A 56197-nucleotide genomic window follows, 5' to 3' on the forward strand; every position below is an offset into this window, starting at 1 on the left:
TTCAATAGGGTGACTGGCTGAACCACCGCTTTCGCGAGCAGGCTCGCTCCCACAGGAGGACGCATTCCAATGTGGGAGCGGGCTTGCTCGCGAAGAGGCCGGAACATTCAATAGGGTCACTGGCTGAACTCCCGCTTTCGCAAGCAAGCCCGCACACAGGGATTTTCAGTGAGCGCAACTCTTGCGAACGAACCGGAACAAATGTGGGAGCGAGCCTGCTCGCGATGGAGTCAGCCCAGTCGCAACTTTTCTCAAGGCAAAAGAAAACCCCCGATAAACCAGCGGTCTATCGGGGGTTCTTTAGCAAGCGCCTTGCAGCGCCCGCCCACTCAGCTTATTGGCAAGCTTCGCAATCCGGCTCGTCAATCGCGCAGGCCTTTGGCACGGGGGCCGGGCCGGCAGGAGCTGCCAGGACCGAATCGTCACCGTGGTTGCCGCCGCTGGAAACTGCGTTCAGCTTGCCGGTGTTGATGGTCGACTTCTCGGTGCTGGTGGCAGCCAGGGCACGGAGGTAGTAGGTGGTTTTCAGGCCACGGTACCAAGCCATGCGGTAGGTCACGTCCAGCTTCTTGCCCGAGGCACCGGCGATGTACAGGTTCAGCGACTGAGCCTGGTCGATCCACTTCTGGCGACGGCTGGCGGCGTCGACGATCCACTTGGTGTCCACTTCGAACGCGGTGGCGTAGAGCTCCTTGAGCTCCTGCGGAATGCGTTCGATCTGCTGCACCGAACCGTCGTAGTACTTCAGGTCGTTGATCATGACCGAGTCCCACAGGCCGCGAGCCTTGAGGTCGCGAACCAGGTACGGGTTGATCACGGTGAATTCGCCCGACAGGTTCGATTTCACATACAGGTTCTGGTAGGTCGGTTCGATCGACTGCGACACGCCAGTGATGTTGGCGATGGTGGCGGTCGGTGCGATGGCCATGATGTTGGAGTTACGGATGCCTTTCTGTACACGGGCGCGAACCGGTGCCCAGTCCAGGGATTCGTTCAGGTCAACGTCGATGTATTTCTGGCCGCGTTGCTCGATCAGAATCTGTTGCGAGTCCAGCGGCAGGATGCCTTTGGACCACAGCGAACCCTGGAACGTCTCGTAGGCGCCGCGCTCGTCGGCCAGGTCGCAGGAAGCCTGGATAGCGTAGTAGCTGACCGCTTCCATGGACTTGTCGGCGAACTCCACCGCAGCGTCCGAACCGTACGGGATGTGCTGCAGGTACAGGGCGTCCTGGAAGCCCATGATGCCCAGGCCGACCGGACGGTGCTTGAAGTTGGAGTTCTTCGCTTGCGGCACCGAGTAGTAGTTGATGTCGATCACGTTGTCGAGCATGCGCACGGCGGTGTTCACGGTGCGTTGCAGTTTGGCGGTGTCCAGCTTGCCATCGACGATGTGGTTCGGCAGGTTGATCGAGCCCAGGTTGCAGACCGCGATCTCGTCCTTGTTGGTGTTCAGGGTGATCTCGGTGCACAGGTTCGAGCTGTGGACCACGCCCACGTGCTGTTGCGGGCTGCGCAGGTTGCACGGGTCCTTGAAGGTCAGCCATGGGTGGCCGGTTTCGAACAGCATCGACAGCATCTTGCGCCACAGGTCTTTGGCCTGGACGACTTTGAACAGCTTGATCTTGTTGTACTCGGTCAGGGCTTCGTAATACTCGTAGCGCTCTTCGAAAGCCTTGCCGGTCAGGTCGTGCAGGTCTGGCACTTCGGACGGCGAGAACAGGGTCCACTTGCCGTCGTCGAAGACGCGCTTCATGAACAGGTCAGGGATCCAGTTGGCGGTGTTCATGTCGTGGGTGCGACGACGGTCATCACCGGTGTTCTTGCGCAGCTCGATGAACTCTTCGATGTCCATGTGCCAGGTTTCCAGGTAGGCACACACCGCGCCCTTGCGCTTGCCGCCCTGGTTGACCGCGACCGCGGTGTCGTTGACTACCTTGAGGAACGGTACGACGCCCTGGGATTTGCCGTTGGTGCCCTTGATGTAGGAGCCCAATGCGCGAACCGGGGTCCAGTCGTTGCCCAGGCCGCCGGCAAATTTGGACAGCATGGCGTTGTCGTGGATGGCGCCGTAGATGCCCGACAGGTCATCCGGCACGGTGGTCAGGTAGCAGCTCGACAGTTGTGGACGCAGGGTGCCGGCGTTGAACAGCGTCGGGGTCGAGGCCATGTAGTCGAAGGACGACAACAGGTTGTAGAACTCGATGGCGCGGTCTTCACGCTGCTTCTCTTCGATCGCCAGGCCCATGGCCACGCGCATGAAGAAAATCTGCGGCAGTTCGAAACGGATACCGTCCTTGTGGATGAAGTAACGGTCGTACAGGGTTTGCAGGCCCAGGTAAGTGAACTGCTGGTCACGCTCGTGGTTGATCGCCTTGCCGAGCTTTTCCAGGTCGAACTCGGCCAGTACCGGGTTCAGCAATTCGAATTCGATACCCTTGGCGACGTAGGCCGGCAGGGCCTTGGCGTACAGGTCGACCATTTCGTGGTGGGTCGCGCTCTCGGCGACTTCCAGGAAGCTCAGGCCTTCGGCACGCAGGGTGTCCATCAGCAGGCGCGCGGTCACGAAGGAGTAGTTCGGCTCGCGTTCTACCAGGGTCCGCGCGGTCATCACCAGGGCAGTGTTGACGTCCTTGAGGGCGACGCCGTCATAGAGGTTCTTCAGGGTTTCGCGCTGGATCAGGTCGCCGTCGACTTCTTCCAGGCCTTCGCAGGCCTCGGTGACGATGGTGTTCAGGCGGCCCATGTCCAGCGGCGCCAGGCTACCGTCGGCGCGTGCGATGCGGATCGAAGGGTGAGCCAGTACCGGGGCGTCGGCCGGGGTGCGGATCGCGCGTTCCTTGGCGCGCGAATCACGATAGATCACATAGTCACGCGCCACTTTCTGCTCGCCGGCACGCATCAGGGCCAGTTCGACCTGGTCCTGGATTTCTTCGATGTGGATGGTGCCGCCCGACGGCATGCGACGCTTGAAGGTCGCGGTGACCTGTTCGGTCAGGCGGGCCACGGTGTCGTGGATGCGCGACGAAGCGGCGGCGGTGCCGCCCTCAACTGCGAGAAATGCTTTGGTGATGGCGACGGTGATCTTGTCATCGGTGTAAGGAACGACAGTGCCGTTACGCTTGATCACACGCAGCTGGCCAGGCGCGGTGGCGGCCAGATCCGGGTTCGAATCGGCGGCCAGCGGCGCGCTGCCCTGCGGGTTCTCGCGAGTTGTGTCGGTGTGCATGGGTGTCTCCACATTCTTTATGTTTGTTTGGGCACCATCACGGTGCCCACCGTTCCGTCCTGAAGCACTACAACCGACTGGCGCCGGGTATAACAACTTCGGGACAGTAGGAAGCAGGCCTGAATGCCGCGTCCTTCCGAAGTTCTGGGCTTCGAGCCTGGGCTCGAAACCGGATTGCAGAGGTGCCTGCAATGGACTGCAACACCCGTACCGTTCTGGTCGTTTTGACCTTGAAACGATGACCATCCGCAGGGGGCGGTCTGGTCGTGGGGGAATGCGGTGTTTCAGTCGGACAAAGGCAAGAAAAGCGCTTGAATTCTCTGTCCGACTTGTGTTTGGTTTTTAGCTGAAAACCCTACATGTAGGGTTTTTTGCGCGACGGGCTACAAGATAATGCGTTTTGGGGGATGAATGCAACGTGCTACCTGTGGATAAGCCTGTGCGTAATTTGTGTGCGAAACGTGGAACCGCTCTGTAGGCCGCGACCTTGCTGGAGTGGACCTTTTTTCATCGTTTTGACGATCCGAAAACAGCCCGGTGTTTTTTGCGGGCGCGGACGTTACCACACAAATCCCGCGCGACCGAACGCATTTGTCCGCTTGTTTTATGCAGGGCCGACGTTTATACAATCGGCCCGTGCATGGGCCCGTTTTATCCTCCTTTCACATGACAAAAAGACGGGAGGGTCTGGACTCTCTATTTGGAGCGGACGTTTTGTGGCGAGGGAGCTTGCTCCCGCTCGGTTGCGCAGCAAGCGCAAAAATCTTGGGGCCGCTGCGCAGCCCAGCGGGAGCAAGCTCCCTCGCCACAAGTCAGGTGCCTATCCTTTCTTCTATATACACAACAAGACGAGGCCCCCCGTGGAACAAGAAGCCTGGCAGGTATTGATCGTCGAGGATGACCAGCGGCTGGCCGAGCTGACGCGCGAGTACCTGGAAAGCAACGGCCTGCGCGTGGCCATTGAAGGCAACGGCGCGGTGGCGGCAGCGCGGATCATTGCCGAGCAACCGGACCTGGTGATCCTCGACCTGATGCTGCCCGGCGAGGACGGCCTGAGCATCTGCCGCAAGGTGCGCGAGCATTACGACGGGCCGATCCTGATGCTCACTGCCCGCACCGACGACACCGATCAGATCCAGGGCCTGGACCTGGGCGCCGACGATTACGTCTGCAAACCGGTACGGCCACGCCTGCTCTTGGCCCGCGTCCAGGCCCTGTTGCGACGCAGCGAACCGGAACCGGCCACGCCGCAAAAACCACGGCGCCTGCAATTCGGGCCGCTGGTGGTGGACAACGCCTTGCGCGAAGCCTGGCTGCAAGACCACGGTATCGAGCTGACCAGTGCCGAGTTCGATCTGCTGTGGCTGCTGGTGTCCAATGCCGGACGCATCCTCTCCCGGGAAGAAATCTTCACTGCCCTGCGTGGCATCGGTTACGACGGCCAGGACCGCTCCATCGACGTGCGCATCTCGCGCATCCGCCCCAAGATCGGCGACGACCCGGACCATCCACGGCTGATCAAGACCATCCGCAGCAAGGGTTACCTGTTCGTTCCCGAAGCTTGCGTAGACCTGACGCCGTGAACTCGATCTTCCTGCGCATTTACGGCGGCATGTGCGCGGCCCTGGTGCTGGTGGCGGTGCTCGGCGTGCTGGCCCTCCATTTGCTCAACCAGACTCGCAGTGAGCAGTACCGCGAGCGTCTGGCCCACGGCACGTTTTCCTTGATGGCCGATAATCTGCGGCCCATGAACGACACCGAGCGACGCCGGGCCCTTGCGGTGTGGGAGCGCCTGCTGGGCATTCCCCTGGCGTTGCAGACTTACGCCCAGACCGATCTGGATCTCGGCCAGCGCACCCGTGTCATGCGCGGCCAGGCTCTGGTGGAGCAGACCGGGCCCCATGCGGCAAAAGTCTATCGGCTGGTCAGCGACGGCGAAAAACTGATGCTGGTCGGGGAAGTCCGCCAGATCAGCGAGCAACTGGCCCGGGCAACTATCTACCTGCTGGCCGATGAGTTGGTGCGCTACCCGGAGGCCGAGCAGCCTGAACGCCTGGCGCAACTCAAGCAGGAAAAAGGCTTCGGGTTTGACCTGCGGCTGATGACCATCGCGCAGGCGGACATGGACGAAGACCAGCGTCGTCGCGTGGCCGAGGGCGATACGGTCATGGCGCTGGGCAAGGGCGGTGACTCGATCCGGGTGTTCGCCGGCATGGTCGGTACGCCGTGGGTGCTGGAAATCGGCCCGTTGTACCAGATGAATCCTTATCCGCCTGAGTGGCTGGTGCTGATCGCGGCGCTGGGGTTGAGCCTGATCGGGCTGATCGTTTACCTGTTGGTGCGCCAGTTGGAGCGGCGCCTGCGTGGTCTGGAATCGGCCGCTACCCAGATCGCCCAGGGCAGCCTGGAAACCCGGGTGCCGGCCCGCGGTGCCGACTCTGTCGGGCGACTGGCCGCCGCGTTCAACGGCATGGCCGAACACTTGCAGCAGTTGTTGGCGATCCAGCGTGAGCTGGTGCGCGCGGTGTCCCATGAGCTGCGCACCCCGGTGGCGCGCCTACGTTTTGGTCTGGAGATGATCGGCAGCGCCACCACACCCCAGGCCCGGGACAAATACCTGGCGGGTATGGATCACGACATCGAAGACCTGGATCGGCTGGTGGACGAGATGCTGACCTATGCGCGACTGGAGCAGGGATCGCCGGCCTTGAACTTCCAGCGCGTGGATCTGGATGCGCTGGTCAATCAGGTGATTGAAGAATTGGGACCGCTTCGGGCCGGGATCACGGTCGAGCGTGGCCTGTGCCTGTCTGCCGCTGATTGCGATGGCGCCTGGGTCGAGGCCGAGCCGCGCTTCCTGCATCGGGCCCTGCAGAACCTGGTGAGCAATGCGATGCGTCACGCCAGCGCCCGGGTGACGGTCAGTTACCAAGTGGGTCAGTTACGTTGTCGGGTCGACGTCGAGGACGACGGGCCCGGCGTGCCGGAGGCGGCGTGGGAGCGGATCTTCAAGCCCTTCCTGCGCCTGGACGACAGCCGGGCCCGTGCTTCAGGTGGCCATGGATTGGGGCTGTCGATCGTGCGGCGGATCATCCACTGGCACGATGGCCGGGCGTTGATCGGCAAGAGCAAGAGTCTGGGCGGGGCGTGTTTCAGTTTGAGCTGGCCGAGGCATCAGGATAGATCCTGAGAGGTGTTGGCGCCTGATCGGACGCCTTCGCGAGCAAGCCCGCTCCCACATTTGGAATGCGTTTCATCTGTGGGAGCGGGCTTGCTCGCGAAGGGGCCCGCACAAACACTACAGATCTCAGGCCTTGATCCCCACCAGACTCAACAACTGCCCATCCTTCACACCAAACTGCGCCGACAGCTCACGGCCATGACCCCACTCGGCCGACAGGTCGGTGAGCAACCGCAGCTGGACCTGTCCGTCGTGCGTCCACTCCAGTATTTCGGCATGCTCGAAATAAAAGCGCTGCCTGACGATCGGGTACAACGCCTTGAACAGGCTTTCCTTTACGGAAAAGGTCAGGGTCACCAGCAATGCCCGGTCATCTTGCGGGGTCGCGGCCATGCGCAGCAGTTCCGGCGGCGTGAGGATTTCACCGGCCAGACGCTCGGCGCGCTCGGGGTCGAGCAGGTTTTCCAGGTCCATGCCCAGCCCTTGCCAATGGTCTTTTCTGGCGACGATGGCCGCTGCCCGGCCGGTGCTGTGGGTGATCGAGCCACTGACATGGGCCGGCCATACCGGGGCGCGGTCGTCAGCGATGGCCGGCACGCAGATCTGCCCGTCCAACTGATGGAGAGCCGCCCGGGCGCAGATCCGCCCGGCCAGGAATTCCGCCTGACGCTTGGCCACCGAACGCTGAATGCTCGCCGGTGGTTCGATAGCGCTGTTGGGGAAGTCATTGCCGGTCAGCAGCAGTGGATCAAAGCAGGTGCTCAGCAGCACTGTATCGGACAAGGCTTCGGGCAACAGCCATTGATCATCCAGAGGCGTGCAGCAGGCGGGCAGGGCGGGGAGTGCGTTCATGGCCGGCATTTTGCCGGGTTGCCTTGGAACTGGATAGTGGCGACGCAATTGGCCCCGTAGGAGCTGCCGAAGGCTCGGGCCGCGTTCGGGCGATCTTTTGATCCTTGATCGCGGCTCAATGGCCTGGGACAAGATCGCAGCCTCGTTGCACTCGTCAGCTCCTACCGGGGGACACAAAGTTCTCTGCTACGGGTGATGCGTCAGCCAAAAATCTTCTTGAAGAACTTCTGCATGTCCGCCCAGGATTTTTCGTCGGCCTCTTTGTTATAGCCAATGTCCGGCCCGCCATGTTCACCGTGACTCAGGCGGTCGGCATCCGGGTTGCTGAAGCCGTGTTTGGCGCCTTCAAGGTTGACGAATTTGTAGTCGGCACCGGCCTTGTCCATTTCGCTCTTGAACGCGGTGACGTTGTCCGGGGTGACCATGCTGTCCAGCGCGCCATGTTCGACCAGGATCCTGGCCTTGACGCTGCCCGGTGTCGCCGGGGTATTGGTGACCAGCGCGCCGTGGAAACTCACCACACCGGCCAGCGCAACACCCTGGCGCGCCGCATCCAGCACCACCTTGCCGCCGAAGCAGTAGCCGATGGCGGCGATTTTGTCCGGGTCGGTGTGGGGTTGTTTCTTCAGCAGGTCGAGCCCGGCCTGGAACCGCGCACTGGCCGCCTTGCCGTCCTTGAGAGCCGCCTGCATGAATGCCATGGCGTCCTTGGGATGTTCGGTGTTCTTGCCGTCGCCGTACATGTCGATGGCCAGCGCGCTGTAGCCCAGGCCCGCGAGGTCACGGGCACGGCGCTTGGAATAATCGTTCAGCCCCCACCATTCATGTACCACCACCACGCCCGGGCGCGGGCCTTTGACCGCGTCGTCGTATGCGTAGTAACCAATCAGTTTGGTGCCGTCGGCACTGGTGTAGGGGATCTCCTGGGTCTGGATGGCGGCGTGGCTCGCAGCGCTAAAGGCCAGAAGTACAACAGCAAGCAACCTGTGCATGACGGATCTCCTTGATAAATGCAGGGGTGAGACAGAACACTCTAGCCGATTCATTCAGCGCAGGTTCAGAGAACGTTCAAGGGCCATTCAGGGACGGTTGGTTAACGTGGCTGCGACTTCACAAACCACCCACGTTGCACAGGAGCTTGAACATGACTCACATGAAAACTCTGCTGTTGGCTTTCACGGTGCTGGGCGCCAGCGCCATGGCCCACGCCGATGACAACTTCGCCAGCCTGACCCTTGGCCAGACCAGCGACAAGGTCAAGAAGTCCGACGCGCTGAACGCTAACCTCAATCACCCGAACGCCGACGGTATCATCGGCAAGGACACCACCTATGGCGTCCGACTGGGCCGGCAAAACGACCAGGGTCGCTACTACGCCACGTACGACAACGTTTCGGGCACTCACAATGGCATCAAATTGCGCCAGGAAAACCTGCTGGGCAGCTACGATGTGTTCTATCCGGTCACCGGCACCACCAAACTGTTCGGGGGTGGTACGGCGGGCCTGACCAAGCTGACCCAGGACTCCCCTGGCTTCAGCCGCGACAGTGACATCGGTTATGCGGTGGGCTTGCAGGCCGGCGTCGTGCAGAAAGTCTCGCAGAACACCTCGCTGGAACTGGGTTACCGTTACCTGCGCAGCAACGCCAGCACCGAAATGAGCCCCCACGGTGGCGCCAAGGTCGGGTCGCTGGACCTGACCAGCAGTGCCCAAACCTATCTCTCCGCCAACTACACGTTCTAAGCTTGGCGGGCGAACATGGTCAGCCGGATCGGCCCAAGACGATCCGGCGCCCTTTACGAGAACCGATGCGCATCACTGGATTGTTCGATTTGCCTGGGAGAGCCCATGAAACTACTGGTCGTCGAAGACGAAGCCTTGCTGCGTCATCACCTGCAAACCCGTCTCACCGACAGCGGCCATGTGGTGCAGGCCGTGGCCAATGCCGAAGAGGCCTTGTATCAGATCGCGCAGTTCAATCACGATCTGGCGGTGATCGACCTTGGCCTGCCGGGCATCAGCGGGCTGGAGCTGATCCGCCGGTTGCGCTCCCAAGACAAGACCTTCCCGATCCTGATCCTGACTGCCCGCGGCAACTGGCAGGACAAGGTCGAAGGCCTGGCGGCCGGTGCCGACGACTACGTGGTCAAGCCGTTCCAGTTCGAGGAACTGGAGGCCCGCCTGAACGCGCTGTTGCGCCGCTCCAGTGGTTTCACCCAATCGACCATCGTCGCCGGTCCGTTGCTGCTGGACCTCAATCGCAAGCAGGCGTCGCTTGGCGATGAACCGTTGGCGTTGACGGCTTATGAATACCGGATCCTGGAATACCTGATGCGCCATCATCAGCAGGTGGTCGCCAAGGACCGCTTGATGGAGCAGCTGTATCCGGATGACGACGAGCGTGATCCTAATGTCATCGAAGTGCTGGTGGGGCGCCTGCGGCGCAAACTGGAAGCCCCGGCCGGCTTCAAGCCCATCGAAACCGTACGGGGCCTGGGTTACCTGTTCAACGAGCGTTGCCAGTGATTCGTTCGCTACGGCTGCGGTTGATGCTGGCCGCCATGACCCTGGCGGTGTTGTTCATGCTCGCACTGCTGCCGGCCATGCAAGGCGCGTTCAGCCTGGCCCTGCAGGAGTCCATCGAGCAACGCCTGGCGTCGGACGTGACCACGCTCATTTCCGCTGCCCGCGTGGAAAACAACCGCTTGAAGATGCCGGCGCAATTGCCCGATGAGCGCTTTAACCTCGCCGACGCCCGTCTGCTGGGCTACATCTATGATCGTGACGGGCGTCTGGTGTGGCGGTCCAAGGCTACTCGGGAAGAGAACATCAACTACGCGCCGCGTTACGACGGCCAGGGCAATCAGTTCGCGCGTATCCGCGAAGACAACGGCCAGGAATTTTTCGTCTACGACGTTGAAGTCAAACTGCTCGGCGGGCAGAGCGCGGCGTTCAGTTTCGTTACCCTGCAACCGGTGCGCGATTACGAAGTGACGCTCGACGGCCTGCGGGAAAATCTCTACCTGGGCTTCGGTGCTGCGCTGGCAGTGTTGTTGGCCCTGTTGTGGATTGGCCTGAGCTGGGGGCTTCGCGCGCTGAGGCGCCTGAGCCAGGAACTGGACGAAATCGAAAGCGGTAGCCGGGAAAGTCTCAGCACCGAGCACCCGCGGGAGCTGTTGCGCTTGACCGGCTCCCTCAACCGCCTGTTGCAGGGCGAGCGGGAGCAGCGCAGCCGCTATCGTGACTCCCTCGATGACTTGGCCCATAGCCTGAAAACCCCGCTGGCGGTGCTGCAAGGCGTCAGTGAAGACATGGCCCGGCGCGCCGAGGACCGTGGGCAGGCCTGGGTGCTGCAAAGCCAGATCGAGCGCATGAGTCAACAGATCGGCTATCAGTTGCAGCGCGCCAGCCTGCGCAAAAGCGGTCTGGTGCGCCATCAGGTGCGCTTGCGCCCGGTGCTGCAAAGCCTGTGCGACACGCTGGATAAGGTCTATCGCGACAAACGTGTCAATGTCAGCTTCGATCTGCCGGAACAGTGCCATGTGCCGATCGAGCAGGGCGCCTTGCTGGAAATGCTCGGCAATCTGTTGGAAAACGCCTATCGGCTGTGCCTGGGCGAGGTGCGCATTAGCGTGCATCAGACCCTCGGCGGCATTGAATTGTGTGTCGAGGATGACGGGCCGGGTGTGCCGCCGGATCAACGCGCGCGGATTCTGCAGCGTGGCGAGCGCCTGGATCGCCAGCATCCGGGGCAGGGCATCGGACTGGCGGTGGTCAAAGACATCATCGAAAGCTACGGCGCCCGGTTGACCCTGGGAGATTCCGAGCTGGGCGGGGCGGCATTTCGGATTCATTTTTTGGTGGTTTGACTGGAATGTTTCGCTGTGTCGGCGGGCCCCTGTGGCGAGGGAGCTTGCTCCCGCTCGGTTGCGCAGCAAGCGCAAAAATCTTGGGGCCGCTGCGCAGCCCAGCGGGAGCAAGCTCCCTCGCCACAGGGGGCGGTAGACCCACCGCAGAAGTTAGATGACACCCCTCAGTGTTCCTGCTCCCGATAAGCCCCCGGCGTCACCCCCGTCCATTTCTTGAAGGCCCGGTGAAACGCCGACGGTTCAGAGAACCCCAGCTGTTCGGCAATCTGTTGCAACGACAGGTCGGCGCGTCCCAGATGGTAGATGGCGATATCCCGCCGCAACTGATCCTTGAGTTCCTGGAAGCTGGTGCCTTCCTCCCGCAGATGCCGACGCAGCGTCTGCGGACTGATGTGCAAATGCGCGGCGACGGTGTCCAGATCCGGCCAGCGTGCGGCGTCGCGGCTGAGCAGGCGGCGTAACTGGCTGGTCAGGCTGTTGCCATCGTCAGGGCGTGACAGCAGGTCGGCGGGGGAGTGTTCGAGGAAGTGTTTGAGGGTTCGTTCGTCCTGCAGCAACGGCATATCCAGGTAGCGACTGTGGAACAACAGGCTGCATCGCTGCGCCTGGAACACCAGCGGGCAGGGGAACAACAGATCGTACTCGGCCCCATGGGCCGGCTTGGCATAGCTGAAGGTCGCCTGTTCCAGGCCGATCCGCTGGCCGATCAGCCAACTGCCGAGGCGATGCCAGATCACCAGCAGGCTTTCGGCCAGGAAATGGTCGGGGTCGCGCAGTGTCGATTCATCCAGGTTCAAGCGCACCCGCTCCCCTTCGGCCTCCAGTGTCAGGCTCGGTGCGTCGGGGAACAGGCTGTAGAACAACAACCCGCGCTGAAGCGCCTTGCCCAGGGTCCGGCAATGGATCAACGCGTGGCACATCATGGCAAACGTCCCGGGTTTACTCGGGGCCAGACCAAACCCCAAATATTCGTCCCCCAGTGCCAGCCGCAAGGCCTGCAACAGGCTGGCGAACTGCGCGGGCGCCAGGCGTGCTCGCGGCTCGTCCAACAGCTCGGGGCTGATGCCCAGCTCTTGCAGCAAGGGAACGTAATCGAAACCTTGCCGGCGCGCGCCACCCAGGGCGGCGCGGGCGAAGTGGCTGGCGATGGTGCGTTGGCGCATGGCAGGAATCCGTTTATTGAGCGGCCGATGGTAGCAGGGGCCTTCAGCTCGACAAGGCGGATATCCGCCAAATTCCGGAGCGATAACTGCCGTGTGGGCGGGAATCCGCCATCTGTGTGTGGGTGACTAGGCGTGTTTAACGATGTGTAGCCCTTGTGGCTCAAGGGTTGTAGGCATTTTCCCGAAAATGGCATGGGCCTTGCGATAGGCATCCGCAGGTCTGCCACCGTGCAGCCGCCAAAACAAATCCCTCCAATGCAGGAGGGTTCGAAATTGAGGTTTCGTGGACGACAGGTGGATGTTGTCACACGGGACGCTTGAGGAAGGTTTGCCATGACGACTCGTCAGCCACTGTACAAATCCCTGTATTTCCAGGTGATCGTAGCCATTGCCATCGGCATTTTGCTTGGCCACTTCTATCCGCAGACCGGCGTTGCCCTCAAACCGCTGGGTGACGGATTCATCAAACTGATCAAAATGGTCATCGCCCCGATCATCTTCTGTACCGTTGTCAGCGGTATTGCCGGCATGCAGAACATGAAGTCGGTGGGCAAGACCGGTGGCTACGCGCTGCTGTACTTCGAAATCGTCTCCACGATCGCCCTGTTGATCGGCCTGGTCGTGGTCAACGTCGTGCAACCGGGCGCCGGCATGCACATCGATGTGACGACCCTGGATACCAGCAAGATCGCCGGTTACATCTCGGCCGGTAAAGACCAGAGCATCGTGGCCTTCATCCTCAACGTGATCCCGAACACCATCGTCGGCGCGTTCGCCAATGGCGATATCCTGCAAGTGCTGATGTTCTCGGTGATCTTCGGTTTCGCCCTGCATCGCCTGGGTGCCTACGGCAAGCCGGTACTGGACTTCATCGATCGCTTCGCCCACGTGATGTTCAACATCATCAACATGATCATGAAGCTGGCACCCGTCGGTGCGTTCGGTGCCATGGCGTTCACCATCGGCGCCTACGGTGTCGGTTCGCTGGTGCAATTGGGCCAGTTGATGATCTGCTTCTACATCACCTGTGTGGTGTTTGTACTGGTGGTACTGGGCGCCATCTGCCGGGCCCACGGCTTCAGCGTCGTCAAGCTGATCCGTTACATCCGTGAAGAGCTGTTGATCGTACTGGGCACGTCCTCGTCGGAATCGGCCCTGCCACGCATGCTGATCAAGATGGAGCGTCTGGGCGCGCAGAAATCCGTGGTGGGTCTGGTGATCCCGACCGGCTACTCGTTCAACCTCGACGGCACTTCGATCTACCTGACCATGGCGGCGGTGTTCATTGCCCAGGCCACCGACACGCCGATGGACCTGACTCACCAGATCACCCTGTTGCTGGTGCTGTTGCTGTCGTCCAAAGGTGCGGCCGGCGTGACCGGTAGCGGCTTCATCGTGCTGGCGGCCACCCTGTCGGCCGTGGGTCACCTGCCGGTGGCCGGCCTGGCGCTGATCCTGGGTATCGACCGCTTCATGTCCGAAGCCCGTGCCCTGACCAACCTGGTGGGCAATGCTGTCGCCACCATCGTGGTTGCCAAGTGGGTCAAGGAACTGGACGTAGACCAGTTGCAGAGCGAACTGGCTTCCGGCGGTCGCGGCATCTCCGACACCCGTGAAGAAGACGACCTGGGCGTGGCCGAAGGCCCAACTCCTGCTGGCGTGAAATAACCTTTCGCTGCAATAAAAAACCCGCTTCGGCGGGTTTTTTAGTGGAAGAACTTTTCTGTCGAGAAGGCTTCTGTGGCGAGGGAGCTTGCTCCCGCTGGGTTGCGAAGCGACCCTAAGATGTTTGCTACCACGGTGCTTCAGACAAATGGCAGGGGGCTGCTACGCAGCCCAGCGGGAGCAAGCTCCCTCGCCACGAGAACTCTCAAGCTGAGCGCAATGGTCAGCCAGACTGACCCCTGCGGTAATTGCCCCACCGCCAACCCCTGCCTAGTCTTGAGTCCATCATCCCTCGGAGATCGCCCATGCAAGGCCCACTGGCATCGCTCAAGGTTCTGGACTTCTCGACCCTGCTGCCCGGCCCGTTCGCCTCGTTGTTGCTGGCGGACATGGGGGCCGAAGTGTTGCGCATCGAGTCGCCGACCCGCCCGGACCTGTTGCGGATCCTGCCGCCCCATGATCAGGGCGTCTCGGCCAGCCATGCCTACCTCAACCGCAACAAGCGCAGCCTGGCCCTGGACCTCAAGCAGCCCGCGGCGCTGGAGGTGATCAAGCAGTTGCTGGGCGAGCACGACATCCTGCTGGAACAGTTCCGCCCCGGCGTGATGGAGCGACTGGGCCTGGGATACGAAGCCTTGAAGGCGATCAATCCCCGGTTGATCTACGTGTCCATCACCGGCTACGGCCAGACCGGGCCCTACAAGGACCGCGCCGGCCACGACATCAACTACCTGGCCCTGGCGGGGCTGGCCAGCCACACTGGGCGTGCCGACGCCGGGCCATTGCCGCTGGGCATCCAGGCGGCGGACATCGCCGGTGGCTCACTGCACGGGGTGATCGGGCTATTGGCGGCGGTGATCGCCCGGCAGCAGACCGGGCACGGCCAGCATCTGGACGTGAGCATGACCGACTGTGTGTTCAGCCTCAACGCTTTGGCCGGTGCCGGCTATCTGGCCTGCGGCGTGGAACCTGAGTGGGAGAACCAGATGCTCAACGGTGGCAGCTTCTATGACTATTACCGCACCCGGGATGGCCGTTGGATGTCGGTGGGCAGCCTGGAGCCGGCCTTCATGCAGGCGTTGTGCGAGACCCTTGGACGACCGGAACTGGCGGCCCAAGGGCTGTCGCCCAGTCCAGATCAGCAACAGCGGCTAAAGCAGCAACTGCAGGCTGAATTCGAGAAGCATGATTTCGCTGAGCTTTGCAGTTTATTTGCGGGGGTTGATGCTTGCGTCGAACCGGTGCTGAGCCTGGAAGAAACACTCAGGCATCCCCAGTTAGCGGCCCGGGACGTCGTGATCGAGGTGCCTCGTGGCGATGGCTCGAATCAGGCGCAGATGGCCTGTCCGTTGAAGTTCTCGGCAGGCTTGCCCGAGCCTCGGCATATCGGCGCGGAACTGGGAGCGCACACGGATCAGGTGTTGGGGGAGTTGGGGTTCAGTGTTGAGCGGATTGCTCACTTACGGAGTGCCAAGGTGATTTTGTAGTGCCCTTTAGGGCCTCTTCGCGAGCAAGCCCGCTCCCACACTGGATCTATGGCGTTCACAAACCCTTGTGGGAGCGAGCCTGCTCGCGATGAGGCCGGCCCAGACACCACAAGAACCAGCTACTCCACCCGCGTCTCCCCACTGAACACCAAGGTATTGCGACAACTGCGGCACAAGTAACGGCGCCCCTGGCGCACCAGGCTGTGGCGCTGGGCCGAGAAGGGGAAGTCGCTGCCGTCGCAGGGGCATGTGTAGATGTAGCGGGTCACGCTGCGGCGTTTGATCTCGTAGGTATGGCAGCGGTTGGGCGGCAGTTCGTAAACGCCGCGCATGATCAGTTGCCATTCTTCGCCGTGGGGCTGAATGCGTTCGCCAAACAGCTGATGGGCAATCAGGTGCGCAACCTCGTGGGCGACGGTCTGCTTGAGAAAGTCTTCGGCGTTTTCCCGGTACAACTGTGGATTGAAGCGCAGCAGATTTTCATGCAAGTGCGCGACGCCGGCCTTCTGGCCACGCAACTTGAAGCTGACCACGGGACGTTTGAAAGGACGTTTGAAAAAGGTTTCGGCTTGTTGGTAACACTCTTCGACGCGGGTATTGAGTTGCTCAAGCATGCTGTACGGGTCTCCAGAGGCTCGAGTATGCCGCAAGCGCCGGCCGTTGCGAATCGCCCAGACGCCCAGTGGTCGTTTCGCCAGCGCCAAACACAGGAAGGCCGCCTTGCGGCGGCCTGTGTTGGCAGATATTGCTTTGTTTTCAGGAGGGAACCCTGAGCGGGTTAGAACACTTCAGCTGGTATACACCGGACCGACGCCCAAACCCCAGACGATCACGGTAAACGCCATGATAGCCACCAGCACCACCAGGCCCACGGCGAGCACCGAACTGGAAAACAGAAAACCCTCGTCCTGAGGAATATTCATGAAGGTGGGCAGGCCCACATACAGCAGGTAGACGGTGTAGCAGATGGCCGCCGTACCGACGATCATCCCCAGCCACATGTGCGGATAGAGCGCCGCCAGGCCGCCGATGAACAAAGGTGTCGCGGTGTAGGTGGCGAACGCGACGCAGCGCGCCAGGCTCGGGTTGGCGTCATAGGTGCGGGCCATCCAGTGCACGAAGGCGCCCATCACGGCCACACCGCCCAACATGGCGAGGTACGACATGATGGTCATCCACAGTGCGCTTTCCATGGTCAGCATCACCGGTGGCCGGTTGCCGATGACCCATCCCACCTGCGTGGTGCCGATAAACGCCGAAACAGCCGGAATGGCCGCCAGGATCAGCGTGTGGGTGAGGTACATGTGGCTGATGCTTTCCTCCTGATCGCCACGGATTTCTTTCCATTCTTGATCAGGGTGGGTAAAGAGCCCCACGACATGATGGATCATAGTCAGTCACTCCTTTGTTATTGCCATCGCCCCCCAACGGAGCGCCTACGGGCCAAACGGCCGAGTAAGTACAGGTCTGTAAGTGTGTGCGACCTTATGTCGCAGTATAGAAAGGAGTTCTCGCCAGGGGGACGGGGGGCTTAGAGCAAATCGCGCTGTAAAGGAGCAGGCTAATCGCGGCGTGATCTGTGCACTCCCCTATGGCCAAGAGATTTCCTGTGGCGAGGGAGCTTGCTCCCGCTGGGTTGCGAAGCAACCCTCTGGGCTCGGCTGTTGGCGTCTGCTTCGCAGCCGAGCGGGAGCAAGCTCCCTCGCCACAGGGGCGGTGCCATATCCGGGATTTTTTGCGTAAAATGCCGGCCTTTCGTCACACCTCACGGATTTCGCGTCATGGGCACTCTTACGGTCAACCAGAACAAACTGCAAAAGCGCCTGCGCCGCCAGGCCGGTGAGGCGGTCGCTGATTTCAATATGATTGAAGACGGCGACAAGGTCATGGTCTGCCTGTCCGGCGGCAAGGACAGCTACACCTTGCTCGATGTGCTGATGCATTTGCAGAAGGTTGCGCCGATCAAGTTCGATATTGTCGCGGTGAACATGGACCAGAAGCAGCCCGGTTTCCCCGAGCATGTGTTGCCGGCCTACCTTCAATCGCTGGGCGTGGAATATCACATCGTCGAGAAGGACACCTATTCGGTGGTCAAGGAACTGATCCCGGAAGGCAAGACCACCTGCTCGCTGTGCTCACGCCTGCGTCGCGGCACGCTCTACACCTTTGCCGACCAGATCGGCGCGACCAAGATGGCCCTGGGGCACCACCGCGACGATATCGTCGAGACCTTTTTCCTGAACATGTTCTACAACGGCTCGCTCAAAGCCATGCCGCCCAAGCTGCGCGCCGATGACGGGCGCAACGTGGTGATCCGCCCGCTGGCCTACTGCAGCGAGAAAGACATCCAGGCCTATTCGGACTTCAAGCAATTCCCGATCATCCCTTGCAACCTGTGCGGCTCCCAGGAAAACCTGCAACGCCAGGTGGTCAAGGAGATGCTGCAGGAGTGGGAGCGCAAGACCCCGGGCCGCACCGAAAGCATTTTCCGCGGCTTGCAGAACGTCGTTCCGTCGCAACTGGCGGACCGCAACCTGTTCGATTTCACCAACCTGCGCATCGACGAAAGTGCCACGCCGCGATTCGTCAACGTAGTGAACCTCTGAGGAGCTCAACGGCTCCTATTCACGGCGCTCGTGGCCAGGCCACTTAGAGCGCCGTTTTCATTTCCGACCCCAGGAGAGGGCATGCGCGATTACAAGTGGCTGCACGAGTATTGTCTGAACCGCTTCGGTTCGGCGGCTGAACTGGAAGCCCACCTGCCTGTTCCCAAGACCCCAGCCCAACTGCGCAAAATCAGCGATGACCGCTACCTCTCGACCATGGCGTTGCGAGTCTTCCGCGCCGGGCTCAAGCACAGCCTGGTGGACGCCAAATGGCCGGCCTTCGAAGAGGTTTTTTTCAAGTTCGACCCGGAAAAAGTCGTGCTGATGAGCGCCGAGCACCTGGAACGGCTGATGCAGGACGCACGGATCATCCGCCATTTGGGCAAGCTCAAAAGCGTGCCGCGCAACGCGCAGTTGATACTGGACGTGGCCCATGAAAAGGGCAGCTTCGGCACGCTGATCGCCGACTGGCCGGTGACCGATATCGTGGGCCTGTGGACCTACCTGAAAAAGCACGGCCATCAACTGGGCGGCCTGTCGGCGCCGCGTTTTTTGCGGATGATGGGCAAGGACACCTTCGTGCCCAGTTATGACGTGGTAGCCGCGCTCAATGCGCAGGACATCATCGACAAAGTCCCCACCAGCTTGCGGGATCTGGCGACGGTGCAACAGGCCTTCAACCAGTGGCATGAAGAGAGTGGTGGAAGGCCGATGAGCCAGCTTTCGATGATGCTGGCGTATACCGTCAATCATTGAGACCGCATCGCGAGCAGGCTCGCTCCCACAGGGATAGTGAACGCCACACATCTCATGTGGGAGCAAAGCTTGCTCGCGATAGCGGTGAGTCAACTTACATCAATGTTGAATCTGCCTCAGTCATCGCGAGCAAGCTTTGCTCCCACAGTGGTCTGGTGGTTTCTTGCGGATTCCCTACACCCAAAATCCCTTGTGGGAGCGAGCCTGCTCGCGATAGCCATCTATCAGGCGACAGAAGGCTCGCCTTCTCCAGCCAACCGCCGATTCAACTGAAACCGCCAGCGCACATACAGCAGGGCTGAGCAGAACACCGCCACGCTCGCGGCCATTTCCAGCACGCCGAACACCTGTCGGTTCGGGTCGTAGGCCGCCAGTGCGCCTTTGATGAAGTACAGGTTCACCACAAAGCACATCCACGAATGCCCGCGGGGGCTGCCGCTGATCATGCCTGGCGCCAGTATCAGCAGCGGCACCAGCTCGATCAGCAGAATCACCCAGGGACGCGCGCCGTGCAGGTCGGCGATCAGCAGGTAATACACACAGAGCAACCCCACCAGCCCGAAAAAGCACAGCAGGCTCAGGACCCGGGCGATGCGTACCCGCGGTTCCAGCCACTGAATGGGTGGCAGGATTTTCGGCTTCTTAGCCACGGCCGTTCTCCAGCAGTAGGGCGGTTTTTGCCAGGCGCAAACCCAGTGCCCGGCACAGCGCGACTTCATGTTCGTTCAAGCCGCTTTTACCGTCGGCCCCGGCGTGATGGCTCGGGCCGTAAGGCGTGCCTCCGCCCTCGGTTTCGATCAAGGCGGACTCGCTGTAGGGCAGGCCGGTGATCAGCATGCCGTGGTGCAACAGCGGCAGCATCATCGACAGCAAGGTGGTTTCCTGGCCGCCATGCAGGCTCGCGGTGGACGTGAATACACCGGCCGGTTTGCCCACCAGTGCGCCGGTCAGCCACAGGTTGCTGGTGCCATCGAGAAAGTATTTCAGCGGCGCGGCCATGTTGCCGAAACGGGTCGGACTGCCCAGGGCCAGGCCTGCGCAGTTTCTCAGGTCATCGAGGCTGGCGTACAGCGGGCCTTGTTCGGGAATATCCGGCGATACCGCTTCGCACTCGGCGGAAATTGCCGGCACTGTACGCAACCGGGCTTCCAGCCCGGCCTGCTCGATGCCGCGGGCGATCTGCCGGGCCATTTCGTTGGTCGAGCCACTGCGGCTGTAATACAACACCAGAATGTACGGTGTGCTCACGGCAGGATCTCCAGGATCTTCTCTGGCGGGCGACCGATCACGGCCTTGTCAGCGGTTTCCAGAATCGGTCGTTCCATGAGTTTGGGGTGGGCGACGATGGCGGCGATCAATTGGGACTGGCTCAGGTTTTCATCAGCCAGGTTCAGGGTCTTGTATTCGTCCTCGCCGGTGCGCAGCAGTTGCCGGGCGCTGATGCCGAGCTTGGACAACAGGCGTTCCAACTGCGCTGCGTCGAGCGGGATTTCCAGGTAGCGGACCACGGTGGGCGTCAGGCCACGGGCTTCCAACAGTTCCAGCGCACCGCGGGATTTGGAGCAGCGCGGGTTGTGATAAAGCGTCAGATCGGTCATGAGCGGGTCGCATCTTGCGTAAGGTGGCGGCTATTCTACTGTGTCGCGAGGTACCCGGCACCTGAGACAGGCTCGTTCGAATACGGTGGGCCGCGCCGACGTTCACATTCAATACAAGGATTGGCACATGGCAAGGCGATTGACGACGGCACTGGCATTCATGGGGATTTTGTTGCTCGCCGGCTGCGGGAATGACTACGGAGTTGACCAGAACGGCCAGGCTATCGCCTCCAAACGGCTGGACAATCAGTGGGTGGTGCTCAACTACTGGGCCGAGTGGTGCGCACCGTGCCGCACCGAAATCCCCGAGTTCAACGCCCTGGCCGAACAGCTCAAGGGCCGTAACGTGGGGGTGTTCGGGGTCAACTTCGATCAGGTGCAAGGTGAGGAGCTCAAGAGCGCCAGCGAGAAGATGGGCATCCGCTTCACCGTGCTGGCCCGGGACCCGGCCGACTTTTTTGATATCCCGCGCAGCGAAGGGTTACCGGTGACTTACATCATCGACAACCAGGGTAAGGTGCGCGAGCAGATGCTGGGGGAACAGACGGCGGCGGGGGTGATGGCCAAGCTTGAGGCGTTGCAGGCGTTCAAATAACACCTGTTTTGACAGGTGAGATCCCTTGTGGCGAGGGGATTTATCCCCGCTGGGGTGCGAAGCAGCCCCAAGATCTATATGCCACCGTGGTGTGTCAGACGGAACGCAGAGGGGCTGCTGCGCAGCCCAGCGGGGATAAATCCCCTCGCCACAAGGTGCTTTATCAAGCTTGGAATAGTATCAACCTTCCTCCAACCACCACCGCAACGGCTTGCCCTGAGCTGGCCAGAAGCGCATCTGTTCGATGGGGGACACGTCCCAGCGTTCGACCTTTTCCAGCGCCCGCAAAAAGCGTGCTTCCTGCTCCATCAGCGCCGGGGCGCAGAGTTTGCGGGTGCTGCCGATCTTGCCGAAGCTCAAACGGTGGCCTTCCAGGGTGTAGGGCGCGAACCAGTGGTTACAGCCGCCGTTGCCGTAGGCCCGACCGTCGTCCCCCAGGGTAATGGTCAGGTTGCTGTAGTCCATCAAGGGCCGTTCGCCAATCCATTCCAGAATGTAGCTGCGGTTTTGCTGCAGTTGCACCGGCTCGGCAGCGCAACCCATCAGGCCGGCGCCGATCAGCGCGGTCAGGGCCAAGCGTTTCATCAGGCGGCTTCCTGGCATGTCGGGCACAGGTGTTTTTCACCGACGGTGGTCCAGCCCAGCTCGGCAATGCGCGCGGTGGCGGCCGGCTTCTGCGCCTTGACGCCGAGCTTGGCGTCGACGGCAAATTCAAAGCTCAGTTGCTTGGCGCAGCGGTCGCAGTTGACCTGCCAGGTGTGGATCGCCAACTCCCCGAACACCGGGCCGGTGGTCATGGCAGTCCATTGGCCCATGGGCTTGAGCAAGTGCCGAACGGTGTCCACGGTCAGGCGCATGGACAAGTCCTTGCTGCCTTTGAGGGTGACGAGCAGCACATCGTTGGCCTGAATCGAACCGCCGTTGCCGGTGACCTGATAACGGCCCGGCGCCAGGGCGCGGACCTCGGTCAGGGTGTGTTGCGGGTTCATCAGGGTGTAGCGGAAATCGTGTTCGGCCATGGGTCCTCCAGATAGGCGCGATATGCTAGCATGGGGCATGGCATGGAATGATCCGGATGCTGGTCAGGTGACGAAATCCACTGTGGGAGCGAGCCTGCTCGCGATAGCGGTGTGTCAGTTGACATAAATGTAAGACGATCCACCGCTATCGCGAGCAGGCTCGCTCCCACAGGGGGGTATGGGCCGAGTTCTCAGCTGTCCACCAGGTTCTGTGGGGTGCCGGCGGCCCAGGCGCCGATGTTGTCCAGGGTCGTCGCGGCGATGGCGGCCAACGCTTCATGGGTCAGGAAGGCCTGATGCGCGGTGACCACCACGTTGGGGAAGGTCAGCAGCCGAGCCAGCACATCATCCTGCAAGGGCAGGTCGGAGCGGTCCTCGAAGAACAGTTGTGCTTCTTCCTCATAGACATCCAGCCCCAAATAGCCCAACTGACCGCTTTTCAATGCCTCGATCAAGGCGGGTGTGTCCACCAGACCGCCGCGTCCGGTGTTGATCAGCATCGCGCCGCGTTGCATGGCAGCCAATGAATCGGCGTTGATCAAGTGTCGGCTCTGCTCGTTGAGCGGGCAATGCAGGCTGATGATCTGCGCTTGTGCCAGCAGGTCGGCCAGGGGCAAATAGCGCGCCCCCAAGGCTTCGACCTGCGGGTTGGGATACGGGTCATAGGCCAGCAACTGGCAGCCGAAGCCGGCCATGATCCGCGCGAACGTCGCACCGATCTGCCCGGTGCCGATCACGCCGACTGTCTTGCCCACCAGATCGAAACCGGTCAGCCCATGGAGGCTGAAATTGCCGTCCCGGGTGCGGTTGTAGGCGCGGTGCAGGCAGCGATTGAGGGCCATGATCAGCGCCACGGCGTGTTCGGCCACGGCATGTGGCGAATACGCCGGCACCCGGACGATGCTCAACCCCAGCCGTTTGGCAGCGGCCAGGTCCACATGGTTATAGCCGGCCGAGCGCAGGGCGATCAGCTGCGTGCCACCCTGTGCCAGCCGTTCCAGCACCGGGGCGCTCAGGTCGTCGTTGATGAAGGCGCACACCACTTCATGTCGTTCGGCCAGGGCCACGGTGTCGAGGTTCAGGCGTGCTGGCTGAAACTGCAGTTCAAGGTCAGCGGGTGCCGGGGCTTTACTGAAACTGTCGCGGTCGTAGGTTTGGCTGCTGAAAAGAATCACGCGCATGGCGGCCTCCTGGCATAAAAATAAACCCGTACGGTCGGGGTAGGAGCCTGGATTTTCCTTGATCCTGGGTTTTAGGCTGTTGCCCTGGATCAGGCGCTGATGCGTGCCTCGTTGGCCAGGCGGTCGATGGCACGCTCCAGTTCCTGTAGAGCGGCCTCGGCCTTGGGGTCCTGTTGTTTGAGCAGGGTCTCGCTGCGCTGGCAGGCGGCGCGCAATTGCGGCACGCCACAGTAACGAGTGGCGCCATGCAGGCGGTGGACCCGTTCGATCAGGGCGTTGTGATCATTGGCCTCGTTGGCCTGGCGAATCGCTTCGCGGTCGGCTTCCAGCGAAGCCAGCAGCATTGCCAGCATGTCCGCCGCCAGATCGGCCTTGCCGGCGGCCAGGCGCAGGCCTTCTTCGTGATCGAGCACCAACAGGTCGCTGCCGCCCTGAGCGTCGGTGCTCCGGTCCGGCGCCTGGTTGCGTAGGGCCAGGCCGGTCCACTTAAGCACCACCTGGGCCAGTTGCCGTTCGCTGATGGGCTTGGTCAGGTAGTCATCCATGCCGCTTTGCAGCAGGGCGCGTTTTTCGTTGGCCATGGCGTGGGCGGTGAGGGCGACGATCGGCAGCGGCGTACAATGACGCTCGCTTTCCCATTGGCGAATCGCCTCGGTGCTCTGGCGGCCGTCCATACCAGGCATCTGAACGTCCATCAGCACCAGGTCGAAGGTTTCCTTTTGCACCGCCTTGACCGCCGCATAACCGCTTTCCACCGCCAGCACCTTGGCGCCCATGTCTTCGAGCAACGTTTGCACCAGCAGCAGGTTGGCCGGGTTGTCGTCCACGCAAAGCACTTTGGGCGCGCGGCTGCCCACCGGCTCGTTGGGCTCGTTGCGAGGTGGGCGCGGGTTGACCAGGTCGGAAAGCGAGCGGCGCAGCTTGCGGGTGCAGGCCGGCTTGGCCTGCAATTGGCTGTGGGGGTTGGGCACGGAGAGGTGGTAAAGCGTCTGTTCAGTGGTGGGACACAGCACGAGTACCTTGCAGCCCAGATGCTCAAGATCCCAGATGTGCTGGCTGAGGCGTTCCGGCGGCATGTCGTTGCTGGTGATGCCCAGCACGGCCAGGTCGATCGCCTGGTCGGTCTGGTGGGCGACGGTCACACCGTTGGTCAGGTTTTCCAGGGTGTTGAACGGTGTCACTACCAGACCGCAGTCCTCGAGCTGGTGTTGCAGGGCCTGACGGGCCAGTTCATGGTTTTCCAGCACTGCTACGCGCCGACCCAGTAGCGGCGGGCCAGGCAAATCCTCGGCGTCGTCACGGGTCTTGGGCAGGCGCAGGCTGATCCAGAACTCCGAGCCTTCGCCCGGCGTGCTGTCCACGCCGATTTCGCCACCCATCTGCTCCACCAGGCGCTTGGAAATCACCAGGCCCAAACCGGTGCCACCCGGTTGCCGGGACAAGGAGTTGTCGGCCTGGCTGAACGCCTGGAACAGGGCCCGCACGTCCTGGTTCGACAGGCCGATACCGGTGTCTTGAATGCTGATGCGCAGTTGCACGCTGTCTTCGTGTTCGTCTTCCATCATGGCACGGGCGATGATGGTGCCTTCGCGGGTGAACTTGATCGCATTGCTCACCAGGTTGGTCAGGATCTGCTTGAGGCGCAGCGGATCGCCCACCAGCGACAGGGGCGTGTCCCTGTAGACCAGGCTCACCAGCTCCAGTTGCTTGGCGTGGGCGGCGGGGGCGAGGATAGTCAAAGTGTCTTGCAACAAGTCCCGCAGGTTGAACGGAATGTTGTCGAGCACCAGTTTGCCGGCCTCGATCTTGGAGAAGTCGAGGATCTCGTTGATGATGCCCAGCAGGCTGTCGGCGGATTTTTCAATGGTGCCCAGGTAATCGAGCTGACGCGGGGTCAATTCGCTTTTCTGCAGCAGATGAGTGAAACCGAGGATGCCGTTGAGCGGCGTACGGATTTCGTGGCTCATGTTCGCCAGGAATTCGGATTTGATCCGGCTCGCTTCCAGGGCTTCCTTGCGGGCCAGGTCCAGTTCGATGTTCTGGATCTCGATGGTTTCCAGATTCTGGCGCACGTCTTCAGTGGCCTGGTCGATGCTGTGCTGCAACTCTTCCTGGGCGTTCTGCAAGGTGCTGGCCATGCGATTGATGCCTGACGCCAGCTCATCCAGTTCCTGGCTGCCCAGTGGTGGCAGACGGGTTTCCAGGTGACCATCCTTGAGTTGCGCCACGGCTTGCTTGATCTGGCTCAGGGGGCGGTTGATCGTGCGACCCATGCGCAACGCCAGCAGTGCGGTCAGGCACAGGCCGGCGCTGATCAACAGCAGGCTGGCGAACAGGCTGCGATAACCGCGCAGTAACATGCCACTGTGGGACAACTCCAGTTCGACCCAACCCAGCAGCCGATCGGCTTCTTCGGGAATCAGCTCGCCGGCCAGGTTGCGGTGCTTGCCGAATACTGGCAGCAGGTAACGCGTGGCATCGTTGCCGGTGCGTTGCAGTAATTGGGCACTGTTGCCCTCCGGGGCGCGGTTGAGCATGGTCGGGCCGGCGTGGGCCAGCGATGTGCGATCGGGGGCCAGGAAGGTCACGGCGCGCACGTCCGCTTGCTCGAGGGATTGGGTGGCGATCCGCTCCAGCAGATCGGTGTCCTGGTGGCTCATGGCTGGGGCGACCAGCGGTGCCAGCTGTTCGGCGATCATTTCGCCTCGTTGCAACAACTGGGCGTGCAGGTCCGATTGCTGCATCCAGGTGAAGTAGCCGCCCAGGACCAGCGCCATCAGGCTGGTCGGCAAAAGGGTCAGCAACAGCACGCGGCCTTTGATTCCCAGTTTCTTGAGCACACTTTTCTCCTGCATCCAGCGGTCTGTTTGAGCTTTGCGCGCATCCGGCACGCAATACCTGCGCAGTGTAGCGACTTGCGGGCGGGCAATCTTCGTAAAATTCATGTCGCCGTGCATCGGTCTCGTGGGTTGTCGTGCCTCGGCGATACCGTCAATTCAATCAATTCTCCCTAAATCTGCATGATTGCTGAGCTGCAGCTTGCAGCCCCATTTCGTTGCTTATTCCCATAAGCCATAACCACCACACTTTGCGTGATATGGCCGCGCCGGGTTTGCCGGTATGATAGGCGCCCCCGCAGTCCGGATTGCGAATACGCCATGACCGTGCAGTACCCCACTATCGCCGATTGCGTCGGCAACACTCCGCTGGTTCGTTTGCAGCGCCTGCCCGGCGTGACCAGCAACACGCTTTTGCTCAAGCTCGAAGGGAATAACCCGGCGGGTTCGGTCAAGGACCGGCCGGCGCTGTCGATGCTCACCCGTGGCGAATTGCGCGGGCAGATTCGGCCCGGCGATACGCTGATCGAGGCGACTTCCGGGAACACCGGTATTGCCCTGGCCATGGCGGCGGCGATCAAGGGCTACAAGATGATCCTGATCATGCCCGACAACTCCAGTGCCGAGCGCAAGGCCGCGATGACCGCCTATGGCGCCGAATTGATCCTGGTGAGCAAAGACGAAGGCATGGAAGGCGCCCGGGACCTGGCCGAGCGCATGCAAGCCGAGGGTCGCGGCAAGGTGCTCGACCAGTTCGCCAATGGCGACAATCCCGAAGCCCACTACACCACCACCGGCCCCGAGATCTGGCGCCAGACCGATGGCACCATCACCCATTTCGTCAGCTCGATGGGCACCACCGGCACCATCATGGGCACCTCGCGCTATTTGAAAGAACAGAACCCGAACGTGCAGATCATCGGCCTGCAACCGATGGAAGGCGCGGCCATCCCCGGTATCCGTCGCTGGCCCGAGGAATATCTGCCGAAGATCTACCAGGCCGACCGCGTGGACCGCATTATCGACATGGCCCAGAGCGAGGCGGAGGACATCACCCGTCGTCTGGCCCGTGAAGAAGGCATCTTTTGCGGCGTGTCTTCAGGCGGTGCCGTGGCGGGCATGCTGCGCTTGTCCCAGGAAGTCGAAAACGCGGTCATTGTCGCGATCATTTGCGACCGAGGCGACCGCTACCTGTCGACCGGCATTTTCGACGCGCCCAACTGATGGCCAAGCAAGAAAGAGGTCTGCGCTTCCAGCCCAGCGGCGGAAGCCGGGCCCCGCAGGTGCCTGCCGGAAAGAAGCAGCGCTTGACCATCGAACGCTTGGCCAACGATGGGCGCGGCATTGCCTTTGTGGACGGGCGCACCTGGTTCGTGATCGGCGCCCTGGCCGGCGAAGAGGTCGAGGCGCGGGTGCTGGGGGCCCATGGCAAAGTGGTCGAGGCCCGCATAGAGCGAGTGTTTCTGTCCAGTGAAATGCGCCGTGCGGCGCCGTGCGTCCATGCCGGTCGCTGCGGCGGTTGCAGCGTCCAGCATTTGCCCCACAACGAACAGCTCGCCCTGAAACAGCGCATGCTCGCCGAGCAGTTGTCGCGGGTCGCCGACGTGCAGCCGGATGAATGGGCTGCGCCATTGAGCGGGCCGGAACTGGGTTACCGGCGTCGCGCCCGCGTGGCGGTGCGCTGGGACCAAAAGGCGAAAAAGCTCGACGTCGGATTCCGTGCCGTGGGCAGCCAGGACATCGTTGCCATCGGCGATTGCCCGGTGCTGGTACAGCCCTTGCAACCGATCATGAGCGGCTTGCCGCAGATGCTCCGTCGTTTGAGTAAACCCCAGGCGCTGGGCCATGTGGAATTGTTCGCCGGCTCGTCCCTGGCGGTGTTGCTGCGGCACATCTCGCCACTGTCGGCACCGGACCTGACGATTCTCAAGGATTTCTGCGCCGCCCACCAAGCCCAGTTGTGGCTGCAGGGTGAGGGCGAGCCGCAACCGGTCGAACCGGGACAGACGCTGGGTTATCGCCTTGACGCCTGGGACCTGGAGCTGGCTTACCGACCGGGTGATTTCATCCAGGTCAACGCCGGGGTCAACGCGGCGATGGTGGCCCAGGCACTGGATTGGCTGGCGCCCAAACCCGAGGAGCGGGTGCTGGACTTGTTCTGTGGTCTGGGCAACTTTGCCTTGCCCCTGGCCAAGGTTGTGCGCCAAGTGGTGGCGGTGGAAGGTGTACAGGCCATGGTTGACCGCGCGGCAGCCAATGCCGTCAGCAACAATTTGAATAACACTGCCTTTTTTCAGGCCGATTTATCCCAGCCGTTGTCGGGTGCCGAGTGGGTCGGCGAAGGCTTTTCTGCGGTACTCTTGGACCCACCCCGCGACGGTGCTTTCGAGGTGGTGCGCAAACTGGCATCCCTGGGCGCCAGGCGGTTGGTATATGTATCGTGCAACCCGGCAACTTTGGCCCGGGACACGGTCGAATTGATCAAGCAGGGCTACCGGTTAAAACGTGCCGGGATTCTCGATATGTTTCCTCAGACGGCACATGTCGAGGCCATGGCGTTATTTGAAGCGAGCCAGGATGGCTTGTCCGACTGACCCGTTCGTGCCAACCACCACAGCCCTGGGCGGGGGCACGGGCAACGAAGGTCAGCGTTATTGACGCATTGAATCTGCGTCATAGGGAAGGTATGTAAAGATGGTACAGGTGAGAGCACACCAGCCGATCAACACCGACGGCAGTATCAATCTCGAGGCTTGGCTCGATCACGCGGTCAGTATCGACACGGCACTGGATCGCGAAGCCTTGAAAGAAGCCTGTGAGTTCGCGCGTGAAGCGGAACAGCAGCACAACGCGGCGAAGAACCTCTGGTCCGAAGGCACCTCGAGTTTTCAGACGGGCCTTGAGATCGCCGAAATCCTTGCCGACCTCAAGCTCGACCAGGATTCCCTGGTAGCTGCGGTGCTTTACCGTGGTGTGCGCGAAGGGCAGATCCAATTGCCGGTGGTCAGCCAGCGCTTCGGCACGGTGGTCGCCAAGCTGATTGACGGTGTGCTGCGCATGGCGGCGATCAGTGCCAGTCTCAGTCCGCGCCAGTCCATGGTCCTGGGCACCCAAGGCCAGGTGGAGAACCTGCGCAAGATGCTGGTGGCCATGGTCGACGACGTGCGCGTCGCACTGATCAAACTGGCCGAACGAACCTGCGCGATCCGCGCGGTGAAGTCCGCCGACGACGAAAAGCGCAACCGCGTCGCCCGGGAAGTGTTCGATATCTACGCGCCACTGGCCCATCGCCTTGGCATCGGCCATATCAAGTGGGAGCTGGAGGACCTGTCCTTCCGCTACCTGGAGCCCGACCAGTACAAGCAGATCGCCAAGTTGCTGCATGAGCGGCGCCTGGATCGCGAGCGTTTCATCACGGATGTGATGACCCAGTTGCGGGAAGAATTGCAGGCCACCGGCGTGGAGGCCGACATCAGCGGCCGGGCCAAGCACATCTATTCGATCTGGCGCAAAATGCAGCGCAAAGGCCTGGAGTTCAGCCAGATCTACGACGTCCGCGCTGTTCGCGTACTGGTCCCGGAAATGCGCGACTGCTACACCGCGCTGGGTATCGTGCACACCTTGTGGCGGCACATTCCCAAGGAGTTCGACGACTACATCGCCAACCCGAAGGAAAACGGCTATCGCTCGCTGCACACGGCGGTGATCGGCCCGGAGGGCAAGGTGCTGGAAGTGCAGATTCGCACCCACGCCATGCACGAGGAAGCCGAGCTTGGGGTTTGCGCCCATTGGAAATACAAGGGCACCGACGTCAAGTCGGGCTCCAACCACTACGAAGAGAAAATCTCCTGGCTGCGTCAGGTGCTCGAGTGGCATGAAGAACTCGGTGACATTGGCGGTCTGGCCGAACAACTGCGGGTCGATATCGAACCGGATCGGGTCTATATCTTCACCCCTGACGGCCACGCCATCGACCTGCCCAAGGGTGCCACGCCGCTGGACTTTGCCTATCGGGTCCACACCGAGATCGGCCACAACTGCCGTGGCGCCAAGATCAACGGGCGGATCGTGCCGCTCAACTACAGCCTGCAAACCGGTGAGCAGGTCGAGATCATCACCAGTAAACACGGCACACCGAGCCGCGACTGGCTGAACCCGAACCTGGGCTACATCACCACATCGCGAGCACGGGCGAAAATCGTTCACTGGTTCAAGTTGCAGGCTCGCGACCAGAACGTCGCCGCCGGCAAGACCCTGCTCGAGCGCGAACTCAGTCGCCTGGGTCTGCCGCAGGTGGATTTCGACAAGCTGGCCGAAAAGGCCAACATGAAAACCGCCGAAGACATGTTCGCCGCTCTCGGTGCCGGCGACTTGCGCCTGGCGCAACTGGTCAACCTGGCTCAGCAACTGGTGGAGCCGGAGCGCGGCAACGAGCAGTTGGAACTGATCCCGCGCAAGGCCACCGGCTACAAGCCCGGCAAGCGCGGCGACATCCAGATCCAAGGCGTGGGCAACCTGATGACCCAGATGGCCGGCTGCTGCCAGCCGTTGCCTGGGGATGCGATCGTCGGCTACATCACCCAAGGCCGTGGGGTGAGCATTCACCGCCAGGACTGTGCTTCGGTGCTGCAACTGGCCGGCCGTGAGCCAGAGCGGATCATCCAGGTCAGTTGGGGCCCGGTGCCGGTGCTCACCTACCCGGTGGACATCATCATTCGCGCCTACGACCGTTCCGGCCTGCTGCGTGACGTGTCCCAGGTGTTGCTGAACGAGCGGATCAACGTGTTGGCGGTCAACACCCGTTCGAACAAGGAAGACAACACGGCGCTGATGTCCCTGACCATCGAGATTCCGGGGCTGGATGCGCTGGGGCGGTTGCTGGGGCGGATTTCCCAACTGCCGAACATCATCGAGACCCGGCGTAATCGGACGCCGGGGTGATCCCATAACTAATTGTGGGAGCGGGCTTGCTCGCGAAGACGATGTGTCAGTCGAAATCAATGTTGTCTGATATACCGCTTTCGCGAGCAAGCCCGCTCCCACAGGGTTTTGTGTGATGAGACGATTTAATGCATAGCCTTGAAGACCTGCTCCATCTGATGAACCGTCTGCGCGACCCGCAGTACGGCTGCCCGTGGGACATCAAGCAAACCTACGAAACCATCGTTCCCCATACCCTGGAAGAAGCCTATGAAGTGGCCGATGCCATCGAGCGCGGCGACTTCGATCACTTGCAGGGTGAACTGGGTGACCTGTTGTTTCAGGTGGTGTATTACAGCCAGCTGGCGCGGGAGGAAAACCGCTTCGAATTCGCCGGAGTGGTCGACAGCATCACCCGCAAGCTGATTCGTCGACACCCTCATGTGTTCCCTACCGGTGATCTGTATGCGCCGATGGACTTGCCGCGATTGAGCGAAGAGCAGGTCAAGCAACGCTGGGAAGAGATCAAGGCCGAGGAACGGGCCGAGAAGGCCGCCGCGCCCGAGCAGTTATCGCTGCTCGACGATGTACCGGTGGCGCTGCCGGCGCTGTCCCGTGCGGCGAAGCTGCAAAAGCGTGCGGGGCAGGTCGGTTTCGACTGGCCGGGCCCGTTGCCGGTGCTCGACAAGGTCCGGGAGGAGTTGGACGAAGTCCTCGAAGCGATGGCTGACAACGATTCGGTGGCCATCAGCGATGAGATCGGCGACCTGCTGTTCAGCGTAGTGAACCTGGCCCGGCACCTGAAAATCGACCCGGAAACGGCCCTGCGTGACGCCAATGGGAAATTCGAGCGACGTTTCCGATTTATCGAACAGGCATTGCGCGACACCCACCGTCCCATGGAAGATTGCACCCTCGAAGAGTTGGACGCCTTATGGGGCGAAGCCAAACGTCAGGAAAAGAATTTGCCCAGCTGTGGCTGAGGCTGTTGCCTAAGTGAGTAAGCACCATGAGCCTTTCCCTTCGCGACCAGTTGCTCAAAGCAGGGCTGGTCAACCAAAAGCAGGCCAAGCAGGTCGGCAAAGAGAAACAGAAACAGCAGCGCCTGGCCCATAAGGGGCAGATCGAACTGGATGACTCCCAGCAGCGTGCCGCCCAGGAGGCGATGGCCGAGAAGGTCAAGCGCGATCAGGAACTCAACCGTCAGCAGCAGGAAAAAGCCGAGCAGAAAGCCCGAGCCGCGCAGATCAAGCAACTGATCGAAGTCTCGCGTTTGCCGAAGCTGACCACTGAGGACTATTACAACTTTGTTGACGACAAGAAGGTCAAGCGCATCTCGGTCAACACGCTGATGCGCAACAAGTTGAGCAGCGGCTCGCTGGCGATCGTCCATCATGCCGGCGGCTACGAAGTGATCCCGCGCGAAGCGGCCCTGAAAATCCAGGAGCGCGATCCCAAGCGCATCGTGCAGCTCAATACCCAGACCGAAGAAGTGGACGCGGATGATCCGTATGCGGCGTATCAGATCCCTGATGATTTGATGTGGTAAGCCCGGTGCAATGCCAGTGAGCTAAACACAAACCTGTGGGAGCCGAGCTTGTGTGGGAGCCGAGCTTGCTCGCGATGGCGGCGTGTCAGTCAGTACATCACCTGGCTGATATACCGCCATCGCGAGCAAGCTCGGCTCCCACAGGGGCTGTGGTGTTCTTACGATCCCGCCGCCTCACCCGAGCGCTGCCTTTCCTGGCATTCCAGCTCGGCCTTATAGCTATTGGCATCCGTCTCGGAGTGGAACATCCCCACCAACAGGTCCTGTTGATGCACATCCCAGATGCGGATACCGGCGGCAATACCTTCATGGGACATGTGAGCGTCATCGCGTTCAGTTACTTTCACAGTCATCTTGCAAGCTCCAATCTCTGTTATCTGCAGCAAGGCGTGTGCAGGACTTTGTTATAGATTTGGGTAGCCGGCTAAGTAAATGCCTGGGTGTGTTAAGAAAATTTCATGAAAAGCGCAATGATTCTGCAGACCAAGGGCTGTGCGGCGCTTGGTCGCAGGGGTGGGTTTGATGAAGAAGGTTTCATGCTGCAGGAATGAACGCAGCCCCCCTGTGGGAGCGGGGTGTTCATGGAATCCGGGCATAAAAAAGCCCCGCATTTGCGGGGCTTCTTTTTATCGGCGTCGGTCAGCTGCCTTTCACAGCCTTGCCGTTAACCGTACCGTCCTGGAGCATGATGTTGTACTCCTTGCCGTCGGTCTCGACCTGTTGCAGGCGTACCAGCAGGTAATCCCAATCCTTGGCGAACCAGAGCACCGTGATGCGTTTGCTTTTTGTCGGGTCGCGCACGCGCTCGACCTTGATCGCATCGATTTGGCCGGCCTTGGTGTCGACCTTCTCTGGGCCCAGTACGCGGAAGTCGTAGGTGTCGATCTCGCCATCATCGACAACCTGATAGCTCATGCTTTTCTTGCCGGCCGCGACGTCGTGCTGCAGGGCCAACTGATACGTGGATTTATCGACCATGCCACGGTTGAGTGGCAGTTTGACCGGATCGCCGCGATCGGTGCCGGTGACCATCTTGGTGTTCCAGTCGAAATCCAGGTCGGCTTTCTTGGCCTTGCCCAAGCCGCCACGTTCAAAGTGGTAGGACTGTGGCAGCAGCGTGTCCTTGTCCAGGGTCAGGGTGCTTTCTTCCGTCAGGCTGGCGATCATCATCGAAGCCTTGAAGCTCAGCTTCCAGGTGCCGTTGGCCTCTTTGGTCAGGCTGCGCTCGGCGGTGCCGCTCATGGGCAGCTGTTTCCAGTCGGCGGTGTAGCTGGCGGAGAACGGTTGAAGGTCTGCGGCCTGTGCCAGGGGCAGGGCAAGCAGAGCGCAAGCGAAGAGCAGGGCGCGACGCATAAAATCTCCTAGTATCGAATCAAATGGCCGCTGGCGGCGAGCAACTGGCCGTCCAGTGAGGCACCGCGATCGTCGAGGGTCAGCCGGCCTTCGGCAAACCAACGCACGGCCATCGGGTAGATCTGGTGTTCCCGGGCGTGAACCCGTTGGGCCAGGCTTTGCGGCGTATCGTGCAACTCTACCGGTATTACTGCCTGTACGACCAGTGGTCCGCCATCGAGTTCCTCGGTGACGAAGTGCACCGAGCAGCCATGCTCCGTGTCTCCGGCCTCCAGCGCGCGCTGGTGAGTGTGTAACCCTTTGTATTTGGGCAGCAGCGATGGATGGATATTGAACAGGCGGCCCTGGTAGTGACGCACGAAGCCGGCGCTGAGGATGCGCATGAAGCCGGCCAGAACCACCAGTTGCGGATTGAACGTGTCGATCTGTTCGATCAGCGCGGCATCGAAGGCTTCGCGGCCATCGAACGCTTTGTGATCCAGGACGCGGGTGTCGATCCCCGCGTCCCTGGCGCGTTGCAGGCCGTAGGCATCGGCGCGGTTGGAAATCACCGCGCGGATGCGGACCGGGCTATCGCCGGTCCGCGTGCTGTCGATCAGGGCCTGCAAGTTGCTGCCGGTGCCGGACAACAGCACCACGACATCACAGGTTGCAGGCTTCTGTTCTTGCATCAGTGAGCCTTAAGGTTTTTCAGCTCGACCTGGGCAGCGCCTTCGGCGGCGGTACTGATCTGGCCGATGACCCAAGGTTGCTCGCCGGCTTCACGCAGTACATTCAGGGCCGTTTCAACGTGCTCCTGGGCTACGCAGATCACCATGCCCACGCCGCAGTTCAGCACGCGGTGCATTTCGGTTTCATCGACGTTGCCTTTCTCTTGCAGCCAGTCGAACACGGCCGGACGGGTCCAGCTCGCCACGTCGACCACCGCCTGGGCGCCTTTTGGCAGTACGCGCGGAATGTTGTCCAGCAGGCCGCCACCGGTGATGTGGGCCATGGCCTTGACGGCGCCAGTGTCCTTGATCAGCTTGAGCAGCGGCTTGACGTAGATGCGGGTTGGGGCCATCAGCAGGTCGGCCAGTGGCTTGCCATCGAGTTGGGTGTTTTCGATGTCGGCGCCCGAGACTTCGATGATCTTGCGGATCAACGAATAACCGTTGGAGTGCGGGCCGGACGATGGCAGGGCGAGCAGGGCATCGCCAGCGGCGACTTTCGAACCGTCGATGATTTCGGATTTTTCCACGACGCCAACGCAGAAGCCGGCCAGGTCGTAGTCTTCGCCTTCGTACATGCCTGGCATTTCAGCGGTTTCGCCGCCGACCAGGGAGCAGCCGGACAGCTCGCAGCCAGCACCGATGCCGGTGACAACCTGAGCAGCGGTGTCGACGTTGAGTTTGCCGGTGGCGTAGTAGTCGAGGAAGAACAGCGGCTCGGCGCCGCAAACCACCAGGTCGTTCACGCACATGGCCACCAGGTCGATGCCGATGCTGTCGTGCTTGTTCAGGTTCAGGGCCAGACGCAGCTTGGTGCCGACGCCGTCAGTGCCCGAAACCAGCACCGGTTGTTTGTAGCCGGCCGGGATCTCGCAGAGGGCGCCGAAACCGCCCAGGCCGCCCATGACTTCCGGGCGCGCAGTGCGCTTGGCGACGCTCTTGATGCGTTCGACCAATGCTTCACCGGCGTCGATGTCTACACCGGCGTCCTTGTAGCTCAGGGAGGGTTGCTTGCTCATGATCCAGGCCTTTAGGGGGGATTTCTGGGTAACGACCGACCGCCGGGGCCATTGAATAACCGTTGTACGAATTATTCCGGGTGCCCAGCCATTGCCGGTCTGCGAAGGCGCGCGATTTTATCAGGCTTGAGGGGCAGCGGCCATCCTCGCGCCGACGGGCAGGGACATATCCTTGGAAAAAAACCGATATTTCTCCTATTGGTGCTGCGCCATGCGTCTGTATAAGGTGTAGCGGTAACCGGCTATGGTGATGACAGTGCGAAACTTCCAGCGGGCGTGTGAATGTTTTGCCAGGTGCTGTGGTCACAGCCATGCTCATTTTCTTCACACGGCCTGTTCCAGCCGTTATGTCCGGGAATCTTCCATGCGTTTTTTCAAACTCTTGTCTGTGGGTTGCCTGTCGTTGATCAGCGTGGCGAGCCATGCCGAAAACCTCAATAACCTCTATCAGGTGCTCGAGCCGGTCAGCAGCCAGGCCCCGCAAGAGCGTGACCAGGCGACTCTGCGCGCCCTCGACACGCTGGTGCTGCGCCTGACCGGCGATGCCAAGGCCGCCCAGAATCCCGGTCTGGCGGCGATCCGCAAGGACCCTCAGCAGATCATTCTTCAATATGGTTACGATGCCGGGCCGCCGGAAAGCCTCAAGGTGGATTTCGATCCAGCGAGCACTGACCGGGCCTTGCGCTCGGCGGGCTTGTCGCTGTGGGGCGCGAATCGGCCTGCGATTCTGGGCTGGTGGCTGAACGACTCGGCTGAAGGTTCCAATCTGGTGGGCGATGGCCAGGGCAGTGCCGAGCCACTGCGCCGCGCCGCCCAGCACCGTGGCCTGCCGCTGCACCTGCCCCTGGCGGATTTGAGCGAGCAGATCGTTGCTACCGCGCCAAACCTGGAAGGCAGTGACCCGGCCCCGCTGCGCGAAGCATCGCAGCGTTATGGCGCAGACGCCTTGTTGGCGGTCCATGCCAAGGAAGAGGGCGGCCAATGGCAGGCGACCTGGCGCTTGTGGCAGGGTGACCAGCGCGAGCAGGGCAATGCCCAGGGCGCCGACCCTGCCGCCCTGGCTGATGCGGTGATGCTGGCGGTGAGCCAACGCCTGGCGCCGCGTTTCGTTACCAAGCCGGGCGTGGCCACCGAGCAACTGCTGGAAGTGCAGGGCATGAACCTGGAACGTTATGCGGCGCTTGGGCGTTTGCTCGAGCCGTTCGGTGGGCAGTTACAGCGGGTTGAAGGGGACCGGATCATTTATCGGGTCAACGGCAGCGCCGAACAGTTAAAAGCGCAATTGGCCCTGGCGAAACTGCAGGAAATTCCTGCCGGCGAAGCCGTCGCGCCAGTGCCTGTGGCCCAGCCAGCCGCTGATGGCTCAATTCCGGCCGCCGCGCCATCGCCTGAGCCGACGGCCAACCTGCGGTTTCGCTGGTAGTTTTTCTTTCTTATATAGCTAGGAGTGGTTCATGGGCGATACGCGGCGTTGGTTCTGGTTGGGTGGGGTCGCCCTGCTGTTTGTGTTCATCTATTTGCTGCATCCGATCCTCACGCCGTTCCTGGTTGCGTTGCTCCTGGCCTATCTGTTCGATCCACTGGTAGATCGCCTGGAAAAACTCGGCCTGTCCAGGACCTGGGGCGTGGTGTCGGTGTTTGGGCTGATCATCTTGATTGTCATCGCCCTGATGCTGGTGCTGATCCCGATGCTGGCCAAGCAACTGATGCGTCTGTACGAGCTGGCGCCGCAGATGCTCGACTGGTTGCAGCACACCGCCGTGCCGTGGGTTCAGTCGAGGCTGGGGTTGGCTGAAGGGTTCTGGAAGTTCGACAAGGTCAAGGCGGCCATCAGCGAGCATATGGGGCAGACCTCTGACATCGTCGGTGTGGTATTGAGCCAGGCCACGGCCTCGGGACTGGCGTTGATTGGCTGGCTGGCGAACCTGGTGTTGATTCCGGTGGTGGCCTTCTATCTGCTGCGGGACTGGGACTTGATGATGGCCAAGATCCGCAGCCTGCTGCCACGCCATCGTGAAGAACGCATCATGACCCTGACCGGCGAATGCCATGAAGTGTTGGGGGCGTTTGTACGTGGACAATTGTTGGTGATGGTGGCGCTGGGCTTCATCTATGCGGCGGGATTGATGCTGGTGGGCCTGGAGTTGGGGCTATTGATCGGCTTGATCGCCGGGCTTGCCGCCATCGTGCCGTACATGGGCTTCGTCATCGGTATCGGCGCGGCGTTGATTGCCGGCTTGTTCCAGTTTGGCGGTGATCTGTACCCGATGGTCGGCATCGTGGCGGTGTTCATGGTCGGGCAGGCCCTGGAAGGCATGGTGCTGACACCGTTGCTGGTGGGTGATCGCATCGGCTTGCATCCAGTAGCGGTGATCTTTGCGATCCTGGCAGGGGGGGAGTTGTTCGGTTTTACCGGGGTTCTGTTGGCGCTGCCGGTGGCGGCGGTGATCATGGTGCTGGTGCGTCATATGCACGATCTGTACAAGGATTCAGACATCTACAGTGGCGTCGAAGACCCCGAGCTATAACGCCAATGGCGGGCGCGGCGGTTGTCCCGGCGTCAGGGAAACCGTCGCTCCACCGTTCTGTCGCTGCAAACCTTTGATTTTGCTCGTGGTCCGGCGCATTGTGCGGTCCGCGTCACGGGTATAAACTTTGCGCACTTTACACAGAGGCCACTAACGGTTCTTTTGGAACTGTTCAGTCAGCATGAAACCGATTCAGCTGCCCCTAGGTGTGCGTCTGCGTGATGACGCCACCTTTATCAACTACTACCCAGGCGCCAATGCCGCTGCACTCGGCTATGTCGAGCGGCTTTGCGAAGCCGACGCCGGCTGGACCGAGAGCCTGATCTATCTGTGGGGCAAGGACGGGGTAGGGCGCACGCATCTGTTGCAGGCCGCTTGCCTGCGGTTCGAGCAATTGGGCGAGCCGGCGGTGTATCTGCCATTGGCCGAGTTGCTGGATCGCGGCGTGGAGATCCTCGACAACCTTGAACAGTACGAACTGGTCTGCCTGGACGATCTTCAGGCGGTGGCCGGCAAGGCTGATTGGGAAGAAGCGCTGTTTCATCTGTTCAACCGGTTACGCGACAGCGGCCGGCGTTTGCTGATTGCAGCATCGACGTCGCCGCGGGAGCTGCCGGTGAAGCTGGCCGATCTCAAGTCCCGTCTCACCCTGGCGCTGATTTTCCAAATGCGCCCGCTCTCCGATGAAGACAAGCTCCGTGCATTGCAGTTGCGCGCTTCCCGGCGTGGCCTGCACCTGACCGATGAGGTCGGGCACTTTATCCTTACCCGCGGCACCCGCAGCATGAGCGCGTTGTTCGAACTGCTCGAACGTCTCGACCAGGCGTCGCTTCAGGCCCAGCGCAAGCTGACCATCCCTTTTTTGAAAGAAACCCTTGGCTGGTAGAAGTCGCAGCAGTAGTGGCTTATAGCCTGCTTCTGCCACGGCTCAGCCCGCGTCCCTTCTGGCCTGCAGGCCGCAGAGGGGTGGAAACGGTTTTGGCGCTTAGATGTAAACCTAAAACCGAGAAGTCACATTTGCATCGATTGAATTTGCAAATGAGCTTGATAGTGGGCATAGTCTCGCCATCTTTACAACTTCAGCCACGGTCGTGCCCATGCTAAGTCGCTTCGCACCCCTGGTGCCTCTCGCACTCGTTACCCTGTTGTTCGGTTGCGCTGCCCACTCTCCAGTGTCCCAGCAAGCGCAACAACCACAGGTTCAAAATTCCGTTACTGCCCAGTCTTCCTCTGTTGCACTTCAGGAAGAAATGGCCACCGACAAAGAGCTGGCAGACTTCGCCGGCAGCAAGCCTTATCAGCTTCCGGTGCTGGCTGACAGCATCCTGGAGCGGGGCATGTCCTTGATCGGTACCCGCTATCGTTTTGGCGGTTCCTCCGAGGCTGGCTTCGATTGCAGCGGTTTCATTGGGTATCTGTTTCGCGAAGAGGCTGGCATGAGCCTGCCGCGCTCCACTCGCGAAATGATCAACGTGAAGGCCCCGCTGGTTGCTCGCAACGAGCTTGAGCCGGGCGACCTGCTGTTCTTCGCTACCAACGGTCGTCGTGGTCGCGTCAGTCACGCTGGTATCTACCTGGGTGATAACCAGTTCATCCATTCCAGCAGCCGTCGCAGCGGTGGCGTGCGCATCGACAGCCTGGGCGATAGCTACTGGAGCAAGACCTTCATCGAAGCCAAGCGCGCCCTCGCCATGGCACCGACCGTGGTCACTGCTCGCAAGTAAGCCCACAGTTTGTAAGGCAAACTTAAAGTCTTACTTGAAGTTTGCCTCATAGCCGCTAGAATCCATGATCATTGATTGATGGCAATCCGCCTGCGTGTTCCGCAGGCGGCTTTGTTTTCATGCCCACGGCAGAAAAGCCGCAGCCAGATCAGGATTGTTCTGCATATGTCGACGTCGGCCCGCCTCGCTCTCATGTTCTGTGCCGCGCTGCTCAGCGCTTGCGCCAGCCGTACTCCGCCACCTGCACCAGTGCGGGCTCCGGTGGTATTCGCTCCCGCGCAAAGCTTTTCCCCGGTTGCCGAAGACGTGCTGTTCCGGGCGCTAGGGTTGGTGGGGACACCCTATCGTTGGGGCGGTAACACGCCGGATTCAGGCTTTGATTGCAGTGGCCTGATTGGCTATGTGTATCGCGATGCAGCCGGTATCTCCCTGCCGCGTTCCACCCGAGAGATGATTGGCATGCACGCCCAGAGTGTCGGTAAGGACGCATTGCAGACCGGTGATTTGATTTTCTTCGCCACTAACGGCGGTTCTCAGGTCAGCCATGCCGGGATCTACGTCGGGGAGGGGCGTTTTGTCCATGCGCCGGCCACTGGTGGTACGGTCAAGCTCGACAGCCTGTCCAAGGCTTATTGGCAAAAAGCCTATCTGAGCGCCAAGCGGGTGCTGCAACCGGCGCATCTGGCGCGTAATCCCTGACGATTCAAGTTCGCTTTTTGCGCCGATCAGCAGAACTCTTGTGGCGAGGGAGCTTGCTCCCGTTCGGTTGCGCAGCAACCGCCAGCAGCAGGGGGCCGCTACGCGACCCAGCGGGAGCAAGCTCCCTCGCCACAGGTTCCAGTGTTCAGGTCAGCTTCTTCAGCGGTTATTTAGCCCAAACCCGCCAAATCTTGTTCCCCACATCATCAGCCACCAACAGCCCGCCCTGTTTGTCGATCACCACACCCACTGGTCGGCCCTGGGCTTTTTCATCGGCATTCAGGAAACCGGTCAGCACATCCACCGGTTGCCCCACCGGCTTGCCGGCGTTGAAGGGTACGAAAATCACTTTATAGCCGCTGTGGGGTTTACGGTTCCATGAGCCGTGCTGCCCGATGAATGCCCCTTCGGTAAACGGCGCTGGCAAGGTGCTGCCTTCGGCGAACGTCAGGCCCAGTGACGCGGTGTGTGGGCCGACGGCGTAATCCGGGGCGATGGCCTTGGCCACCAGTTCCGGTTTTTGTGGCTCGACCCGCTTATCGACGTGCTGCCCGTAATAGCTGTAGGGCCAACCATAGAAGGCGCCGTCCTTGACTGAGGTGATGTAGTCCGGGACCAGGTCGCTGCCGATCTCATCGCGCTCATTCACCGCGGTCCATAGCGCGCCACTGCGCGGCTCCCAGGCCAGGCCGTTGGGGTTGCGCAGGCCCGAGGCGAAGATGCGGTGATTGCCGCTGGCGCGGTCCACTTCCCAGATGGCCGCGCGGCCTTCTTCGGCCTCCATGCCGTTTTCCCCGACATTGCTGTTCGAGCCGGTAGTGACGTACAGCTTGCTGCCGTCCTGGCTGGCGATCACGTTTTTGGTCCAGTGGTGGTTGAGCGTGCCACCCGGCAGGTCGACGACCTTGGTCGGCTGCGCCTTGATTTGCGTATCGCCCTCTTTATAGGGAAAGCGAATCAGTCGGTCGGTGTCGGCCACGTAGAGATCGTTGCCCACCAGCGTCATGCCGAACGGCGAATTGAGGTTTTCCAGAAATACCGTACGGGTTTCGGCGACGCCATCATGATTGGCATCACGCAACAGGGTAATGCGATTGGGACTGGGCACTCCCGCGCCGGCGCGGCCCATGACTTTCTCCATGACCCAGCCACGAATGCCTTTAGCGTCGTCCGGTTTGGGCGGCGCGTTGGTTTCTGCCACCAGCACATCACCGTTGGGGAGCACGTAGAGCCAGCGCGGATGATCCAGCCCCTCGGCGAATGCGCCCACTTGCAGTCCCTGCGCGGGGGTGGGCTTGGCGCCATCCGGCCAGCCGACCGCTTCAGCAATGTTGACGGTGGGGATCAGGGTCTTGTTCGGTTCCGGCAGTTTTGGCGAGGGGCCAGTGCCGTCGGAAACCTGCAGCGTGGAAGACTCGCCGCAAGCAACAAGCCCTGCGGCCAATGCGACGATCAGAAGGTGGGGTGGCTTGAGCATGCGGGCTTCCCTATGAGTGCATGGTAGTTACTCATAGAGAAGCTTAGACCCGCGATGGTTCAACCGTTCAGCCGTTGGCCTGCTTGAGCAGCACGGCGATGCCCGGATGATACTGCCCGGCCTCATTGCGCAATTTGCGATAGGCATAAGGGAAGTACCAGGCCACGGCGCAGGTATTTTCCTTCTGCAGTTCATCGATCATGTCCTGCAGCTCTTCTGGCGTGGTGCTTTGCTGAGCCTTTTGCGGTGCGACGAACAGGCAACCCAATCGCAGGTCACTGGAGTAACTGATACGTTTGGCGTCGCTGGTGATGTCGAGCAGCGGCTGAGTGAGGTTGAGACTCTTGACCTTCGGCCAGCGTTGAGTGGCCTGGATGAAAGCGCGCTCCTCGGTGCTGGCGATGAACAGGTCGGCGCTGACGTTGCGTTCGCCTTCTTCATTCTGTTTGCGGGTGGGGGTGTGCTGCAGCGTGACCATTTCGGCCATCCAGGCTGCGGCGGACAGCAAGCCAAGATTGGCTTTTTCATCGAACCAGTAAGGTGTGTCGTTATCGCCGCGCACGGCGTTGTAACGGTCGATACAGTCAAACCAGCGTTCCAGCACCGGGCGCAGGAATTCCAGTTTTGGATTGCTGATGATCATGCCTTGCATGCTTTTGCCCCCTTGTTATTGTGATATCGGGTCGTGATGCCTATTTGATATCACTTGCCGCAGCATGGCACAAGATTGGCGTCATTTTATTGATCAGGGCCAATGTCCGCTGTTGAACCTGTGCCGGCTTTAATTGACGCTCCACCCCCAACCCTCTAACCTTCGCGGCTTGTTTCAGGTGCTCTGTGACCGGGCGATCGTCGGGTCGACAGAGTGAAACAGGGAAGCCGGTGAGTGCATACGAACCCGGCGCTGCCCCCGCAACGGTAAATGAGTCAACGCTGCGCCTGGCCCTGCACAGGTCACCAGCCACTGTGTCCATATGACATGGGAAGGCGCGCAGCCCGGCATCACGCCGCTCATGAGCCCGGAGACCGGCCTGATTCATCCAACGGCATCACGGTGGGCGATGCCAGGCTTGTTGCCGTCTTTTTTGTGCCCGCCCGCCGTTATCCAATCCCAACGGAGAGCTCCCATGACCCAGACCCCCGATCGCGACGAACGCCACCTGGCGCGCATGCTGCGCAAGAAAGCCGTGATCGACGAGCGCATTGCCAACTCGCCCAACGAATGCGGCTTGCTGCTGGTGCTGACCGGCAACGGCAAGGGCAAGAGCAGTTCGGCGTTCGGCATGCTGGCCAGGTCCATGGGGCATGGCATGCAATGCGGCGTGGTGCAATTCATCAAAGGCCGCAACAGCACCGGTGAGGAGCTGTTTTTCCGCCGCTTCCCGGAACAGGTGCGCTTTCATGTCATGGGCGAAGGTTTCACCTGGGAAACCCAGGATCGCCAACGTGACATCGCCGCTGCCGAGGCGGCCTGGGCGGTCTCGCGTCAATTGCTGAGCGATCCGTCCATAGGCTTGGTGGTGCTCGATGAACTCAACATCGCCCTCAAGCACGGTTACCTCGACCTTGATCAGGTCCTGAGTGACCTGCAGGCCCGCCCGCCGATGCAGCACGTAGTGGTGACCGGTCGCGGCGCGAAGCCGGAGATGATCGAACTGGCCGACACCGTCACCGAGATGGGCATGATCAAGCATGCGTTCCAGGCCGGCATCAAGGCGCAGAAAGGCGTCGAACTGTGAGTGATGTTTCTTTAGCGAGGCGTCACTGCCCGGCGGTGCTGATCGCCGCCCCTGCTTCCGGGCAAGGCAAAACCACCGTCACCGCGGCCCTGGCGCGCTTGCACCGCAAGCAGGGGCGCAGAGTGCGGGTCTTCAAGTGCGGGCCTGATTTTCTCGACCCGATGATCCTTGAGCGGGCCAGCGGCGCACCGGTCTACCAACTGGACATGTGGATGGTCGGCGAGCAGGAAAGTCGTCGTTTGTTGTGGGAAGCCGCCGCCGAAGCCGACTTGATTCTGATCGAAGGGGTGATGGGGTTGTTCGATGGCACGCCATCGAGTGCCGATCTGGCCCGGCACTTCGGCGTGCCGGTGCTGGCAGTGATCGATGGCACGGCCATGGCCCAGACCTTCGGCGCCCTGGCCCTGGGGCTGGCGCGGTATCAGCCGGACTTGCCCTTCGCCGGGGTGCTGGCCAATCGGGTCGGCACCTTGCGTCATGCGCAGTTGCTCGAAGGCAGCCTGACCGAAGGCCTGCGCTGGTACGGCGCCTTGTCGCGGGAAACCGGCATCGAACTGCCAAGCCGCCATCTTGGGTTGGTCCAGGCCAGTGAGTTGAATGATCTGGATCTGCGCCTCGACGCCGCCGCCGATGCCTTGGCTGGCAGTTGTGAAGTGGCGTTGCCGCCCGCCGTGGAATTCGTCGCGCCAGCGGTGATTGCCGCGCATCCGTGGCTGGAAGGTGTGCGCATCGCTGTGGCCCGGGACGAAGCGTTTGCCTTCACCTATGGCGCGAGCCTGGATCTGCTGCGAGCCATGGGGGCGCAACTGAGCTTCTTTTCACCTATTCATGACAGCGAACTGCCGGAGGCGGACAGCCTGTATCTGCCCGGTGGTTACCCGGAACTGCACCATGTTGCGCTGGCGCAAAACGCGCCGATGCTGGCAGCGATCCGCGCGCACCATCAAGCAGGCAAACCCTTGCTCGCTGAATGCGGCGGCATGCTTTATCTGTTGGACTCGTTGACGGATGTGGACGGCACCCGCGCCGAGCTGCTTGGGTTGCTGGCCGGTGACGCGCAGATGCAAAAGCGTCTGGCGGCCCTGGCGCTGCAATCGGTGGAGTTACCCGAAGGCACCCTGCGTGGGCATACCTATCATCATTCCCTGACCAGCACCGAGCTTGAGCCCATTGCCCGAGGCCATAGCCCTAACGGCGGGCGCGGGGCGGAGGCGGTTTTCCGGCAGGGACGGATGACGGCTTCCTACGTGCATTTCTATTTTCCGTCGAATCCGAGGGCGATTGCCGGGCTGTTTGCGCCTGACCCTGAAACCGTCTTCGCGAGCAGGCTCGCTCCCACAGGGGATCGCGTGATCTCAAGTACAGCACCCGCCGATGTGGGAGCGAGCCTGCTCGCGAAGCGACCATGACCGACAACGCCTTCCCCCAGGCCGAACGCGATGCCGTCTACCGGGCCATCGCCGAACGCCGCGACATGCGCCACTTCACCGGCGGCACCGTTGAGCCAGCGTTGCTGCGCCGCCTGCTGGAAGCTGCGCATCAAGCCCCCAGTGTGGGGCTGATGCAGCCGTGGCGGTTCATTCGCATCAGCGACCGCGCCTTGCGTGGGCAAATCCGTCAACTGGTGGAGCAGGAACGCATCCGCACCGCCGAGGCCCTGGGTGAGCGCAGCGATGAATTCATGAAGCTCAAGGTCGAAGGCCTCAACGACTGCGCCGAAGTGCTGGTGGCGGCGTTGATGGATGATCGCGAGCGCTATGTCTTCGGTCGACGAACCCTGCCGGAAATGGACCTGGCCTCGTTGTCCTGCGCGATCCAGAATCTGTGGCTGGCCTCCCGTGCCGAAGGGCTGGGGATGGGCTGGGTTTCTCTGTTCGAGCCCCAAGCGCTGGCCGAACTGCTGGGCCTGCCCGCCGGCGCCAAACCGCTGGCAATATTGTGCCTTGGACCGGTCGAGGGTTTTTACCCGGCACCGATGCTCGCCCTGGAAGGCTGGGCGCAGCCGCGTGCGCTGGATGAGTTGCTCTACGAAAACCATTGGGGAGTCAGCCCATGAGTGTGGCGTTGCTCAGTGCCGCCGCGGTGGCGCTGGATGCGCTGTTGGGCGAACCCCGACGCGGGCATCCGCTGGTGGCCTTCGGTCGCTTTGCCGATCGTATCGAACAACGTTTCAACTCCGGCGGGCGTGGCTGGCGCAGCCATGGCGTGACGGCGTGGATCATTGCCGTGGTGCCGCTGACCTTGCTTGTGACGGCGCTGTCCTGGGCGCCGTTGGTGGGCTGGCTGGTGGAAATCCTGGCGCTCTACCTCGCCCTCGGCCTGCGCAGCCTCGGGGAACATGTCGAGCCGGTGGCCCGGGCACTGCGCGGTGGGGATCTGGACGAAGCGCGGCGGCGGGTGGGCTACCTGGTCAGTCGCGAAACCGCCGAACTGGATGAGACGGCCGTTGCTCGTGCCGCCACTGAGTCGGTGCTGGAGAACGGCAGTGACGCGGTGTTCGCCGCGCTGTTCTGGTTCGCTGTCGCGGGCGCGCCGGGTGTGGTGTTGTATCGCCTGAGCAATACCCTCGACGCCATGTGGGGCTACCGCAACGAGCGCTTTGAGCGTTTCGGTTGGGCGGCGGCCAAGATCGATGATGGGCTCAACTATATTCCGGCGCGCCTGGTGGCGCTGACTTACGCCGTGCTTGGGAAAACCCGTCTGGCGCTCAAGTGTTGGCGCACCCAGGGCCCGACCTGGGACAGTCCCAATGCCGGGCCCGTGATGGCCGCCGGCGCGGGCGCACTGGGGGTCGAACTGGGTGGCGCGGCGGTGTATCACGGCCAATTGCATCAACGTCCGCCCTTGGGTGAAGGCGCCCCGGCGAACGCCGACGCCATTGATCGCGGCTGGCAACTGGTCCAGCGTGGCGTATGGTTGTGGTTGCTGATTCTCTGCCTGGGAGCTGAGTTTTATGCTTGAGCACGGTGGACGCCTGCGTAACGCGGCCCTGCAATACGGGATTGCCGAGGCGCACTGGCTGGATCTGTCCAGCGGCCTGGCGCCCTGGCCGTTCGACGTGCCGGCGATTGCACCACGGGCCTGGGCACGCCTGCCCGAGACCGATGACGGGTTGGAACAGGCCGCCTGCGATTATTACGGCGCCATGCATGTGCTGCCGGTGGCGGGTTCGCAGATGGCCATCCAACTGTTACCGCGCTTGCGCCGTGCCGGCAAGGTCGGCGTCCTCTCACCCTGTTACGCCGAACACGCCGAAGCCTGGCGCCGCAGTGGCTACATCGTGCGCGAAGTGCTGGAGCCGGAAGTGGACTTCTTCCTCGACAGTCTGGACGTGCTGGTGGTGGTCAACCCGAACAACCCCACGGGCTTGCAGTTGAGCCCCGAGCGCTTGCTGGACTGGCATGCCCGACTGGCCCAGCGCGGTGGCTGGCTGGTGGTGGATGAAGCGTTCATGGATGTCACGCCACAACTGAGCCTGGCCGCCCATGCTCATCAGGTCGGGTTGATCGTGCTGCGTTCGTTTGGCAAGTTTTTTGGCCTGGCCGGGGTTCGCCTGGGATTTGTATTGGCCGAGCGCCACTTGCTCAAGTTGCTCGCCGAACAAGTCGGGCCGTGGGCCGTCAGCGGGCCGACCCGAGTGGTGGGCCAGGCGTGCCTGCTGGATACCGACGCCCACGCCCGCCAGCGCCAACGCTGCGAGGACACCAGTCAGCGCCTGGCGCTGACGCTCGAACGCCACGGCTTCAAGCCTCAGGGCGGCTGCGGGTTGTTTCAATGGCTGGTCACTGAACACGCCCAGGCACTTTACGATTTCATGGCCCTGCGCGGCATTCTTCTGCGGTTGTTTACCCATAACAGCAGCCTGCGCTTTGGGTTGCCGGCCGATGACGGTGAGTTCCTGCGCCTCGAACAAGCTTTCGAGGCCTACGCCAAGGACATTCAATGACCACTGTAATGGTGCAGGGCACCACGTCCGATGCCGGTAAAAGCACCCTCGTCACGGCGTTGTGCCGCTGGGTCAGGCGTCAGGGGGTGAGCGTGGTGCCATTCAAACCACAGAACATGGCACTCAACAGCGCAGTAACGGCCGACGGCGGCGAAATCGGCCGTGCCCAGGCTGTGCAGGCCCAGGCGGCTGGTCTGGAACCGCATACCGACATGAACCCGGTGTTGCTCAAGCCCAACAGCGACACCGGCGCTCAGGTCATTATCCATGGCCGCGCCGTCACCACCATGAATGCCGTGGCCTATCACGATTACAAAGCCATCGCGATGCAAGCGGTGCTGGCCTCCCACGAACGCCTGAGCGCGGCCTATCCGGTGGTGATGGTGGAGGGCGCAGGCTCCCCGGCGGAGATCAATCTGCGCGCCGGTGACATTGCCAACATGGGCTTTGCCGAGGCGGTGGACTGTCCGGTGCTGCTGATTGCCGATATTAATCGCGGCGGCGTGTTCGCCCACCTTGTGGGCACCCTGGAGCTGCTTTCACCCAGCGAACAGCAGCGGGTCAAGGGCTTCATCATCAACCGTTTTCGCGGCGACATCGCCTTGCTGCAACCGGGCCTGGACTGGCTTGAGGCGCGCACCGGCAAACCGGTGGTTGGCGTGTTGCCCTACGTGATGGACTTGCACCTGGAAGCCGAGGACGGTCTGGATCAACGTCAGGCCGACAAGGCCGAACAGGTGCTCAAGGTGGTGGTGCCGGTATTGCCGCGCATCAGCAACCACACCGATTTCGATCCGCTGCGCCTGCATCCGCAGGTCGACCTGCAATTCATCGGCCCGGGCCAGCCGATTCCTGCGGCTGACTTGATCATCCTGCCGGGTTCAAAGAGCGTGCGCAGTGACCTGGCCTACCTGCGCGCCAACGGTTGGCAGACGGCTATCCAGCGTCACCTGCGTTATGGCGGCAAGTTGCTGGGCATTTGCGGTGGTTTGCAGATGCTCGGCCAGCAGGTCCACGATCCGCTGGGGCTGGAAGGGGCCGCGGGTTCCAGCACCGGGCTGGGCTTGCTGGCCTTCGAGACGACCCTGGAACACGAGAAACAGTTGCGCAATGTGCGCGGACGACTGGCCTTGGAAGAGGCCGAGGTCAGCGGGTATGAAATCCATGCCGGTGTAACCTCAGGCCCGGCATTGGAAAACCCGGCGGTGCAGTTGGATGACGGTCGCTGTGACGGCGCCCAGAGTCTGGATGGGCAGATTTTCGGCACCTATCTGCATGGGCTGTTCGAGTCACCGGCGGCCAGTAGCGCCTTGTTGCGTTGGGCCGGGTTGCAGAATGTGCAGGCGGTGGACTACCACGGCTTGCGCGAGCGGGACATCGAGCGGTTGGCGGATCTGGTGGAGCGGCATTTGGATACGGGGTTGTTGCGTGAACTCTGTGGAATCTAGGGTGGCTGCACTGACCTCATCGCGAGCAGGCTCGCTCCCACACTGGATCTGCGGTGTACATAAATCCCTGTGGGAGCGAGCCTGCTCGCGATGAGGCCGGCAGCAACACCGCCTATTTGAAAGGTAAAAACATGTTGCAACTGATCCTCGGCGGCGCCCGCTCCGGCAAGAGTCGCCTGGCCGAAAAGCTCGCCACGGACACCCGCTTGCCCGTCACCTACATCGCCACCAGCCAACCCCTGGATGGCGAGATGAACGAACGGGTCACCCAACACCGCGCTCGCCGTCCGGCCGAATGGGCGCTGGTGGAGGAACCGTTGGCCCTGGCGCGGGTGCTGCGCGATAACGCAGGTTCAGGGCAATGCCTGTTGGTGGATTGCCTGACCCTGTGGCTGACCAATCTGCTCATGCTCGACAACCCCGAGCAGTTGCACGCCGAGCGTGATGCTCTACTGGAGTGTGTTGGGGCTCTGCCGGGCGAAATCATTTTTGTCAGCAACGAGACCGGAATGGGTGTCGTGCCGCTGGGCGAGTTGACTCGCCGTTATGTCGATGAAGCCGGTTGGCTGCATCAAGCTTTGGCCGAACGTTGCCAGCGCGTCGTACTGACCGTTGCCGGGCTGCCCCTGACTCTCAAAGGTACTGCGTTATGAATCATCGCTGGTGGCTGGACCCGTGCAAGCCCCTCGACAGCCAGGCCCTGGAGCAGGCCGCGGTCCGTCAGCAACAACTGACCAAGCCGGCCGGCTCCCTGGGGCGGCTCGAAGCCGTGGCGGTGCAGCTGGCGGGTTTGCAAGGGCAGGTCAAACCTGGGCTGGATCAACTGTGGATTGCGATCTTTGCCGGCGATCATGGTGTGGTGGCCGAAGGCGTATCGGCCTATCCCCAGGAGGTCACCGGGCAGATGCTCCTCAACTTCGTCAGCGGCGGCGCGGCGATCAGTGTATTGGCGCGGCAACTGGGCGCCTCGTTGGAAGTGGTTGACCTGGGCACTGTGACGCCTTCTCTGGCGCTACCCGGTGTGCGGCATCTGAACGTGGGGCCGGGTACCGCGAATTTCGTGCAGGGGCCGGCGATGACCGTGACCCAAGGCGAGCAGGCATTGCTGGCCGGGCGTGACAGTGCGCTGCGCGCTGTCGCCGCCGGAACGCAGCTGTTTATCGGCGGAGAAATGGGTATCGGCAACACCACGGCGGCCAGTGCCCTGGCCTGTGCCTTGCTTGACTGCCCGGTGACTCACCTGGTCGGGCCGGGCACCGGGCTGGACGCCGCGGGTGTCAGCCGCAAGGCTCAAGTCATCGAACGCGCCCTGGCGTTGCACGGCGCACAGCGCAACGATCCACTGCAAACACTGTTCAACCTGGGCGGGTTTGAAATCGCAGCGTTGGCTGGCGCGTATCTGGCCTGCGCCCAGCAGGGCGTTGCGGTGCTGGTGGATGGTTTCATCTGCAGCGTCGCAGCACTGGTGGCTGTGCGTCTCAATCCTCAATGCAGGCAATGGCTGTTGTTCGGCCATCGCGGTGCTGAGCCTGGGCATCGGCACGTTCTGGAAACCCTCGGCGCTGAGCCGCTCCTTGACCTGGGCCTGCGCCTGGGTGAGGGCAGTGGTGCGGCGTTGGCGGTGCCGCTGTTGCGCCTGGCGTGTGATCTTCACGGGCAGATGGCGACCTTTGCCGAAGCGGCTGTGGCGGATCGCCCAGCATGACTTTGCACCTGGACCTGCTGCGCCACGGCGAGACCGAACTGGGCGGCGGGCTGCGTGGCAGCCTCGACGATGCCTTGACGGACAAGGGCTGGGAGCAGATGCGCGAGGCGGTCGCGGCGGGCGGGCCCTGGGATCGGCTGGTGAGTTCACCGTTGCAGCGTTGCGCCCGTTTCACTGAGCAACTTGGCGTCCGGCTCGATTTACCGGTGCACCTGGACAAGGATCTGCAGGAGCTGCATTTCGGCGCCTGGGAAGGCTGCAGCGCGGCGGCGTTGATGGACACCGACGCCGAGGCGCTGGGCCGCTTTTGGGCCGATCCCTACGCATTCACTCCACCGGGCGGCGAGCCGGTGCTGGAGTTTTCGAAGCGGGTCCTGGCGGCGGTTGAACGCCTGACAGTTGCGTATGCTGGGGAGCGCGTGTTGCTGGTCAGTCATGGCGGCGTTATGCGCTTGCTGCTGGCCCAGGCCCGGGGTTTGCCGCGCGAACAGTTGCTCAATGTCGAAGTCGGCCATGGCGCGTTGTTTTCACTTCGCGTCCAATCTGGTCCAGTGCTCAAAGAGGCGGTCTGACCATGTTGCCGTTCTGGATCGCCTTGCAGTTCCTGAGCAGCCTGCCGGTTCGCTTGTCGGGCATGCCGGAGCCGGCGCAGTTGGGGCGTTCGTTGCTGTGCTATCCGCTGGTAGGGCTGTTGTTCGGTGGCTTGTTGTGGGGGCTTGATGCCATGTTGCTTGGCACGCCGCTGCTGCTCCATGGCGCCCTGTTGCTGACCGCGTGGGTGCTGCTTAGCGGCGGCCTACACCTGGATGGCCTGGCCGACAGCGCGGATGCCTGGCTCGGCGGCTTTGGCGATCGCGAGCGCACGCTGCTGATCATGAAAGACCCCCGCAGCGGGCCGATCGCGGTGATTACGCTGGTGTTGGTGCTGTTGCTCAAATTCGCCGCATTGCTGGCGCTGATCGAGCAACGGCAAACCCTGGCATTGATCCTGGTGCCGGTGTTGGGCCGTGGCGCATTGCTGGGGTTGTTCCTGACCACGCCCTATGTACGGGCCGGCGGGTTGGGGCAGGCGCTCGCCGACCATCTGCCGCGCCACGCGGGCTGGCAGGTATTGCTGGCCTGCGCGGTGGGATGCGTGCTGGTGGCGGGCTGGAGCGGGGTAGCGTCGCTGCTGATCGCCCTGGCGATATTTATCGGCTTGCGCCAGATGATGTTGCGCAGGCTGGGAGGTTGTACCGGGGATACGGCAGGCGCCTTGCTGGAGCTGCTTGAAATGGGGGTATTGGTTGGGCTGGTGCTGATCTGGAATTGAGCGCTACCTGTCTGGCGGGGGATTCAGCTTGAAATTTCCTGAATTAAAATTTGCATTCATTTAATCGCGGGTATATACACGCACTATGCTTGCCTCCCAATGTTTGTGCATCAACCTGCGTCGCGCCGCTCGGGGCGTCAGCAGGTATTACGACGGCGCCCTCGACGGCTTCGGGATCAACGTCGCCCAGTATTCCTTGCTGAGTAACCTGGCGCGCCTGGACCAACCGAGTATCTCTTCCCTGGCCGAGGCCATGGGCCTCGACCGCAGCACCCTGGGGCGCAACCTGCGGGTACTGCAAGGTGAGGGGCTGGTGGCGCTGGCCGAAGGTGAAGACTTGCGTAATCGCATTGTCGAACTCACTGAAGCCGGGCATGCCCGGCTGGCGGCGGCGTTGCCGGCCTGGGAAGCGGCGCAACAACGATTGATCGATAAGCTGGGCGCCGAAAAGCGCGCAACACTGCTGGCCTTGCTGGATGAACTGGCGTGAAGCCGGTTCGTTCGATGATAAGCGGGTATATACCCGCGAGTGGAGAATAAAATGACATCGATGTGGCGTACCTGTGGTTGGGTTCTGGTGGGCGGTGCGCTGATCCTGGCGTTGTCCCTGGGGGTGCGGCACGGCTTCGGGCTGTTTCTGGCGCCCATGAGTGCCGAGTTTGGCTGGGGCCGCGAGGTGTTCGCCTTCGCCATCGCCTTGCAGAACTTGATCTGGGGCCTGGCGCAACCTTTTACCGGGGCGCTGGCCGACCGCTTCGGTGCCGCGAAAGTCGTGCTCATCGGTGGTGTGCTTTACGCCCTCGGCCTGGTCTTCATGGGCATGGCCGACTCGCCATGGTCGCTCTCATTGAGCGCGGGTCTGTTGATTGGTATCGGCCTGTCCGGCACATCGTTTTCGGTGATCCTCGGCGTGGTCGGGCGTGCCGTGCCGCCGGAAAAACGCAGCATGGGCATGGGCATCGCCAGTGCTGCCGGCTCCTTTGGCCAGTTCGCCATGTTGCCGGGCACACTGGGGCTGATTGGCTGGCTCGGCTGGTCTGCCGCGCTGTTGGCGCTAGGGCTGCTGGTGGCGCTGATCGTGCCGCTGGTGGGCATGCTCAAGGACGCCCCTGCACCGCTGACCGGTCATGAGCAAACCTTGTCCGAAGCGCTGCGCGAGGCGTGCAGCCACTCCGGATTCTGGTTGCTGGCGGTGGGCTTTTTTGTCTGTGGCTTCCAAGTGGTATTCATTGGTGTGCATTTGCCGGCCTATCTGGTGGACCAGCACCTGGCGGCCAGCGTCGGCACGACCGTGCTGGCCTTGGTTGGCCTGTTCAATATCTTCGGCACTTACACCGCAGGCTGGTTGGGCGGTCGGATGTCCAAGCCGCGCTTGCTGACCGGGTTATACCTGTTGCGGGCGGTGGTGATTGGCTTGTTCCTGTGGTTGCCGGTGACGACGACCACGGCTTATCTGTTCGGGATGGCGATGGGCTTTTTGTGGCTGTCGACGGTGCCTTTGACCAACGGCACGGTAGCGACCTTGTTTGGTGTACGAAATCTCTCGATGTTGGGTGGGATCGTGTTCCTGTTTCACCAGTTGGGTTCGTTCCTGGGGGGCTGGCTGGGTGGTGTGGTGTACGACCGAACTGGCAGTTATGACTTGATCTGGCAGGTGTCGATCCTGCTCAGTCTGCTGGCGGCGGCGTTGAACTGGCCCGTGCGTGAGCGTCCGGTGGCACGGCTGCAAGTTCAGGCTGGTGCGGCATGAGCCGCGTAGGCCCATGGTTGATTGCGGTCGGTGTTGGCCTGCTGCTGGTGATCGCCTGGTGGGGGTGGCATCAGGGCGGGCTGGCGTTGATGCAACTGGGCATGGGCACCTGCTGAGCGGTGGACGGCGCCGGGTACGGGGGAGTAACGTCGTGGTCTGACGTGCTTTCAAGGAGATTGCGACATGCTGATGCGCAGGCTTGCTGTACCCGCACTGCTGCTGGCTTTGACCGGGCACGCATGGGCCGCTGACTGCCCACCCATGCTGGAGGGCTCGCTGCCCAAGTTGCGGGCCAAGGAAAACATCGATCTGTGCCAGCGTTTCGCCGGCCAGCCGCTGGTGGTGGTCAACACTGCCAGCTTCTGCGGCTTCGCCCCCCAGTTCAAAGGTCTTGAGGCACTTAACCAGCGCTATAAGGGCGACGGTCTGCAAGTGCTGGGAGTGCCGTCCAATGATTTCAAACAGGAGTCCAAGGACGGCGAAGAGACGGCCAAGGTCTGCTACGTCAATTACGGCGTGACCTTCACCATGACCGAGCCCCAGCCGGTACGCGGCGCGGACGCCATCCCGCTGTTCAGGCATCTGGCCGAACAGTCCGGTGCGCCAAAATGGAATTTCTATAAATACGTCGTGGACCGCCAGGGCAAGGTTGTCGCCAGTTTTTCCAGTCGGACCAAGCCTGATGATCCCGACTTCATCAAGGCGGTAGAAGCGGCTATCGCCTCCCGACCCTGATCACCAGTCACGAAAAAGCCCCGCCTCTTTGCAGAGCGCGGGGCTTTTTTCGCTTCAGATGGCGAGGGATTCAGGCCCGCCGTGAATCATCAGAAGCGGTAGGTTGCACCAACACCGAAGCCGTTTGCGCTGTTTTCGTATTCAGCGTTGTAGGACTGGCCCAGAGCATTGCTGTGATTAACGCTGACTTTCTCTTCCTTGAGGTAGGAATACGCCACGTCGATGGTCAGGTCTTCGGTCGGGCTCCAACCGGCACCCACGCTGAAGATGGTCCGGTCGCCGGTAGGAATGCGTGGCGAGCGGTCGATGTTGTTGGTAGGCGACTGGTCGAAGGTCAGGCCAGTACGCAGCACCCACTGCTTGTTCAACTGGTAGGACGTGCCGATGGCGTAGGCCCAGGTGTCGTGCCAGTTCTGTTCCTCGGTAATGGTGCCAAGGAACGCAGGGGCCAACGCGCCACCGGTTGCAGGCGTGACGCCTTCGTTGTTCACGGTGATTTCTTTCAGGCGGCTCCAGCGAGTCCAGGTGCTGCCGGCATAAAGGGTCCAGGCATCGTTGAGTTGCTGGGTGACCGAAAAGTCCACCGATTCTGGTGTCGTGATGTCCAGCGAAGCGTCATAGCGCGCGCCATTCAGGAATCCGGCGGGAGTACCGGCCCCTGGGCTCACCTTGGTGTGGCCTTCAAGCTTGTACTTGACCTTGGAATGGTAGGTCAGGCCAACACGAGTGGTGTCTGTCGCCTGGACCAGCACGCCGATATTGTAGCCATAGCCAATGTCGTCGCCCTTGATCTTCACGTCGCCATCGTTCGGTGAAAGCGGCGTGGTCAGAGTCGATTCCAGTGCACCGGAAATATGGTTGATGGTCGGGCCGAAACCGATCGACACCTTGTCGTTGAAGGCGTAGCTGACGGTTGGCTGGAAGGCGACGACTTTCACTTCGCTCTTGCTGCCGAAGTTGCGACCCTGGAAGCTGCTTTCGTAATCGGTGATCAGGCCGAACGGTGCGTATACACCCAGGCCGAAAGCCCATTGATCATCGATAGGCTTGACGTAGTAGCCCATCGGAACGGCAGTGAGCGGCACCATGTCGCCCTTGTTGGTGCCCGATTGGCTACCGCTGGCGTCGTTGATGTCGGTGGACGCGTCGATAGCGGCCAAACCGCCCGTCACTTGCTGGCGCTTGAGGCGCGACATGCCGGCCGGGTTGCCAAACACAGTGCTTGCATCATCGGCAGAGGAAGAACGCCCAGCGAAACCGGTGCCCATGCCACTGATGCTTTGTTCGTTCAAGGCAAAGCCACTGGCGAAAATCTGCGTGGATGCCAAGGTAACGGCAAGGCCAAGGGTGGTTTTGAGCATCATTTTTTTCATTGTTAGAACTCCAGGTGATCACCGGGGCGAAAATTACCAACATTTTCGTGTAAGCGCTATAGGCTGTATGGCTTGATTTAGAGCGGTTTTGTAGGACAATCAGACCAGATTCGCGACTGTTGCAGGAACTTTCCAGATCTCACCTTAGCAGGCGACCTGATTCAGCGGCGAAAC

Annotated in this window: 54 protein-coding genes and 1 riboswitch (1 of these 55 cut by a window edge); of the genes, 33 read left to right on the forward strand and 21 right to left on the reverse strand. The window is 61.6% G+C overall.

The window, feature by feature from the left end; translation table 11 throughout:
• Positions 1 to 334 precede the first annotated feature (334 nt).
• Complete coding sequence (locus BMY45_RS24825) at positions 335 to 3226, reverse strand: ribonucleoside-diphosphate reductase subunit alpha (RefSeq protein WP_092402693.1); 2892 nt, start codon at positions 3224 to 3226, stop codon at positions 335 to 337.
• Between the two features lie 860 nt (positions 3227 to 4086).
• Between BMY45_RS24825 and BMY45_RS24830 the strand changes: the two genes are divergently transcribed.
• Both BMY45_RS24830 and BMY45_RS24835 read left to right on the forward strand, forming a co-directional pair.
• Positions 4087 to 4809 (forward strand): response regulator, encoded by a 723-nt coding sequence (locus tag BMY45_RS24830; RefSeq protein WP_092402695.1) that lies wholly within the window; start codon positions 4087 to 4089, stop codon positions 4807 to 4809.
• The gene (locus BMY45_RS24835) at positions 4806 to 6416 is read left to right on the forward strand and encodes an ATP-binding protein (protein ID WP_092402697.1); all 1611 of its coding nucleotides are present in this window, start codon (positions 4806 to 4808) and stop codon (positions 6414 to 6416) included. Before BMY45_RS24830 ends, BMY45_RS24835 begins: the two co-directional genes overlap by 4 nt.
• Positions 6417 to 6533: 117 nt before the next feature.
• On the opposite strand, the gene BMY45_RS24840 is transcribed toward BMY45_RS24835, so the two are convergent.
• Both BMY45_RS24840 and BMY45_RS24845 read right to left on the reverse strand, forming a co-directional pair.
• A complete protein-coding gene (locus BMY45_RS24840) occupies positions 6534 to 7259 on the reverse strand; it encodes a 4'-phosphopantetheinyl transferase family protein (protein WP_218189650.1) in 726 nt (241 codons plus the stop codon).
• Positions 7260 to 7459: 200 nt separating this feature from the next.
• Entirely contained in the window at positions 7460 to 8251 is a 792-nt protein-coding gene (locus BMY45_RS24845; protein WP_092402701.1) for a dienelactone hydrolase family protein, read from the reverse strand.
• 152 nt (positions 8252 to 8403) lie between these two features.
• On the opposite strand from BMY45_RS24845, the gene BMY45_RS24850 reads away from it, so the two are divergent.
• From BMY45_RS24850 to BMY45_RS24860, 3 genes are all read left to right on the forward strand, one after another.
• Entirely contained in the window at positions 8404 to 9003 is a 600-nt protein-coding gene (locus BMY45_RS24850) for an outer membrane beta-barrel protein (RefSeq protein WP_092402703.1), read from the forward strand.
• A 105-nt stretch (positions 9004 to 9108) separates the two neighbouring features.
• Positions 9109 to 9786: a response regulator gene (locus BMY45_RS24855; protein ID WP_092402705.1), complete on the forward strand. Its 678-nt coding sequence runs from the start codon at positions 9109 to 9111 to the stop codon at positions 9784 to 9786.
• On the forward strand, positions 9783 to 11129 hold the full coding sequence (locus BMY45_RS24860) for an ATP-binding protein (protein ID WP_092402707.1): 1347 nt from the start codon (positions 9783 to 9785) through the stop codon (positions 11127 to 11129). Before BMY45_RS24855 ends, BMY45_RS24860 begins: the two co-directional genes overlap by 4 nt.
• 164 nt (positions 11130 to 11293) lie before the next feature.
• Here BMY45_RS24860 and BMY45_RS24870 read toward each other — a convergent pair whose 3' ends face one another.
• Positions 11294 to 12292: an AraC family transcriptional regulator gene (locus BMY45_RS24870; protein ID WP_092402710.1), complete on the reverse strand. Its 999-nt coding sequence runs from the start codon at positions 12290 to 12292 to the stop codon at positions 11294 to 11296.
• A 333-nt stretch (positions 12293 to 12625) separates the two neighbouring features.
• Between BMY45_RS24870 and BMY45_RS24875 the strand changes: the two genes are divergently transcribed.
• Both BMY45_RS24875 and BMY45_RS24880 read left to right on the forward strand, forming a co-directional pair.
• Complete coding sequence (locus BMY45_RS24875; RefSeq protein ID WP_092402712.1) at positions 12626 to 13960, forward strand: dicarboxylate/amino acid:cation symporter; 1335 nt, start codon at positions 12626 to 12628, stop codon at positions 13958 to 13960.
• Positions 13961 to 14262: 302 nt separating this feature from the next.
• Positions 14263 to 15444, forward strand: a complete 1182-nt coding sequence (locus BMY45_RS24880) for a CaiB/BaiF CoA transferase family protein (protein WP_092402714.1) — start codon at positions 14263 to 14265, stop codon at positions 15442 to 15444.
• 119 nt (positions 15445 to 15563) lie between these two features.
• On the opposite strand, the gene BMY45_RS24885 is transcribed toward BMY45_RS24880, so the two are convergent.
• The gene (locus BMY45_RS24885) at positions 15564 to 16058 is read right to left on the reverse strand and encodes a SprT family zinc-dependent metalloprotease (RefSeq protein ID WP_092402716.1); all 495 of its coding nucleotides are present in this window, start codon (positions 16056 to 16058) and stop codon (positions 15564 to 15566) included.
• Between the two features lie 174 nt (positions 16059 to 16232).
• Entirely contained in the window at positions 16233 to 16835 is a 603-nt protein-coding gene (locus BMY45_RS24890; protein WP_092402718.1) for a Yip1 family protein, read from the reverse strand.
• A gap of 390 nt (positions 16836 to 17225) precedes the next feature.
• Between BMY45_RS24890 and ttcA the strand changes: the two genes are divergently transcribed.
• Together ttcA and BMY45_RS24900 are read left to right on the forward strand one after the other, a co-directional pair.
• Complete coding sequence (gene ttcA, locus BMY45_RS24895; protein WP_076383752.1) at positions 17226 to 18050, forward strand: tRNA 2-thiocytidine(32) synthetase TtcA; 825 nt, start codon at positions 17226 to 17228, stop codon at positions 18048 to 18050.
• A gap of 81 nt (positions 18051 to 18131) precedes the next feature.
• The gene (locus BMY45_RS24900; RefSeq protein ID WP_092402720.1) at positions 18132 to 18806 is read left to right on the forward strand and encodes a DNA-3-methyladenine glycosylase I; all 675 of its coding nucleotides are present in this window, start codon (positions 18132 to 18134) and stop codon (positions 18804 to 18806) included.
• Positions 18807 to 19030: 224 nt separating this feature from the next.
• Here BMY45_RS24900 and BMY45_RS24905 read toward each other — a convergent pair whose 3' ends face one another.
• The 3 genes from BMY45_RS24905 to arsC are packed head-to-tail and all read right to left on the reverse strand — an operon-like array spanning position 19031 to position 20404.
• Entirely contained in the window at positions 19031 to 19456 is a 426-nt protein-coding gene (locus tag BMY45_RS24905; protein WP_092402722.1) for a DUF2069 domain-containing protein, read from the reverse strand.
• Positions 19449 to 20054 (reverse strand): NAD(P)H:quinone oxidoreductase, encoded by a 606-nt coding sequence (wrbA, locus tag BMY45_RS24910; RefSeq protein ID WP_092402724.1) that lies wholly within the window; start codon positions 20052 to 20054, stop codon positions 19449 to 19451. The genes BMY45_RS24905 and wrbA overlap by 8 nt, the downstream gene beginning before the upstream one ends.
• Positions 20051 to 20404, reverse strand: a complete 354-nt coding sequence (gene arsC / locus BMY45_RS24915; RefSeq protein WP_092402726.1) for an arsenate reductase (glutaredoxin) — start codon at positions 20402 to 20404, stop codon at positions 20051 to 20053. The genes wrbA and arsC overlap by 4 nt, the downstream gene beginning before the upstream one ends.
• A gap of 127 nt (positions 20405 to 20531) precedes the next feature.
• Between arsC and BMY45_RS24920 the strand changes: the two genes are divergently transcribed.
• Complete coding sequence (locus tag BMY45_RS24920; protein WP_092402728.1) at positions 20532 to 20999, forward strand: TlpA disulfide reductase family protein; 468 nt, start codon at positions 20532 to 20534, stop codon at positions 20997 to 20999.
• Between the two features lie 180 nt (positions 21000 to 21179).
• Here the strand turns inward: BMY45_RS24920 and BMY45_RS24925 are convergent, their stop codons facing one another.
• The 4 genes from BMY45_RS24925 to BMY45_RS24940 all read right to left on the reverse strand — a co-directional run bounded on the left by BMY45_RS24925 (position 21180) and on the right by BMY45_RS24940 (position 26039).
• A complete protein-coding gene (locus tag BMY45_RS24925) occupies positions 21180 to 21584 on the reverse strand; it encodes an META domain-containing protein (protein ID WP_092402730.1) in 405 nt (134 codons plus the stop codon).
• Positions 21584 to 22018, reverse strand: a complete 435-nt coding sequence (locus BMY45_RS24930) for a hypothetical protein (RefSeq protein ID WP_047228735.1) — start codon at positions 22016 to 22018, stop codon at positions 21584 to 21586. Before BMY45_RS24930 ends, BMY45_RS24925 begins: the two co-directional genes overlap by 1 nt.
• A gap of 191 nt (positions 22019 to 22209) precedes the next feature.
• Entirely contained in the window at positions 22210 to 23199 is a 990-nt protein-coding gene (locus BMY45_RS24935; protein ID WP_092402732.1) for a 2-hydroxyacid dehydrogenase, read from the reverse strand.
• A gap of 89 nt (positions 23200 to 23288) precedes the next feature.
• Complete coding sequence (locus BMY45_RS24940) at positions 23289 to 26039, reverse strand: response regulator (RefSeq protein ID WP_092402734.1); 2751 nt, start codon at positions 26037 to 26039, stop codon at positions 23289 to 23291.
• A gap of 318 nt (positions 26040 to 26357) precedes the next feature.
• Between BMY45_RS24940 and cysM the strand changes: the two genes are divergently transcribed.
• From cysM to BMY45_RS24965, 5 genes are all read left to right on the forward strand, one after another.
• Complete coding sequence (gene cysM / locus BMY45_RS24945; protein ID WP_092402736.1) at positions 26358 to 27260, forward strand: cysteine synthase CysM; 903 nt, start codon at positions 26358 to 26360, stop codon at positions 27258 to 27260.
• Positions 27260 to 28630 carry a 23S rRNA (uracil(1939)-C(5))-methyltransferase RlmD gene (rlmD, locus tag BMY45_RS24950; RefSeq protein ID WP_092402738.1) on the forward strand — a complete coding sequence of 457 codons (1371 nt, stop codon included), beginning with the start codon at positions 27260 to 27262 and terminating at the stop codon, positions 28628 to 28630. The genes cysM and rlmD overlap by 1 nt, the downstream gene beginning before the upstream one ends.
• 100 nt (positions 28631 to 28730) lie before the next feature.
• Positions 28731 to 30977 (forward strand): GTP diphosphokinase, encoded by a 2247-nt coding sequence (gene relA, locus BMY45_RS24955; RefSeq protein ID WP_047228731.1) that lies wholly within the window; start codon positions 28731 to 28733, stop codon positions 30975 to 30977.
• 128 nt (positions 30978 to 31105) lie between these two features.
• Positions 31106 to 31939 carry a nucleoside triphosphate pyrophosphohydrolase gene (gene mazG / locus BMY45_RS24960; protein WP_092402740.1) on the forward strand — a complete coding sequence of 278 codons (834 nt, stop codon included), beginning with the start codon at positions 31106 to 31108 and terminating at the stop codon, positions 31937 to 31939.
• Between the two features lie 26 nt (positions 31940 to 31965).
• Positions 31966 to 32505, forward strand: coding sequence for a DUF2058 domain-containing protein (locus tag BMY45_RS24965; protein ID WP_030142404.1), 540 nt, complete (start codon positions 31966 to 31968; stop codon positions 32503 to 32505).
• A 158-nt stretch (positions 32506 to 32663) separates the two neighbouring features.
• Here the strand turns inward: BMY45_RS24965 and BMY45_RS24970 are convergent, their stop codons facing one another.
• The 4 genes from BMY45_RS24970 to purM all read right to left on the reverse strand — a co-directional run bounded on the left by BMY45_RS24970 (position 32664) and on the right by purM (position 35587).
• Positions 32664 to 32858, reverse strand: coding sequence for a hypothetical protein (locus BMY45_RS24970; RefSeq protein ID WP_092402742.1), 195 nt, complete (start codon positions 32856 to 32858; stop codon positions 32664 to 32666).
• A 286-nt stretch (positions 32859 to 33144) separates the two neighbouring features.
• Positions 33145 to 33858, reverse strand: coding sequence for a DUF3108 domain-containing protein (locus tag BMY45_RS24975; protein ID WP_047228728.1), 714 nt, complete (start codon positions 33856 to 33858; stop codon positions 33145 to 33147).
• Between the two features lie 8 nt (positions 33859 to 33866).
• Entirely contained in the window at positions 33867 to 34529 is a 663-nt protein-coding gene (gene purN / locus BMY45_RS24980; RefSeq protein WP_092402744.1) for a phosphoribosylglycinamide formyltransferase, read from the reverse strand.
• Positions 34529 to 35587 carry a phosphoribosylformylglycinamidine cyclo-ligase gene (gene purM, locus BMY45_RS24985; protein ID WP_092402746.1) on the reverse strand — a complete coding sequence of 353 codons (1059 nt, stop codon included), beginning with the start codon at positions 35585 to 35587 and terminating at the stop codon, positions 34529 to 34531. Before purM ends, purN begins: the two co-directional genes overlap by 1 nt.
• 364 nt (positions 35588 to 35951) lie before the next feature.
• Between purM and BMY45_RS24990 the strand changes: the two genes are divergently transcribed.
• From BMY45_RS24990 to BMY45_RS25010, 5 genes are all read left to right on the forward strand, one after another.
• Positions 35952 to 37010 carry a DUF2066 domain-containing protein gene (locus BMY45_RS24990; RefSeq protein WP_092402748.1) on the forward strand — a complete coding sequence of 353 codons (1059 nt, stop codon included), beginning with the start codon at positions 35952 to 35954 and terminating at the stop codon, positions 37008 to 37010.
• A gap of 31 nt (positions 37011 to 37041) precedes the next feature.
• Positions 37042 to 38115, forward strand: coding sequence for an AI-2E family transporter (locus BMY45_RS24995; RefSeq protein WP_047228724.1), 1074 nt, complete (start codon positions 37042 to 37044; stop codon positions 38113 to 38115).
• Between the two features lie 181 nt (positions 38116 to 38296).
• On the forward strand, positions 38297 to 39001 hold the full coding sequence (gene hda / locus BMY45_RS25000; protein ID WP_003178999.1) for a DnaA regulatory inactivator Hda: 705 nt from the start codon (positions 38297 to 38299) through the stop codon (positions 38999 to 39001).
• A 211-nt stretch (positions 39002 to 39212) separates the two neighbouring features.
• A complete protein-coding gene (locus BMY45_RS25005; protein ID WP_092402750.1) occupies positions 39213 to 39839 on the forward strand; it encodes a C40 family peptidase in 627 nt (208 codons plus the stop codon).
• 165 nt (positions 39840 to 40004) lie between these two features.
• Positions 40005 to 40538, forward strand: coding sequence for a C40 family peptidase (locus BMY45_RS25010; RefSeq protein ID WP_092402752.1), 534 nt, complete (start codon positions 40005 to 40007; stop codon positions 40536 to 40538).
• A 166-nt stretch (positions 40539 to 40704) separates the two neighbouring features.
• On the opposite strand, the gene BMY45_RS25015 is transcribed toward BMY45_RS25010, so the two are convergent.
• On the reverse strand, positions 40705 to 42015 hold the full coding sequence (locus BMY45_RS25015; protein ID WP_092402754.1) for a PQQ-dependent sugar dehydrogenase: 1311 nt from the start codon (positions 42013 to 42015) through the stop codon (positions 40705 to 40707).
• A gap of 67 nt (positions 42016 to 42082) precedes the next feature.
• Positions 42083 to 42667 carry a hypothetical protein gene (locus BMY45_RS25020; RefSeq protein WP_092402756.1) on the reverse strand — a complete coding sequence of 195 codons (585 nt, stop codon included), beginning with the start codon at positions 42665 to 42667 and terminating at the stop codon, positions 42083 to 42085.
• Positions 42668 to 42826: 159 nt separating this feature from the next.
• A riboswitch (cobalamin riboswitch) is annotated at positions 42827 to 43065 on the forward strand.
• A 77-nt stretch (positions 43066 to 43142) separates the two neighbouring features.
• Here BMY45_RS25020 and cobO point away from each other — a divergent pair.
• From cobO to BMY45_RS25085, 13 genes are all read left to right on the forward strand, one after another.
• The gene (cobO, locus tag BMY45_RS25025; protein WP_092402758.1) at positions 43143 to 43754 is read left to right on the forward strand and encodes a cob(I)yrinic acid a,c-diamide adenosyltransferase; all 612 of its coding nucleotides are present in this window, start codon (positions 43143 to 43145) and stop codon (positions 43752 to 43754) included.
• The gene (locus tag BMY45_RS25030) at positions 43751 to 45163 is read left to right on the forward strand and encodes a cobyrinic acid a,c-diamide synthase CobB (RefSeq protein WP_092402760.1); all 1413 of its coding nucleotides are present in this window, start codon (positions 43751 to 43753) and stop codon (positions 45161 to 45163) included. The genes cobO and BMY45_RS25030 overlap by 4 nt, the downstream gene beginning before the upstream one ends.
• Entirely contained in the window at positions 45160 to 45810 is a 651-nt protein-coding gene (gene bluB / locus BMY45_RS25035) for a 5,6-dimethylbenzimidazole synthase (protein ID WP_092402762.1), read from the forward strand. The genes BMY45_RS25030 and bluB overlap by 4 nt, the downstream gene beginning before the upstream one ends.
• Positions 45807 to 46715: an adenosylcobinamide-phosphate synthase CbiB gene (gene cbiB, locus BMY45_RS25040; RefSeq protein WP_092402764.1), complete on the forward strand. Its 909-nt coding sequence runs from the start codon at positions 45807 to 45809 to the stop codon at positions 46713 to 46715. The genes bluB and cbiB overlap by 4 nt, the downstream gene beginning before the upstream one ends.
• The gene (gene cobD, locus BMY45_RS25045) at positions 46708 to 47700 is read left to right on the forward strand and encodes a threonine-phosphate decarboxylase CobD (RefSeq protein ID WP_092402766.1); all 993 of its coding nucleotides are present in this window, start codon (positions 46708 to 46710) and stop codon (positions 47698 to 47700) included. Before cbiB ends, cobD begins: the two co-directional genes overlap by 8 nt.
• Positions 47697 to 49148: a cobyric acid synthase gene (locus BMY45_RS25050; RefSeq protein ID WP_092402768.1), complete on the forward strand. Its 1452-nt coding sequence runs from the start codon at positions 47697 to 47699 to the stop codon at positions 49146 to 49148. The genes cobD and BMY45_RS25050 overlap by 4 nt, the downstream gene beginning before the upstream one ends.
• A 131-nt stretch (positions 49149 to 49279) precedes the next feature.
• Positions 49280 to 49801, forward strand: coding sequence for a bifunctional adenosylcobinamide kinase/adenosylcobinamide-phosphate guanylyltransferase (gene cobU, locus BMY45_RS25055; RefSeq protein WP_092402866.1), 522 nt, complete (start codon positions 49280 to 49282; stop codon positions 49799 to 49801).
• Positions 49798 to 50853 (forward strand): nicotinate-nucleotide--dimethylbenzimidazole phosphoribosyltransferase, encoded by a 1056-nt coding sequence (gene cobT, locus BMY45_RS25060; protein WP_092402770.1) that lies wholly within the window; start codon positions 49798 to 49800, stop codon positions 50851 to 50853. Before cobU ends, cobT begins: the two co-directional genes overlap by 4 nt.
• Positions 50850 to 51425, forward strand: coding sequence for an alpha-ribazole phosphatase family protein (cobC, locus tag BMY45_RS25065; protein ID WP_092402772.1), 576 nt, complete (start codon positions 50850 to 50852; stop codon positions 51423 to 51425). Before cobT ends, cobC begins: the two co-directional genes overlap by 4 nt.
• Before the next feature lie 2 nt (positions 51426 to 51427).
• The gene (locus tag BMY45_RS25070; RefSeq protein ID WP_092402774.1) at positions 51428 to 52165 is read left to right on the forward strand and encodes an adenosylcobinamide-GDP ribazoletransferase; all 738 of its coding nucleotides are present in this window, start codon (positions 51428 to 51430) and stop codon (positions 52163 to 52165) included.
• Between the two features lie 85 nt (positions 52166 to 52250).
• Positions 52251 to 52655 (forward strand): MarR family winged helix-turn-helix transcriptional regulator, encoded by a 405-nt coding sequence (locus tag BMY45_RS25075; RefSeq protein WP_092402776.1) that lies wholly within the window; start codon positions 52251 to 52253, stop codon positions 52653 to 52655.
• 51 nt (positions 52656 to 52706) lie between these two features.
• Entirely contained in the window at positions 52707 to 53915 is a 1209-nt protein-coding gene (locus BMY45_RS25080) for an MFS transporter (protein WP_092402778.1), read from the forward strand.
• Between the two features lie 183 nt (positions 53916 to 54098).
• Positions 54099 to 54650: a glutathione peroxidase gene (locus BMY45_RS25085; RefSeq protein ID WP_092402780.1), complete on the forward strand. Its 552-nt coding sequence runs from the start codon at positions 54099 to 54101 to the stop codon at positions 54648 to 54650.
• Between the two features lie 89 nt (positions 54651 to 54739).
• Here the strand turns inward: BMY45_RS25085 and BMY45_RS25090 are convergent, their stop codons facing one another.
• Together BMY45_RS25090 and BMY45_RS25095 are read right to left on the reverse strand one after the other, a co-directional pair.
• Complete coding sequence (locus BMY45_RS25090; RefSeq protein ID WP_092402782.1) at positions 54740 to 56023, reverse strand: OmpP1/FadL family transporter; 1284 nt, start codon at positions 56021 to 56023, stop codon at positions 54740 to 54742.
• A 144-nt stretch (positions 56024 to 56167) separates the two neighbouring features.
• Positions 56168 to 56197 carry the final stretch of a hypothetical protein gene (locus BMY45_RS25095; RefSeq protein ID WP_092402784.1) on the reverse strand. The gene runs 453 nt beyond the window's last position, so the window shows 30 of its 483 coding nt (coding positions 454–483); the start codon falls outside the window, past its right edge; it ends in the stop codon at positions 56168 to 56170.

This window comes from Pseudomonas sp. NFACC39-1, assembly GCF_900110355.1.
GTDB classification, from domain to species: Bacteria; Pseudomonadota; Gammaproteobacteria; order Pseudomonadales; family Pseudomonadaceae; genus Aquipseudomonas; species Aquipseudomonas tehranensis.

Coding starts and splice junctions, on each gene's coding strand:
- BMY45_RS24825 (WP_092402693.1), bottom strand. CDS start 3,226: ATGCACACCGACACAACTCGCGAGAACCCGCAGGGCAGCGCGCCGCTG.
- BMY45_RS24840 (WP_218189650.1), bottom strand. CDS start 7,259: ATGAACGCACTCCCCGCCCTGCCCGCCTGCTGCACGCCTCTGGATGAT.
- BMY45_RS24845 (WP_092402701.1), bottom strand. CDS start 8,251: ATGCACAGGTTGCTTGCTGTTGTACTTCTGGCCTTTAGCGCTGCGAGC.
- BMY45_RS24850 (WP_092402703.1), top strand. CDS start 8,404: ATGACTCACATGAAAACTCTGCTGTTGGCTTTCACGGTGCTGGGCGCC.
- BMY45_RS24855 (WP_092402705.1), top strand. CDS start 9,109: ATGAAACTACTGGTCGTCGAAGACGAAGCCTTGCTGCGTCATCACCTG.
- BMY45_RS24870 (WP_092402710.1), bottom strand. CDS start 12,292: ATGCGCCAACGCACCATCGCCAGCCACTTCGCCCGCGCCGCCCTGGGT.
- BMY45_RS24875 (WP_092402712.1), top strand. CDS start 12,626: ATGACGACTCGTCAGCCACTGTACAAATCCCTGTATTTCCAGGTGATC.
- BMY45_RS24880 (WP_092402714.1), top strand. CDS start 14,263: ATGCAAGGCCCACTGGCATCGCTCAAGGTTCTGGACTTCTCGACCCTG.
- BMY45_RS24885 (WP_092402716.1), bottom strand. CDS start 16,058: ATGCTTGAGCAACTCAATACCCGCGTCGAAGAGTGTTACCAACAAGCC.
- BMY45_RS24890 (WP_092402718.1), bottom strand. CDS start 16,835: ATGATCCATCATGTCGTGGGGCTCTTTACCCACCCTGATCAAGAATGG.
- ttcA (WP_076383752.1), top strand. CDS start 17,226: ATGGGCACTCTTACGGTCAACCAGAACAAACTGCAAAAGCGCCTGCGC.
- BMY45_RS24900 (WP_092402720.1), top strand. CDS start 18,132: ATGCGCGATTACAAGTGGCTGCACGAGTATTGTCTGAACCGCTTCGGT.
- arsC (WP_092402726.1), bottom strand. CDS start 20,404: ATGACCGATCTGACGCTTTATCACAACCCGCGCTGCTCCAAATCCCGC.
- BMY45_RS24920 (WP_092402728.1), top strand. CDS start 20,532: ATGGCAAGGCGATTGACGACGGCACTGGCATTCATGGGGATTTTGTTG.
- BMY45_RS24925 (WP_092402730.1), bottom strand. CDS start 21,584: ATGAAACGCTTGGCCCTGACCGCGCTGATCGGCGCCGGCCTGATGGGT.
- BMY45_RS24930 (WP_047228735.1), bottom strand. CDS start 22,018: ATGGCCGAACACGATTTCCGCTACACCCTGATGAACCCGCAACACACC.
- BMY45_RS24935 (WP_092402732.1), bottom strand. CDS start 23,199: ATGCGCGTGATTCTTTTCAGCAGCCAAACCTACGACCGCGACAGTTTC.
- cysM (WP_092402736.1), top strand. CDS start 26,358: ATGACCGTGCAGTACCCCACTATCGCCGATTGCGTCGGCAACACTCCG.
- rlmD (WP_092402738.1), top strand. CDS start 27,260: ATGGCCAAGCAAGAAAGAGGTCTGCGCTTCCAGCCCAGCGGCGGAAGC.
- relA (WP_047228731.1), top strand. CDS start 28,731: ATGGTACAGGTGAGAGCACACCAGCCGATCAACACCGACGGCAGTATC.
- mazG (WP_092402740.1), top strand. CDS start 31,106: ATGCATAGCCTTGAAGACCTGCTCCATCTGATGAACCGTCTGCGCGAC.
- BMY45_RS24965 (WP_030142404.1), top strand. CDS start 31,966: ATGAGCCTTTCCCTTCGCGACCAGTTGCTCAAAGCAGGGCTGGTCAAC.
- BMY45_RS24970 (WP_092402742.1), bottom strand. CDS start 32,858: ATGACTGTGAAAGTAACTGAACGCGATGACGCTCACATGTCCCATGAA.
- BMY45_RS24975 (WP_047228728.1), bottom strand. CDS start 33,858: ATGCGTCGCGCCCTGCTCTTCGCTTGCGCTCTGCTTGCCCTGCCCCTG.
- purN (WP_092402744.1), bottom strand. CDS start 34,529: ATGCAAGAACAGAAGCCTGCAACCTGTGATGTCGTGGTGCTGTTGTCC.
- purM (WP_092402746.1), bottom strand. CDS start 35,587: ATGAGCAAGCAACCCTCCCTGAGCTACAAGGACGCCGGTGTAGACATC.
- BMY45_RS24990 (WP_092402748.1), top strand. CDS start 35,952: ATGCGTTTTTTCAAACTCTTGTCTGTGGGTTGCCTGTCGTTGATCAGC.
- BMY45_RS24995 (WP_047228724.1), top strand. CDS start 37,042: ATGGGCGATACGCGGCGTTGGTTCTGGTTGGGTGGGGTCGCCCTGCTG.
- hda (WP_003178999.1), top strand. CDS start 38,297: ATGAAACCGATTCAGCTGCCCCTAGGTGTGCGTCTGCGTGATGACGCC.
- BMY45_RS25005 (WP_092402750.1), top strand. CDS start 39,213: ATGCTAAGTCGCTTCGCACCCCTGGTGCCTCTCGCACTCGTTACCCTG.
- BMY45_RS25010 (WP_092402752.1), top strand. CDS start 40,005: ATGTCGACGTCGGCCCGCCTCGCTCTCATGTTCTGTGCCGCGCTGCTC.
- BMY45_RS25015 (WP_092402754.1), bottom strand. CDS start 42,015: ATGCTCAAGCCACCCCACCTTCTGATCGTCGCATTGGCCGCAGGGCTT.
- BMY45_RS25020 (WP_092402756.1), bottom strand. CDS start 42,667: ATGCAAGGCATGATCATCAGCAATCCAAAACTGGAATTCCTGCGCCCG.
- cobO (WP_092402758.1), top strand. CDS start 43,143: ATGACCCAGACCCCCGATCGCGACGAACGCCACCTGGCGCGCATGCTG.
- bluB (WP_092402762.1), top strand. CDS start 45,160: ATGACCGACAACGCCTTCCCCCAGGCCGAACGCGATGCCGTCTACCGG.
- cbiB (WP_092402764.1), top strand. CDS start 45,807: ATGAGTGTGGCGTTGCTCAGTGCCGCCGCGGTGGCGCTGGATGCGCTG.
- cobD (WP_092402766.1), top strand. CDS start 46,708: ATGCTTGAGCACGGTGGACGCCTGCGTAACGCGGCCCTGCAATACGGG.
- BMY45_RS25050 (WP_092402768.1), top strand. CDS start 47,697: ATGACCACTGTAATGGTGCAGGGCACCACGTCCGATGCCGGTAAAAGC.
- cobU (WP_092402866.1), top strand. CDS start 49,280: ATGTTGCAACTGATCCTCGGCGGCGCCCGCTCCGGCAAGAGTCGCCTG.
- cobT (WP_092402770.1), top strand. CDS start 49,798: ATGAATCATCGCTGGTGGCTGGACCCGTGCAAGCCCCTCGACAGCCAG.
- cobC (WP_092402772.1), top strand. CDS start 50,850: ATGACTTTGCACCTGGACCTGCTGCGCCACGGCGAGACCGAACTGGGC.
- BMY45_RS25070 (WP_092402774.1), top strand. CDS start 51,428: ATGTTGCCGTTCTGGATCGCCTTGCAGTTCCTGAGCAGCCTGCCGGTT.
- BMY45_RS25075 (WP_092402776.1), top strand. CDS start 52,251: ATGCTTGCCTCCCAATGTTTGTGCATCAACCTGCGTCGCGCCGCTCGG.
- BMY45_RS25080 (WP_092402778.1), top strand. CDS start 52,707: ATGACATCGATGTGGCGTACCTGTGGTTGGGTTCTGGTGGGCGGTGCG.
- BMY45_RS25085 (WP_092402780.1), top strand. CDS start 54,099: ATGCTGATGCGCAGGCTTGCTGTACCCGCACTGCTGCTGGCTTTGACC.
- BMY45_RS25090 (WP_092402782.1), bottom strand. CDS start 56,023: ATGAAAAAAATGATGCTCAAAACCACCCTTGGCCTTGCCGTTACCTTG.